Annotated in this window: 43 protein-coding genes (1 of these 43 cut by a window edge); 21 read left to right on the top strand and 22 right to left on the bottom strand. The window is 48.9% G+C overall.

Translation table 11 applies throughout. The features are described 5' to 3' along the window. Positions 1–157: 157 nt before the first annotated feature. Complete coding sequence (locus tag H6G50_RS06930) at positions 158–1,429, bottom strand: N-acetylmuramoyl-L-alanine amidase (protein ID WP_190714584.1); 1,272 nt, start codon at positions 1,427–1,429, stop codon at positions 158–160. 218 nt (positions 1,430–1,647) lie between these two features. Between H6G50_RS06930 and H6G50_RS06925 the strand changes: the two genes are divergently transcribed. Further along, complete coding sequence (locus tag H6G50_RS06925) at positions 1,648–2,400, top strand: ABC transporter ATP-binding protein (RefSeq protein ID WP_190714583.1); 753 nt, start codon at positions 1,648–1,650, stop codon at positions 2,398–2,400. 53 nt (positions 2,401–2,453) lie between these two features. Further along, on the top strand, positions 2,454–2,750 hold the full coding sequence (locus H6G50_RS06920; protein WP_190714581.1) for a hypothetical protein: 297 nt from the start codon (positions 2,454–2,456) through the stop codon (positions 2,748–2,750). A gap of 10 nt (positions 2,751–2,760) precedes the next feature. Here H6G50_RS06920 and H6G50_RS06915 read toward each other — a convergent pair whose 3' ends face one another. Both H6G50_RS06915 and H6G50_RS06910 read right to left on the bottom strand, forming a co-directional pair. Beyond that, positions 2,761–3,342: a TIGR04376 family protein gene (locus H6G50_RS06915; RefSeq protein ID WP_190714579.1), complete on the bottom strand. Its 582-nt coding sequence runs from the start codon at positions 3,340–3,342 to the stop codon at positions 2,761–2,763. 146 nt (positions 3,343–3,488) lie between these two features. After that, positions 3,489–4,751 carry a hypothetical protein gene (locus H6G50_RS06910; protein ID WP_190714578.1) on the bottom strand — a complete coding sequence of 421 codons (1,263 nt, stop codon included), beginning with the start codon at positions 4,749–4,751 and terminating at the stop codon, positions 3,489–3,491. A gap of 250 nt (positions 4,752–5,001) precedes the next feature. Here H6G50_RS06910 and H6G50_RS06905 point away from each other — a divergent pair, with 250 nt between their 5' ends. Next, positions 5,002–6,135, top strand: a complete 1,134-nt coding sequence (locus H6G50_RS06905; RefSeq protein ID WP_190714576.1) for a glycosyltransferase family 1 protein — start codon at positions 5,002–5,004, stop codon at positions 6,133–6,135. A gap of 479 nt (positions 6,136–6,614) precedes the next feature. Further along, positions 6,615–9,245, top strand: a complete 2,631-nt coding sequence (locus tag H6G50_RS06900; protein ID WP_190714574.1) for a GAF domain-containing protein — start codon at positions 6,615–6,617, stop codon at positions 9,243–9,245. 64 nt (positions 9,246–9,309) lie between these two features. Here the strand turns inward: H6G50_RS06900 and H6G50_RS06895 are convergent, their stop codons facing one another. Next, entirely contained in the window at positions 9,310–9,561 is a 252-nt protein-coding gene (locus tag H6G50_RS06895; RefSeq protein WP_190714572.1) for a hypothetical protein, read from the bottom strand. A gap of 366 nt (positions 9,562–9,927) precedes the next feature. Between H6G50_RS06895 and purC the strand changes: the two genes are divergently transcribed. From purC to lpxC, 3 genes are all read left to right on the top strand, one after another. After that, positions 9,928–10,695 (top strand): phosphoribosylaminoimidazolesuccinocarboxamide synthase, encoded by a 768-nt coding sequence (purC, locus tag H6G50_RS06890; protein WP_190714570.1) that lies wholly within the window; start codon positions 9,928–9,930, stop codon positions 10,693–10,695. Between the two features lie 41 nt (positions 10,696–10,736). After that, a complete protein-coding gene (locus H6G50_RS06885; RefSeq protein ID WP_347239892.1) occupies positions 10,737–13,223 on the top strand; it encodes a BamA/TamA family outer membrane protein in 2,487 nt (828 codons plus the stop codon). Positions 13,224–13,340: 117 nt separating this feature from the next. Continuing rightward, positions 13,341–14,171, top strand: coding sequence for a UDP-3-O-acyl-N-acetylglucosamine deacetylase (gene lpxC / locus H6G50_RS06880; RefSeq protein WP_190714567.1), 831 nt, complete (start codon positions 13,341–13,343; stop codon positions 14,169–14,171). A gap of 71 nt (positions 14,172–14,242) precedes the next feature. Here lpxC and recR read toward each other — a convergent pair whose 3' ends face one another. Beyond that, the gene (gene recR, locus H6G50_RS06875) at positions 14,243–14,839 is read right to left on the bottom strand and encodes a recombination mediator RecR (protein ID WP_190714566.1); all 597 of its coding nucleotides are present in this window, start codon (positions 14,837–14,839) and stop codon (positions 14,243–14,245) included. 18 nt (positions 14,840–14,857) lie between these two features. Further along, on the bottom strand, positions 14,858–15,199 hold the full coding sequence (locus tag H6G50_RS06870; protein ID WP_190714565.1) for a histidine triad nucleotide-binding protein: 342 nt from the start codon (positions 15,197–15,199) through the stop codon (positions 14,858–14,860). A 340-nt stretch (positions 15,200–15,539) separates the two neighbouring features. Between H6G50_RS06870 and H6G50_RS06865 the strand changes: the two genes are divergently transcribed. Beyond that, positions 15,540–15,788: a hypothetical protein gene (locus tag H6G50_RS06865; RefSeq protein WP_190714564.1), complete on the top strand. Its 249-nt coding sequence runs from the start codon at positions 15,540–15,542 to the stop codon at positions 15,786–15,788. An 80-nt stretch (positions 15,789–15,868) separates the two neighbouring features. Beyond that, positions 15,869–16,873, top strand: a complete 1,005-nt coding sequence (hpnA, locus tag H6G50_RS06860; protein ID WP_190714563.1) for a hopanoid-associated sugar epimerase — start codon at positions 15,869–15,871, stop codon at positions 16,871–16,873. A 169-nt stretch (positions 16,874–17,042) separates the two neighbouring features. On the opposite strand, the gene H6G50_RS06855 is transcribed toward hpnA, so the two are convergent. From H6G50_RS06855 to H6G50_RS06825, 7 genes are all read right to left on the bottom strand, one after another. After that, entirely contained in the window at positions 17,043–17,390 is a 348-nt protein-coding gene (locus tag H6G50_RS06855; RefSeq protein WP_190714561.1) for a type II toxin-antitoxin system RelE/ParE family toxin, read from the bottom strand. Further along, on the bottom strand, positions 17,387–17,641 hold the full coding sequence (locus H6G50_RS06850) for a hypothetical protein (RefSeq protein ID WP_190714559.1): 255 nt from the start codon (positions 17,639–17,641) through the stop codon (positions 17,387–17,389). Before H6G50_RS06850 ends, H6G50_RS06855 begins: the two co-directional genes overlap by 4 nt. Before the next feature lie 419 nt (positions 17,642–18,060). After that, positions 18,061–18,966 carry an ATP-binding protein gene (locus H6G50_RS06845; protein ID WP_190714557.1) on the bottom strand — a complete coding sequence of 302 codons (906 nt, stop codon included), beginning with the start codon at positions 18,964–18,966 and terminating at the stop codon, positions 18,061–18,063. 558 nt (positions 18,967–19,524) lie between these two features. Continuing rightward, positions 19,525–19,920 carry an MAPEG family protein gene (locus tag H6G50_RS06840; protein ID WP_190714555.1) on the bottom strand — a complete coding sequence of 132 codons (396 nt, stop codon included), beginning with the start codon at positions 19,918–19,920 and terminating at the stop codon, positions 19,525–19,527. Positions 19,921–20,384: 464 nt separating this feature from the next. Beyond that, entirely contained in the window at positions 20,385–21,347 is a 963-nt protein-coding gene (locus H6G50_RS06835; protein ID WP_190714553.1) for an AraC family transcriptional regulator, read from the bottom strand. 46 nt (positions 21,348–21,393) lie between these two features. After that, positions 21,394–21,948 (bottom strand): cupin domain-containing protein, encoded by a 555-nt coding sequence (locus H6G50_RS06830; protein WP_190714551.1) that lies wholly within the window; start codon positions 21,946–21,948, stop codon positions 21,394–21,396. A 65-nt stretch (positions 21,949–22,013) separates the two neighbouring features. Further along, the gene (locus H6G50_RS06825) at positions 22,014–22,577 is read right to left on the bottom strand and encodes a sigma-70 family RNA polymerase sigma factor (protein WP_190714548.1); all 564 of its coding nucleotides are present in this window, start codon (positions 22,575–22,577) and stop codon (positions 22,014–22,016) included. Between the two features lie 268 nt (positions 22,578–22,845). Between H6G50_RS06825 and H6G50_RS06820 the strand changes: the two genes are divergently transcribed. The 3 genes from H6G50_RS06820 to H6G50_RS06810 all read left to right on the top strand — a co-directional run bounded on the left by H6G50_RS06820 (position 22,846) and on the right by H6G50_RS06810 (position 25,443). Further along, the gene (locus H6G50_RS06820) at positions 22,846–23,253 is read left to right on the top strand and encodes a nuclear transport factor 2 family protein (protein WP_190714546.1); all 408 of its coding nucleotides are present in this window, start codon (positions 22,846–22,848) and stop codon (positions 23,251–23,253) included. A 69-nt stretch (positions 23,254–23,322) separates the two neighbouring features. After that, complete coding sequence (locus H6G50_RS06815) at positions 23,323–23,958, top strand: ferritin-like domain-containing protein (RefSeq protein ID WP_190714545.1); 636 nt, start codon at positions 23,323–23,325, stop codon at positions 23,956–23,958. A 303-nt stretch (positions 23,959–24,261) separates the two neighbouring features. Beyond that, positions 24,262–25,443, top strand: a complete 1,182-nt coding sequence (locus H6G50_RS06810; protein WP_190714543.1) for an MFS transporter — start codon at positions 24,262–24,264, stop codon at positions 25,441–25,443. Between the two features lie 20 nt (positions 25,444–25,463). On the opposite strand, the gene H6G50_RS06805 is transcribed toward H6G50_RS06810, so the two are convergent. Next, positions 25,464–26,225, bottom strand: a complete 762-nt coding sequence (locus tag H6G50_RS06805) for a thioredoxin domain-containing protein (protein ID WP_242032736.1) — start codon at positions 26,223–26,225, stop codon at positions 25,464–25,466. 183 nt (positions 26,226–26,408) lie between these two features. On the opposite strand from H6G50_RS06805, the gene H6G50_RS06800 reads away from it, so the two are divergent. Further along, positions 26,409–28,670, top strand: coding sequence for an adenylate/guanylate cyclase domain-containing protein (locus tag H6G50_RS06800; protein ID WP_190714540.1), 2,262 nt, complete (start codon positions 26,409–26,411; stop codon positions 28,668–28,670). A gap of 129 nt (positions 28,671–28,799) precedes the next feature. Continuing rightward, complete coding sequence (locus H6G50_RS06795; protein WP_190714538.1) at positions 28,800–29,174, top strand: four helix bundle protein; 375 nt, start codon at positions 28,800–28,802, stop codon at positions 29,172–29,174. Positions 29,175–29,309: 135 nt separating this feature from the next. On the opposite strand, the gene H6G50_RS06790 is transcribed toward H6G50_RS06795, so the two are convergent. Then, positions 29,310–29,873 carry a DUF4126 domain-containing protein gene (locus tag H6G50_RS06790; protein WP_190714536.1) on the bottom strand — a complete coding sequence of 188 codons (564 nt, stop codon included), beginning with the start codon at positions 29,871–29,873 and terminating at the stop codon, positions 29,310–29,312. Positions 29,874–29,877: 4 nt separating this feature from the next. Between H6G50_RS06790 and H6G50_RS06785 the strand changes: the two genes are divergently transcribed. Both H6G50_RS06785 and H6G50_RS06780 read left to right on the top strand, forming a co-directional pair. Further along, positions 29,878–30,099 (top strand): hypothetical protein, encoded by a 222-nt coding sequence (locus H6G50_RS06785; protein WP_190714534.1) that lies wholly within the window; start codon positions 29,878–29,880, stop codon positions 30,097–30,099. Positions 30,100–30,407: 308 nt separating this feature from the next. Then, positions 30,408–31,727 carry a Glu/Leu/Phe/Val dehydrogenase gene (locus H6G50_RS06780; protein ID WP_190714532.1) on the top strand — a complete coding sequence of 440 codons (1,320 nt, stop codon included), beginning with the start codon at positions 30,408–30,410 and terminating at the stop codon, positions 31,725–31,727. A 203-nt stretch (positions 31,728–31,930) separates the two neighbouring features. On the opposite strand, the gene H6G50_RS06775 is transcribed toward H6G50_RS06780, so the two are convergent. The 4 genes from H6G50_RS06775 to H6G50_RS06760 all read right to left on the bottom strand — a co-directional run bounded on the left by H6G50_RS06775 (position 31,931) and on the right by H6G50_RS06760 (position 38,226). After that, positions 31,931–34,285, bottom strand: a complete 2,355-nt coding sequence (locus H6G50_RS06775) for a CHAT domain-containing tetratricopeptide repeat protein (protein ID WP_190714530.1) — start codon at positions 34,283–34,285, stop codon at positions 31,931–31,933. A gap of 18 nt (positions 34,286–34,303) precedes the next feature. Further along, positions 34,304–35,656: a filamentous hemagglutinin N-terminal domain-containing protein gene (locus H6G50_RS06770; RefSeq protein ID WP_190714528.1), complete on the bottom strand. Its 1,353-nt coding sequence runs from the start codon at positions 35,654–35,656 to the stop codon at positions 34,304–34,306. Positions 35,657–35,882: 226 nt separating this feature from the next. Beyond that, positions 35,883–37,172, bottom strand: coding sequence for a serpin family protein (locus H6G50_RS06765; protein ID WP_199302739.1), 1,290 nt, complete (start codon positions 37,170–37,172; stop codon positions 35,883–35,885). Positions 37,173–37,434: 262 nt separating this feature from the next. Next, positions 37,435–38,226 (bottom strand): SAM-dependent chlorinase/fluorinase, encoded by a 792-nt coding sequence (locus H6G50_RS06760; RefSeq protein WP_190714526.1) that lies wholly within the window; start codon positions 38,224–38,226, stop codon positions 37,435–37,437. A 119-nt stretch (positions 38,227–38,345) separates the two neighbouring features. Here H6G50_RS06760 and H6G50_RS06755 point away from each other — a divergent pair, with 119 nt between their 5' ends. From H6G50_RS06755 to H6G50_RS06740, 4 genes are all read left to right on the top strand, one after another. Beyond that, positions 38,346–38,507 carry a hypothetical protein gene (locus tag H6G50_RS06755; protein ID WP_190714524.1) on the top strand — a complete coding sequence of 54 codons (162 nt, stop codon included), beginning with the start codon at positions 38,346–38,348 and terminating at the stop codon, positions 38,505–38,507. Positions 38,508–38,815: 308 nt separating this feature from the next. Further along, a complete protein-coding gene (locus H6G50_RS06750) occupies positions 38,816–39,412 on the top strand; it encodes a tetratricopeptide repeat protein (RefSeq protein ID WP_190714522.1) in 597 nt (198 codons plus the stop codon). A 148-nt stretch (positions 39,413–39,560) separates the two neighbouring features. Then, a complete protein-coding gene (argF, locus tag H6G50_RS06745) occupies positions 39,561–40,484 on the top strand; it encodes an ornithine carbamoyltransferase (RefSeq protein WP_190714519.1) in 924 nt (307 codons plus the stop codon). A 166-nt stretch (positions 40,485–40,650) separates the two neighbouring features. Continuing rightward, a complete protein-coding gene (locus tag H6G50_RS06740) occupies positions 40,651–41,697 on the top strand; it encodes a M42 family peptidase (protein ID WP_190714518.1) in 1,047 nt (348 codons plus the stop codon). Between the two features lie 87 nt (positions 41,698–41,784). Here the strand turns inward: H6G50_RS06740 and H6G50_RS06735 are convergent, their stop codons facing one another. Both H6G50_RS06735 and H6G50_RS06730 read right to left on the bottom strand, forming a co-directional pair. Beyond that, positions 41,785–42,198, bottom strand: a complete 414-nt coding sequence (locus H6G50_RS06735) for a type II toxin-antitoxin system VapC family toxin (protein WP_242032735.1) — start codon at positions 42,196–42,198, stop codon at positions 41,785–41,787. Further along, positions 42,195–42,446, bottom strand: coding sequence for a hypothetical protein (locus tag H6G50_RS06730; RefSeq protein WP_190714517.1), 252 nt, complete (start codon positions 42,444–42,446; stop codon positions 42,195–42,197). Before H6G50_RS06730 ends, H6G50_RS06735 begins: the two co-directional genes overlap by 4 nt. Positions 42,447–42,714: 268 nt before the next feature. On the opposite strand from H6G50_RS06730, the gene bchI reads away from it, so the two are divergent. Beyond that, positions 42,715–43,794, top strand: a complete 1,080-nt coding sequence (gene bchI / locus H6G50_RS06725; RefSeq protein WP_190714516.1) for a magnesium chelatase ATPase subunit I — start codon at positions 42,715–42,717, stop codon at positions 43,792–43,794. 54 nt (positions 43,795–43,848) lie between these two features. On the opposite strand, the gene pcrA is transcribed toward bchI, so the two are convergent. After that, positions 43,849–43,889: the final stretch of a DNA helicase PcrA gene (pcrA, locus tag H6G50_RS06720; RefSeq protein ID WP_190714515.1), read on the bottom strand. The gene runs 2,293 nt beyond the window's last position; 41 of the gene's 2,334 nt are visible here — the last part of the coding sequence; its start codon lies beyond the right edge, outside the window — the gene reads right to left on this strand; it ends in the stop codon at positions 43,849–43,851.

Raw genomic sequence — 43,889 nt, 5'->3', positions numbered from 1 at the left:
TGGAACCACACCGATTCCATCCCGAACTCGGAGGTGAAACGCTGTTGCGGTGAAGATACTCGTCGGGTTGCCGACTGGGACAATAGCTCGGTGCCAGGTTATATTTTAAAGAAACTCTCCTCAAACTTAACACTGAGGGGAGTTTCTTTTATGGGGCTTAAGGGCGAGATTGTTGAATATAACGGAGAATTCCTTGCGCGATCGCAGCAGCCATTTGCGATTGATAATTAGGATTGGCGAGTCGTGCAGCATCTTCGACCCCTGTAACAAATCCAACTTCGATGAGGATTGAGGGCATAGAAGTATTACGCAGCACGTAAAATCTAGCTTGTTTTACGCCTCGATTTCTGGCGTTTGTTGTTTGAATAATACTGCTTTGAACGGTTTCTGCTAAACCGCGACCGCTGGATAAATAATAGGTTTCAACGCCGCTCACATTGGAGCGATTGACGGCATTGGCGTGAATACTGACAAATAAGCTGGCTCGATCGCTGTTTGCCATACGAGCGCGTTCTTCTAAGCTGACAAAATAATCGCTCGATCGCGTCATCAATACGCTTACTCCTTGCTGTTCCAGCAGACGTTGTACCTCCAGCGAAATTGGTAAGATAACATCTTTCTCCTGCAATCCATTAATACCAATCGCGCCCGGATCTTGCCCGCCGTGTCCGGGATCGATCGCGATAAGAATCCGTCCTCTAGGGAGTGTTGGAGGCCCAACTGTGGGTGGCTGTCCGGGACGTACCGGCGGCGAGGGGACTCGAGGCGACGGTATCGGAGAAACGCGAATCTCTCGTAAATCAACAGTTAATAACCGCTCGCTGCGTTGCGAGATATCACCAACCTCATAGCCTGCACGCGGTTCGACAAAAAGAACTACGGTACGCGAGTCAAGCTGTTGAACTCGCAATCGAGAAATATAACGTCCCGAAGCGGTTGGAGCGCTCGCACTACTGCCGAGGCGGGCGTTGCGAATCAAAATCTGTTGAACGCCCCCTGACAATCGCTGACTTTGAAAGCGTATGGCTCCGTTGCTCTTAATCAGTAATTGCAGGCCTGTAATGCCGACCTCAATGCTTTCAATCTCTATTAAATCGCGATCGCCGGAGTCGAACTCGGGTCTCTGAGCTAAATCTGGGTTGTCGGGAATCGAGCTTGGTTCTTGCGAGCGAGCGCTTTCAATACTTTCAATCTCTGTAAAGTCGCTAGCGCCAGAATTCAACTCAGAAATCTGAACTCTGATAAGAGCAGAACTTTCTGTTGCCTCAGAAATCAAGCGTTGTTTGTCAGGAAGAGCGCTTTCAGTTGCGTCTAAACTTGTGGGGTTCCGCTCTTCTCCAGCGTGTTCGGTTAATAATTCCTGTGCGTTGGCAGTCGGCGTTAGAAGCGATAAGCTCAACAAGCCGAGCAATCCCCAAAAAAGTTTCAAATTCCCTGCTCCTTATTGCGATTGAGTTTGATAACGGTAGTTTAGGAAAGTCACAAGTTAAAACAATTCATTAAAATATCATAGATAACACTGATTAACCAATTAGCACTCTTTGCTAACTACGGAGCGACGCTTTCCGGGCAGAGAACTTTAAAGACCACAATCCCCCCGTCACACGCACTGCTGCAAGGGCGGGGCTTCAAACTTAATTTATTGTAATGACGCAATTCTCCTCTACCCGCGATCTTACTGCCCATAAACCTGCTGTCGTTCGCTTGGAAGAAATTACGAAAGTTTACGGTAGCGGCGATACGGCAGTGAACGCCCTCGACGGCGTAAACTTAATTATCGAAAAAGGCGAGTATTGCGCGATCGTCGGTGCTTCGGGTTCGGGAAAGTCTACAGCAATGAATATCATCGGCTGTCTCGATCGCCCTAGTTCTGGACACTATTATCTTGATAACTACGATGTTTCTCAACTCCCAGAGTCGGAGTTGGCACGAATCCGCAACCGTAAAATTGGTTTTGTATTTCAGCAGTTCCACCTGCTTCCTCAATTGACTGCTGTCGAAAATGCGGTACTCCCAGCTATCTATGCGGGAATCCCCCCTCGAGAACGACGCGATCGCGCCGAACAAATGCTGATTCGCGTCGGCCTAAAAGACAGAATGAATAATAAACCCAATCAACTCTCCGGCGGACAGCAGCAGCGGGTTGCCATTGCTCGCGCTCTGGTCAACAGCCCCCTGATCCTTCTAGCCGACGAGCCTACGGGCGCGCTCGATTCTCGAACGACCGCAGAAGTTATCGAACTCTTCGGCGAACTAAATGCTTCCGGAATTACTGTTATCATGGTTACTCACGAACCCGAAGTAGCGCGGATGACAAAACGCATTGTCTGTTTTCGCGACGGTCGCATTACTCGCGAGCGCCTCGAACCGGATGAAATTCATCTCGCCTTATCCTTTTGAAGGTTTATTTGCTTTAAAGTCCCGCCTCCACCGTTAATCGTTGCTTCTAACCCATGAGAATTTGGCTGATTAGTTTCGGACTTTTATTCGGAGCCGTCGAGTTATACCAGTGGTTTGCTGCCCTCAACGTGCCGATGCCAATTTACATCGCCTGCGGGATTGCCCTCGCGATCGCATCAAATTCCAGCAAACCATCCGATACTATCTCAAATCCACAAAAAATGAACTTTGTCAACCCTCAAAATATTTCCGAGGTTGACGCTCGAGTCGCGAAATCGCTCCCACCCACCCAAATCTCCTTTAAAATCGAGCCGCCTACCTGGAAAAAGAAAACCGCGCCCTCCGATTAAAACTCGCTTCTCAACTGCCCATCTTTCGCTTCATCTCTTCAATTTCCTTATCCATTTCCCAGCGCTGAAATTGCGCGTCGAGGGGGTCTGCACCCGACTTAGAGCGTTGATAAGTTCCCGCTTGATTCCAACCTTGAGTATCCGAATCCAAACTTGCTTTAGCCGATGCAGTAGCCGCTTGCACGCGAGCGAGTTCGGCTCTCACTTCTTCCCGTCGGCGCTGGATTTGCCGCACTAAATCCTTGGATTGCTCGATGCGTTGCTTTATCCCTTGCATCTGACCCCAATGTTGATTGCCCTGGCGCAATAAAGCAGCCTCCCTTTCCCGCGCCGCATTTGCCAAATCCATACGACTTGACGCTTCCGCTTTACTCGCCCGACCGTGCCACAATTGAATATCCTGCGCGAGCGCCAGAATATCATCTTGTAACTGCTTCTCTTGGCGTTGTAAATCCAAAATCAAGCGTAAAGTCCCATCTTCCTGCTCGCGCAATTGCTCGTCTAACGCTTGCAGTTCTAAATGGGGATTATTTCGCAGAAACTCTTCAAGCCGCGCTTCCAAAAATTGACTCAAATCCTCAAAAATGCCCATTCGCTTCTTCAGTTATTCAATAATCTATTATCCGTAATCCGCGATTGGCAAACAATTATCTATCGCAGATACTGCCAGAAGCCCAATTTCAAGACTGCCTATTAAGAGATTGAAGACAAACTTTGGAGACATCCACTCCTCATCCCTTAAAACTTCTGACCGACATAAATTTCTCGAACTTCTCCATTGCGTCGCATAACGGCACTCTGGTTCCCTGCCGAATAAAGAGTCCAACCGCTATCGCCAATGGCTTCTCCTGCCCGAACTCGTTGGGCAACGCCATTAAGATTGAACAGTGCTGCCGAACTGCCGTCCGAACTCACGATTAAACCGACGAGGGAATACTTGCCGAGGGGAGGCTCGGGAGAAGGAGGAAGCGATGCGGTTGCGGAGGGAGCAACAGGAGCGACGCGCGGCGGTGAGGGAGGGAAAGAGGGTAGTGCAACGGTTGCAGCAGAACGGGGTGCTGCGGCAGCTTGGGGCGCAGGCGATACCGGTTTAGTGGCAGCTTGAGAAGAAGGTTGTGCCGTTTGGGAAGGGGATGTTGCAGGGCGAGCCGTTGGTTTGGATGGCGAGGCTGCCGCTTTCTGAGTCGATGCGGGAGGTTGTGCCGGTTGTGACTTAGCAGCGGGCGGCAAAGGTTCGAGAACGGATGACGGAAGCAGACTTCCAGCCGTTCCTGGAACATTAGGATAAAGCGGCATGGGAATATATTCAAGGCTTCTGGGAGCCGAGTTTGCAGCCGCCGTTCCGGGAGCAGGAGGCAACACCGAGGAGTTTGAAGAGTTAGGGGTTGGCAAACTAGCGACTTTGCTATCGATTAAATTCAGCGATCGCAGCATATAATTAGCGAACTGAGCGTCTGCCTCCGAAACGGGAACGACTTCCGCTTGAGGCGAAAGTGTCTCGACGCGCATGGCTCCAAACTTCGGCCAAGTGAGGGGCTTAACATTGATTTTTCCCTGACTGAATAACCAAGCGATCGCGCCCAATAAAGCAACGCAGGCGACTCCAAACAAAATCTTATCGAGGTGCTGCATCGAGCCGCGTCGTTTCGGACGAGCTACTGGCGCTGTAACCTCATAAGATTGAGGCACTTCACGAAACTCAGCCCGAGACTCGGGCAGGAGCGGTAGCACTTCAGCAGGCGACTCTTCCACCGGAGCATTATTTTCCAAAACCAACAAGGGCGCGAGTTCGGGCATTGTTAAGGCGGGGATTGGCGCGGATTCTACGGCGGCGGTTTCCCTCGGTAACTGCGTCCCTCCCTCAATCAGTCGCTCCAAATCGGCAAAAAGGTCGTCCATGAGCGAGTCTGCATCCTGCTCCACCGACCAAGGTTCAGTTGAATTCGCTCCTCCCACTAAGGCGGGCGTTCTGGATTCTGGGCTAGCAATCAATTCAGACATGGATAGGGTTCCGGTTTGAAACTAGGCGTGCGGCAAGGAAAAGAAACGGTTCTTGCGTCGCCTGCAATTAAACTTCGACGCAGGAGTTTCTCTGGCAATTTTACTCGAAAAGTTCGGATTATAGCTTCATCATTGTAAAACGCCCTCACAGTTTAAGAAGTATGAAGAATAAGGGGGACTTTTCTGGTATGGTTTGGCTGTAAAATCACCCGTTTGCTCTAACCTCTGTCGGGATTAGGAGCGTTAAGTTATGAGAATTGCCCTATTCACAGAAACCTTTTTACCCAAAGTCGATGGCATTGTCACGCGCTTGCGTCATACTGTCGAACATTTGCAGCGCAATGGCGATAAAGTTCTCGTTGTCTGTCCGGAGGGCGGACTCAAAGAATATAAAGGCGCGCAAATTCATGGGCTTTCTGCCTTTCCCCTACCGATGTATCCCGAGTTAAAAATGGCATTGCCGCGCCCAACACTGCGCAAAGTCCTCGAACGCTTTCAACCCGACCTCATCCATGTCGTCAATCCAGCCGTTCTCGGTTTGGGCGGCATTTACTACGCCAAAGTCATGGATATTCCTCTGGTCGCTTCTTATCATACCCATTTGCCTCAGTATCTTCACCACTATGGATTTGGTGCTTTCGAAGGTTTTTTGTGGGAATTACTGAAAGCAGTTCACAATCAGGCTCAACTTAATCTATGTACTTCTACGGCAATGGTAGAAGAATTATCGACTCATGGGATCGAGCGAACGGACTTGTGGCAGCGCGGTGTAGATACGGAATTATTTCAACCGCATCTAGCCTGCCCAAAAATGAGATTTCGTCTTTCTAAAGGCCATCCAGAACGCCCCCTTTTACTTTACGTCGGGCGCGTCTCCCCGGAAAAAGAGATCGAGCAAATTCGCCCCGTTCTCGAAGCGATTCCCGGCGCGAGACTGGCGATTGTGGGCGATGGACCGCATCGGAAAGCTTTAGAACAGCATTTTGCAGGTACACCCGTCAATTTTGTTGGGTATTTGCAGGGAATCGAACTCGCGACAGCCTTCGCCTCTGCCGATGCCTTTGTCTTCCCCTCTCGCACGGAAACCTTGGGACTGGTTCTGCTCGAGGCGATGGCAGCCGGTTGTCCGGTAGTGGCGGCACGCTCGGGCGGCATTCCCGATATTGTGACCAACGGCGTTAACGGCTATCTTTTCGAGCCGAACGATCCCCAGGGTGCGATCTCCGCTACGCAAAAACTCCTCGCTGCCGATACCGAACGAGAAAACCTGCGCGCTAATGCCCGTCAAGAAGCAGAGCGCTGGAGTTGGTCGGCAGCAACGCGGCAATTACAAGCCTATTACAAAAACGTTCTTACGGCTCAAAATTTGGCAACCGCTGCTTAATCGGAAAGCGAGTAGAGGAAGGTTAGGGCGCACTCCGCTTGGCTGTTCCCGTCCGGTACGGGGGGATGGGGAGAGCGAGACGCACGAGCTTCCTCTGCTTGACAACTCGCGTTCTAAAATTCGTAGTTTTTTTCGGTAATCTCACGGTTTAACTGCCCCAATACCAACAGATACACTTATAAATAGTTAACGTTAACCATCCGTGTTACCAAAACCGCATTCTTCTGCATTCTCGGGTCATCGCTTCCAATCCTTCGGACAAACGCTGGGGTTTCTTATGCAATAGGTTTGTTGTCTTCGGCAGCAGTCAGCCGCCCAAAAGGCAATTTCGCATCCTCCAGAATGCGTCTAGTCGTCAGTCGGTCAGCTTTACCAATATCCAATCTGAAATCGCTTTAGTCTTCCTACTGTCTCTGTAGTCTGAGCCTTGCTCGCTCCCAACCTGTTGAATCAACAGCGATCGCAGAACCCTCTCGATTATGACACTCTCCAACTCTGGTAGTATTCTCGCAACACTCACTCAGTTCAATCAACTCAATCGAACCAACGTCCTCGTCAATCGAGTTAAAGATCTCTCGATGGGCGAATTCGTTTGTTTGCTCGATTTTATTACGGCTGAGTTTCAACAGTTTCTGAGAGCGCTGGACATGATTAACAGCGAAACCTTAGAAGCCATGCTCGAGCAAGTGATGGAGGCTGTCACTTTAAAAATCGGTCAAATTCTGCAAGCCGAACGAACCAGCATTTATCTTGTAGACACGGATAAAGGGTTGCTATGGTCGAAAGTCACTCGCGGGCAGAACGGTGAAACCCGTGATGTGCGGATTCCGCTCAATGTCGGCATCATCGGGCGCGTTGCCGCTACGGGGAAAAGTGCCAATATTGCCGATGCTTATAAAGATCCGCGCTTCAACAAAGAAATCGACGAACGTTCTGGCTACCGCACCAAAACTTTGTTGTGTATGCCCATCTCGAGTAGTAGCGATCGCATTGTTGCTGTCGTCCAACTCCTCAACAAAGCTGGAGAGGTTCCTTTCGATGCAGAAGACGAACAGCGCTTCCACGATTTTACCTCCTCGATGGGTATTATCCTAGAAACCTGCCAATCTTTCTACATGGCAGCCCGCAACCAACGCGGGGCTGCCGCCCTCCTCAAAGCCACCTCCAGCCTCGGACAAAGTTTAGACCTCGAAGCCACGCTCAAATCGGTGATGGAACAAGCGCGCCGCTTGATGAAAGCCGATCGCAGTACCCTATTCTTATTAAGTAAAGAAAAAAAAGAACTCTGGACGAAAGTCGCCAAAGCCGATGGCAAGACGATGCTGGAAATTCGCATTTCTGCCAATCGCGGTATTGCCGGTTACGTCGCCTCCACGGGCAAAACCCTTAATATCCCCGATGCTTACGAAGATCCGCGCTTCGATCCCAGTACCGACAAACGCACGGGCTATCGTACCCGCAGCATTCTCTGTATGCCGGTTTTCAACTCGGCGGGCGAGTTAATCGGAGTGACGCAACTCATTAATAAAGAACAAGGAAGCTTCAGCGCTTCTGACGAAGAGTTCATGCAGGCGTTCAACATTCAAGCAGGGATAGCCCTCGAAAACGCCAAACTCTTTGAAGCCGTCCTCACTGAAAAACAGTACCAAAAAGACATCCTCGCTAGCCTTTCCGATGCTGTTATTTCCACGGATCTCGAAGGAAAAATTGTCACCATCAACGACGCAGCCTTAGAACTGCTCGGACTCCCTAAAGACCAACTGCACAACAACCAACTGCGGCAGTTGTGGGAATGCAAATTGGTCGAGCGCTACGTTTGGGAAGTCGTTCCCGTTGACCGCCTGCAATGGCGCTTAAAAGATAGTTTTACCACAGGAGCCAAACATTACGTTCCCGAGCAAACCCTCAAAATTGGCTTGCTGGAGAATACAGAGCTTCCCGAACGTCCCATCACTAAAGCCCGCCGTCGAAACGGAAAAACGTCCGGAGCCGAACCGTCCATCGCTCCGGTTCGCTATATGCTCGCCATTCCCGAACGGAAAAACGCCGATATTTATTGGCTTTGGGGAGAAAGTCCCCTCGATGCTCGGGCTTCTACTGCCCTCCAACGCAGTCAAGTCAAAGAAATCGATCGCAGCCTCAATTTAACCGTCAATCCGCTAACCAATCCCGAAGGGCGCGTTCAAGGCGGTTTAGTCGTTCTCGAAGATATCAGCAACGAAAAGCGGATGAAATCAACCCTCTACCGCTACATGACTCCCGGCGTTGCCGAACAGGTGATGGCTTTAGGGGATGATAGTTTGATGGTCGGCGAACGTAAGGATGTGACGATTTTGTTTTCCGATATTCGGGGCTACACGACGCTGACGGAAAATTTGGAAGCGACGGAAGTAGTGGACTTGCTCAACCGCTATTTTGAAACAATGGTGGAGGCCGTGTTTAACTATCAAGGTACGCTCGATAAGTTTATTGGCGATGCTTTGATGGCTGTATTTGGCGCGCCTTTACCGTTGGAAAATCATGCGTGGATGGCAGTCCAATCGGCTCTGGATATGCGCCAGCGTTTGGCAGAGTTCAATCGGATTGGACGCGCAGTTAATAAGCCCGATATTCGCTTTGGGATTGGGATTAGTTCGGGGGATGTGGTATCGGGGAATATTGGCTCGAAAAAACGGATGGACTATACCGTTATTGGCGATAGCGTTAATTTAAGTTCCCGTTTGGAGAGTTTAACGAAGGAGTACGGTTGCGATATTATTCTCAGTGAATTTACTTATGAAATGTGCGGGGGGAGCAAGCACCTTTGGGTGAGAGAACTCGATAAAATTCGCGTTAAAGGGAGAATGCAGCCCGTCAGTATTTACGAACTGCTGGATTTGCGTCCAAACGCGATCGCTTCAGATTTAGAACGCTTTTTAGACTTGTATCGCAGCGGGCGCGAGGCTTACATTCAACGCAACTTTCAGAAAGCCTTAAAGTTCTTCTGGGATGCTCAAAATTTGCAGCCCAGCGATCGCGCGACGCTATTCCACCTGCAACGCGCGCAACAATACTTAAACATCCCTCCCCCGGAAAACTGGGATGGCGTTCATACGATGACGGCAAAATAAGTTATTAATTCCGAAATTTCACTTAGATCGGCTGAAGAGACAGGGAATCGATCCGAATTTCAAATTACGGACCGATCCCTAACTCTTTTTTACTTTGTTTGAGTTGCTTCCAAAGGTCTTTAATCTGTTGGTAAGCTTCTTCGGTGGAAATCTTGCCAGCCGTTTCCAAATTGCACAAAACATTTACGCGCTGGGCAAATTCCTGTAGATTAGCATTAAAAACCACGTTACCCGGCGTGAAATCGCCTCGATAGGGAACGTGAGGATAAAGAAAACTATCTTTGTCAGCGCGAGCGCGATCGTTGGAATTCACCATTCCGTCCTCCCTGTGTGCTAGATTGTGCGAATGCGTTAGCGCAGTGACCCACCTACATTTATAAATATTCCCTAACGCCTTTTTAAATTGTACCTTCAGAAACTTTTTTGGGCAGACGCTCGACCGCTAGTCGTTTGGCGATTCCCAAAGGCGGCGGATAACCGAAGATAAAGGTTTATCGTTTTTGAGATCGTACTGCGATTACAAACGCCCTAACAAAATTGCTGCAATTGCACGGAGAAAGTCCCCAAAAAGCTGTATATTCGTTGGCATAGCTGTTCGGTGTGAAGGCGAGTTAGACCGCACTCGTAATGCAGCGATCGATATCAAGAGTAGAGCAGACCGTTTCTCAGAAAATTTACGATTGTGTCCCAACCCGAAAAACTTTACGAAGGCAAAGCCAAAATTATCTATCCGACCGACGACCCCAACATCTTTTTGGCACATTATAAAGATGATGCGACTGCCTTTAACGCACAGAAGCGCGGTCAAATTCAGGGAAAGGGCGAAATTAACTGTCGGGTGTCGGCAGTATTATTTCAAGACCTCGAAGCCAAAGGCATTCCCACACATTACCTAGACTGTCCGGCGAGCAACCAAATGCGGATTCGCGCTGTGGAGATCGTACCATTAGAGGTGGTTGTCCGTAACATTGCTGCGGGAAGTTTGTGCAGGCAAACAGGATTGCCGGAAGGACAAATTTTGGCGCAGCCGTTGGTGGAATTTTATCTAAAAAATGATGAGTTAGGCGATCCGCTGCTAACGCGCGATCGCATCCTGTTACTGGAGATTGTAACGTCGGAACAACTCGATCGCCTCAAAGCATTAGCCCTAGAAATCGATGGGCATTTGCAAAAATTCTTTGCAGCAGGTGGAATTACCCTGGTAGACTTCAAACTGGAGTTTGGATTCGATCGCGAAGGCCAACTTCGACTTGCCGACGAAATCAGCCCGGATACTTGTCGGCTTTGGGATAGTGCCGAAACCGATCCCGAAGCAAAGGTTATGGATAAAGATCGATTTCGTCGCGATCTCGGTCAAATCGAGACAGCATACCAGCAAGTTCTTCAGCGGGTCGAGACGGTTATGACACAAAACCAGATGACACAACTGCCCTCGACAAATGACCGATAAGTACACAGTATTGATTGATTGAGTGAGTGTGGTGTGTGGACGTGCTAAACGAAATCAGAAATCTGCGATTACGGATTGCGATCGCAACAATCCTGCTGTCCTGTCTGACCTTCGGGGGAGCGGGGACAGTCCGTGCGAATTCTTTAACCTCGCCAGGAGAACAGCCAAGAGAACAGTGGGAACTGCCGGATGAAGGCAGCCAAACGCCTTCATTATTAAAAACGAAAAAAGCGATCGAGTCGGCTCTCCCAGCGGCTAATATTCCTTCAAACCTTCCAGCCGAGACAGAAACAGCGATCGGTGTTAGCCCGACAGCAACCAACGCCCCAACTGCAACACCGAATGATGCTGCTGTTCCTCTCTCAATCCCCGAAGCCAGTAGCAATAATGACGTTAACGAGATCTTAGTCGCGAGTCATCCCGCTGCGGTGGTTGAGTCTTTGGCAATTAATGGCCCCTCCATTACGCCCAATGCAGAAAGCGAAAGCGTCGCCGTTCGCACCATCCCCAGCCTCGAAAAACATAGACCCCAACTCGTCCAAACACCACTCCCCGGACAGCCTGCCCCCCCGGAAACCGAACAGCAGCCCGAGCGGTTGGAAGACTCAACGCCCCCTTCGTTACCCGTTCCTTCCAGAACGCCATCTACGCCATCCGCACCCGCACCTTCTGGAACGCAAGCAACGCCGCCAACATTGCCCGCACCCGCACCTTCTGGAACGCAAGCAGCACCAGCCCCCGATCCTCAAGTCCTCGTCGCCGAACTCGCGATCGACGGAACCCAAGATCCCGAACTCCTCAACGAGATTTACCGGGTGATTAGCACTCGCGCCGGACGACCGACGACGCGCACCATCCTCCAAGAAGATGTCAACCAAATCTTCGCTACGGGCTACTTCTCTAACGTAACCGTCCTGCCCGAAGATACCCCCTTGGGCGTGCGCATTACCTTCAAGGTCGAACCCAATCCCATTCTCAACCGCGTTGTCATTCAAACAATTCCCCAGCGCGAAGGTGAGGGCGTTCTTCCCCAAGAAAAAGTTGACGAAATCTTTCAAAATCAATACGGTAAAATTCTCAATCTGCGCCGCTTCCAAGCGGGAATTCTGCGCTTGAACGACTGGTACAAAGAGCAGGGCTACGATTTAGCCCAAGTCGTGGGCGCGCCGGAAGTCGGACGAGATGGAACTGTAACGCTTGTTGTCGCCGAAGGGAACATTGAAGACATTCGCGTCAGATTTTTTAATGACGAGAACGAACCCGTGGACGGCGTAACTCGCCCCTTCATCGTTACGCGGGAAATCGAACTCAAACCCGGTGATGTCTTCAACCGCCAAACCGCCCAGCGAGATTTAGAGCGCGTTTTTGGCTTGGGGATTTTTGACGACGTGAAGTTTTCCTTCTCGCCGGGAAGCGATCCGTCGAAAGTTATTGTGAATGTCGATGTCAACGAAGCGAGTACGGGTTCGGTGGCAGCGGGGGCGGGGATTAGTTCTGCTAGCGGTTTCTTCGGAACGGCGAGTTACCAACAGAAAAATGTCGGCGGTAACAACCAAACCTTCTCAGCAGAAGCGCAACTCGGGACGCGAGAATTTTTATTCGATCTCAGTTTCACCGATCCTTGGATTGCTACTCATCCGAATCGCTTGTCTTATACAGTTAATGCCTTCCGCCGCCGGTCGATCTCATTGATTTTTGATGAAGGAAATCCCGATATCCGCCTGCCCAATGGCGATCGCCCCCGGATTGTGCGCACGGGCGGCGGGATTACTTTCGGGCAGCCTTTGGGAGGAAGTCCTTTTGAACAATCGCCGTGGTATGTGTCGGCTGGCTTAGATTTTCAAGGTGTTTCAGTAGAAGATAGCCGAGGAGATCGCAGCCCGCGAGATGAGTTGGGCAATCTCCTTTCTTTCAGCGACAGCGGCAAAGACCAAATGCTGGCACTCCACTTCGGTGCGTCGCAAGATTTGCGGAATAATCCCTTCCAACCGACGAGCGGTTCGCTGTTGCGCTTGGCAATGGATCAAACCATTCCAGTCGGTTCGGGGAATATTTTGATGAGCCGACTGCGAGGGAGTTACAGCTATTATATTCCGGTGGAGTTCACGAATTTTACCCCCGGACCGGAAGCGCTAGCGTTTAATATTCAAGGCGGAACGATCTTTGGGGATTTACCGCCCTACGAGGCGTTCGCGATCGGCGGTGCTAATTCCGTGCGCGGTTATACAGAAGGCGGAGTTGGCAGCGGTCGTTCTTACCTTCAGTTTACGGCGGAATATCGCTTTCCCTTATTTGCGATCAGCCGGTTTGGGATTGGTGGGGCGCTCTTTGTAGATTACGGGACGGATTTAGGAACAGGAAGCGATGTTCCTGGAAAACCGGCAGTGATTCGCAATAAACCGGGCGATGGTTTGGGTTATGGCTTGGGCGTGCGCGTTCAATCTCCTCTAGGTCCGATTCGTATCGATTACGGTTTCAATATCGATGGGGGCAGTCGCTTCCACTTTGGGATTGGGGAACGGTTCTAATCGTGAATCGCGGATAGTGGATAGCAGCTTTCAAACTGTCCACTATCCGCTACTTTTTGATGATTCTGGTGCAGATAATAAAGTGCTGACCAACTTTGAATAAATTGTTAGGTGAGGATGCAGCAGACATTAAAGGAACCTTGTGAACGAATGGGCGTGGGCCTGCATTCGGGAGCGCAAACTCGGGTGCGCGTGCTACCCGCAGCAGCCGGAGAAGGTCGTTATTTCGTGCGGGTGGATTTGTCGGGAGAACCGCAAATTCCGGCGCTAGCGAGTGCGGCGGGCGAAACGATGCTTTCGACGGAGTTGCAGCAGGAAGGAGCAACGGTTCGCACGGTTGAACATTTGTTGGCGGCTTTGGCGGCGAGTGGCGTGGATAATGCCAGAATTGAAATTGACGGCCCAGAAGTGCCGTTATTAGATGGTTCGGCGCGAGAATGGACGGAGGCGATCGCGCGCGCTGGCTTAAGATCGGATAGTGTCGAGGAGCCGGAACCCCGAGTCCTAACATCGCCCATTACTGTTGTTGAGGGCGATGCGTTTGTGACAGCGGTTCCTTCCTCGGAGTTGTGTTTTACTTACGGCATCGATTTTGCTCAATATCCGGCGATCGCGCAACAGTGGGCAACGTGGTATCCCAACCGCGAACCCTTTGCTTCGGCGATCGCTCCCGCCCGTACTTTTGGTTTTGCCGATCAAATCGAGCGGTTGCGCGAACTCGGATTGATTAAAGGCGGCAGTTTGGATAATGCGTTAGTGTGCAATCGCAACGGTTGGCTTAATCCTCCCCTGCGCTTCGAGAACGAACCCGCCCGCCACAAACTCTTAGATTTAGTCGGCGATCTCAGCTTGCTCGGAACCTTCCCCAGAGCGCACTTTCTCGCTTACAAAGCCAGCCATAGCTTGCACGTTCGCTTAGCGAAAGCCATTCAAAATCAAATTGTTTAGAATGCCAATCTCACGCTAAATCTTGACAAATGTCAATTATTCAAATTGTCAATTATTCACAAAAGCCCTACCTAGTCCAACTCGCGCCGCCCCTCTAAAGCACGCGCTAGCGTCACTTCGTCCGCATATTCCAAATCGCCACCCATCGGCAGCCCAAAAGCAATGCGGGTAACTTTCGTGAAAGGTTTGAGGAGTTGACCGAGATAAAGCGTGGTTGTTTCGCCTTCTACACTCGGACTGATTGCAATAATAACTTCGTTGACATCCGGTTGACTGGCGCGGCGGATTAGTTGGGGGATATAAAGTTGGTCGGGACCGATGCCATCCATCGGCGAAATCACGCCACCGAGAACGTGGTATAACCCTTGATATTCGCGCGTTTTTTCCAGGGCGATAATGTCGCGAGAATCGGAAACAACGCAGATTGTAGCGCGATCGCGGTTTGTATTGCGGCAAATCTCGCAGGTCGGTTCTGACGATAGGTGAAAGCAAATTTTACACAATCCAACTTGCTTCTTCGCTTCGACAAGCGCTCGAGCGAGCGCTTGTACCTCGTCCTCCGAACGCTTGAGAATATGAAGCGCCAAGCGTTGGGCAGTTTTGGGTCCAACGCCCGGGAGTTTTTGTAACTGTTCGATTAAACGAGCGAGGGGAGGAGTGTAAATCATGAAAAGATTGATTCTAGCCTAACCGGGCGGCCAACGCAGCGATCGCCCGCCGAGAATGTGAAGATGGAGGTGGTCTACCGTTTGCCCGCCATCTTCGCCATTATTAATCACTAAACGATAGCCGTTACTCAGTCCCGCTTGTTCGGCGACGCGCTTAGCCGTCAGCAGGAGATGTCCCATGAGTTTGTGGTCTTCAGAGGTGGCTTCCGAAAGGCGAGGAATCGGCTGTTTGGGAATGACGAGGATATGCGTCGGGGCTTGAGGATTAATATCGTTGAAGGCGAGGGCGAGGTCATCTTCGTAGACAATATCGGCAGGAATTTCTTTGCGGATAATTTTGCCAAAAATAGTATCGCTCATGGTAAATCGAATCTTGGGAGTTCTCGATCTGGGCTGACAGCTTGCAACAAAATTGCTGTGATGCCTACTATATCTCCATTTTTAAGTTTTGGGTCTTAATTTTTTATTCTAGCGGGACGAGCGAGAACAGGAAGCTGTTGCGGTGGGAGTTGTCTTGGCAGCGCGCTAAACGCAATTACCTGAGTGCCGCGATCGCGATTTGTTAATTTATCCAAACAATAGCTCCAATCTCGCTGTATTTTGTAAAAATAGATACAGAAAATATTTTGCTCTTGTTTCGAGCGCTGGCGGTAAGAAGCATTTCGAGCCAGTATCGATCGTTATACAACGGAGAAAACTTATGCCCTTTTCCACCATCGATTCTAATTCTCTGTCCGCCACTGCCTTAGAAAAAGCGATCGCGTCCGGCTGGAATCCCGTCTGTCATATGACTTACAACCGCGATGCTTGGGTAAAATTACTTCAGCCACTCAACGAATACGGTTTCGACGAAGCTAAACTCCTTTGCCAAGAGTCCGCCGATACTTGGGTGGCTTGGGTACCCGATTCCGGTGAAGTCCGCTTACATAGAAGTCAGTTCTATTGTTAACTTGGGGCAGCCTCAATTTTCAAGCTGATAATGCCAGCAATATGGCATCGCCTAGGCGCTAGACTTATAGTTTTACGGTCATGCGCGCATTTGTAACTGGAGGAACCGGCTTTGTGGGGGCGAATGTAGTGCGATCGCTCTTACAATCGGGCTACGACGTAAAAGCATTGGTTCGTCCTAGCAGTCCTTTAAATAACCTCCAAAATTTAGAAGTCGAAATTGTTAAAGGCGATCTCAACGATCCGGAATTGCCTCGTTTAATGCAAGGATGTCAAGTCCTTTTCCACGTTGCCGCCCATTATTCCCTTTGGCAAGCGGACAAAGAAGCGCTTTACCGCTGCAACGTTTTGGGAACGCGCAACATCCTTGCTGCCGCTCGCTCATCGGGAATCGATCGCGTCGTTTATACCAGTTCGGTTGCTGCGATTGGTGTCGGAAAAGACGGAATTCCGGTCGATGAAACCTATCAAAGTCCGCCAGAAAAACTGATCGGCGATTACAAAAAATCGAAATACTACGCCGAACGAGAAGCGCGCGCTGCGATCGAATTAGGGCAAGATATTGTCATCGTCAATCCGAGTACGCCCATCGGCCCTTGGGATATTAAACCGACACCCACCGGAGAAATTATCGTCCGCTTTCTGACGCATAAAATGCCCGCCTATGTCAATACAGGCTTAAACTTTATTGACGTTAGAGATGTAGCGCGGGGACATATTTTAGCATTGGAAAAAGGGAAAACGGGCGATCGCTACATCCTCGGCAATCAAAATCTTACCCTCAAATCTCTACTCGATCGCCTGTCTCAAATTACTGGCATTCCTGCCCCCGAAACTCGAGTTCCAGCGTGGCTTCCCGTTGCCGTTGCGTGGGTAGATGAAACGCTCCTCGCCCGTTTGGGAAAAACGCCCTCAGTTCCCTTCGACGGCGCGCGAATGTCATCGCAATTGATGTATTATGATGCGTCTAAAGCAGTACGAGAACTCGATTTGCCGCAGTCAGATATTAATATCGCGCTTCAGGATGCCGTCGCGTGGTTCCAAGCAAATTTCGTGGATGTTCCCAAAATTCACCTCGGCGATTAAGCGCTTTATCAAAGTCTGTAGGACTAGATTTCAAATTTCCGGAGATTGTCTAGTGAGGTTTGCACTGCACCCCGCCCAAAATTTAGCTGTATAACGGTGAAGTGCAGCGGCTGCTAGTAGCCTTTGCAACCCAACCAAGCTCTCTTGTCAGTCCGCTCCAACCGGATTGTTATGTTGCGTCAGCTTCTTCAGGGTCTTCACCAATCGTTTGCTGTGATGCGTGACGAATGTGGAGAATGCGAACCGTTAACGTGTTTTGCCCCTCCAAAACAGTAAAAAGGATTCGGTATGAGTTACGCCCCCGCCCATAAAGTAACTGGCGAATCTCTTGGCTAAAATACTCATCCTCTCGCGCTAATGGACAGCGTTTAGGCATCTGAGACAAAGACTCGATTGCCTGTAATAGCCCTGAATACCATTGGCTTGCCTTTGCAGGAGAGGTAACTTGGGACAATCTTAGAAATGCACCATCTGCTTCAGTCTCTGCAACGCTTGAGATTTCGACGCGATACTTCATGAGTCGGTTGGCAGATTGTATTTGCTGCGTTGCTCTCGAGCAAAATCTTGAAAAGACCGGAATTGCCCTGACTCAAAATCGTCTAATCCTTGCTGAATACCCTTGATAGCCTCTTCTGAATCCTGCTCTTCCCACTCTAAGACACTGGCTAACAATTCAGACGCAACAAAGCTCACGTCTTGACCTCGCCGAACAGCTTTGTCAAGCAGTAACGCTTCTAACTCAGGGCTAAGAGTAACAACTATTGCCATCGCACAACCATTTTTTAGTACAAAGACTTTACATTCTATTCTAACTTTTAATTCTCAGTTGCACCAAAAAAGTATTCAATACTTGATTAATTTATCATTTGGGCAGATTTGAGCAGTCATAAAAGTACACAATGAGTGCTTCACTAACCTTGTATTGTTGTATGTGATTTTATAAATTAACGCATAATTTTCTAGGATTCTTAGCTTACTGCTCAGCAAAAAATGAGCTTAAAAATAATACTGAAGAATTAGATAATTTGGGTTCTCATTGTAAACTGCATCTTTTGTCCTAATAATGAACTCACGGGCAAACAAATAAGCCCGTAAATTATTTCTCATATTTGTTGAAAGCTCAGGAATCAAATTTTCTAATATATACAAATATATTTTCTGATAGTTGAGATAACACAAAACTGGACTTAGCAGAATTTTTGCGTGAACTTTGTTAGTTGTAAAAGAGCTTTGTTGATTGCTTCAAGTGCTCTAACTATTTTTGCTGGATTATCATTTCCAATGGTAATGGGCGAAATCGATCCAGAAACCTCAACCTTAGTTTCATAGATGTAAGGGTTTCCAGCAAGATCGCAATACTCTACTTTAAGATGTAGCTCCTTTCCAAAAGGCTCTTTCGCTCGATCGTAAGTTGATACATCGAAGAAGAATGGGTTATTCCGATCGATAACGGAGACCTGGAGGGGAAATAGGCTTTCACAATGGCTAATCATTTGAGGCAAAGGCGAAATATTAATCTTAACCTCGATAGCTGGAGCATCTGTAAGCGCAATAATTCCGAGTTGAATAGCTTGCTCTTCTTCAGGTTTAAGTCTAAATAAGTGGGTTAATCGCGGTTTAGAAAAATGCCTTTTAGCCCAGATCGCCTCAACAATAAAATGTTTGGCTTTGACTGTGTGAGCACCCGCTCGAATGTAATAGTGATTATCCGGAGCCATGTGTGGACCAGCATAGCTTTCATGAATAATAACAAGCAGAATGACTGAATCTGTTTGAATAACTCCTCGTCCCATCGAATCATTTATTAGTTTAATTTCATATTTAGGAACTGGCTCTACTTGATTAACAATTTGATCTGCCCAGTCCCGTAAATCTTGCTTTCCGATCTTTAAGGACAAACCATTATCAGCATTACCGTTACCATCAACACCAACAATGAAGCATCCGCCTCCAGAATTTGCAAAGCCTGATACTGCACAGCTTAGTTTCTTCTTGATGTCATTATGTGGAGTGTTACTTGATTTGAATTCAAAAAAATCATCTTCTGCATCTGGAAGCTGTGTGAGGTCAAAATTTTCAATATCAATTTTCATAAACGGTAAAAAGCGTCTAAATTTGGGAGTTAAAACCAGCGATCTCATGCTTCTGGTTCATGCAAATACTGACGCAAGACTGCAACAACTTCTTCGGCTGATTGGCGCTGGAATTTGTCCGAGTGGGAGTCAGTCAATGTCTGCTGAGTATCTGTATCTATTTCTGTACGGCGACTTTCGTGATGACGATTTTGCAGAATTTGGATCGGCATATGCTGCTGTTCGTAGGGCAGTTACAAAGCCGTTCCTAGGATTCTATCGAGGGTACTCATGATGAAATTACACTATCGAATACTCAAATTGTAAATAGCTCGGTTGACTTAGACATTGGATGGTCTAACTATAGTGTAGCTCATGTTATTTAACCCCCGCTGCTAAAACAACCATAAGATTCCCTGTCCTTCCATTCTGAACATTCTGCACCCACGGAACCAGCGTAGAAAGTGGAACCTTCAAATACTAGACATTTCCGAAAAACCAAAAGCTTGCTAAAGCAAGCCTTTTAAAGTTTTAATTTCGTCGTCCTTCGGAACTCTATTTGATGATTTATCAAGCTTTTTAAGTGAAGATCGTTGCTGAGGCGAGTAAACCTAATAGGCAGAGAAATTGAACGCCCAAACAAGCAACGCGATAATTGGGATTAAAGTTGAAGAGATGAAAGAGGGAATGAAGCAGGCGAAAGGTAATATAAAGAATCGCTAAAACATCGATCGCGCCCGTCGCGACTCCCCGCACTGCTAAAATAAGCACAACGCCAGCATACAATGGCAAGTTTTCCGCACAGTTTGCCTGCGCCCGCAGCAAACGCCACAACAATTTATTGCCTGTGGGATCGCCGAAGTCGGCGGGCGAACCGCCAGAACTTAAATGTCGAAGTCTGGCTGCAATCAACAGAATTGCTAAAACCATCGTCCAAATTATAAAGATGGATAAACTCAAGAGAGGAATAGTCATATTAGTTATCGGTTATCGGTTAATCCATCGTAAAAAAATCCTTGTTTTATAAATAGAAGATAGTTGCTCGATTTTTAGAATAATCTTGCGGTGCGCCACAAGAAGAGAAGGCAATTTTTTCCGGTGCGCAATCTATAGCGCTACTTGCCCGATCGTGAGCGGTACTAAAAGCTGAAAGCCTTGAGTGGTGGGCGCTGCCCACCCTACCGAATGTCCTAACTCAAGTCCTCATTTATAGGACTGGAAAATTCAGATGTATCCAACCCGTTTCAACGGGTTTCCGCTATCAGCCAGGAACTTGATTTCCTTGCGTGACACCAATGAGCAGTGCTATGCCTCTACAGCGAAAAATTTAGTGCATCGCGATTAGGAAAGGGTATTAGGACATTTATTCACGTTTCAAGTAGCGATAAAGATTAAATTGAAAGGGAGAAGCACAAGGTTTGCGCTCTTTGAGTGCTACTTCATTCAATTTTATGTTGCCGAAATTGTTTAGGAGTCGTCCCGAAAGCACGTTTGAAAGCACGGGTTAAATGACTTTGGTCGCAGAAGCCGACGCGCTGGGAAATATCGGCGATGCTGGCGTTTTCTCGTTCTAATAATGTTTTTGCTTTTTCGAGACGACTTTGCAGAATGTATTGGTGAGGCGTGAGGTGAAAACTTTGTTTGAATAAGCGCAAGAAATGATAGGGACTGATTTGCGCGATCGCGGCAATTTCTTGCAGTTGTAAGTTTTGCTGCAAGTTGTCTTGAATGTAGTCCGTCACTAACTTCACACAAGCAGGGGATAAACCGCCCGTCGGCTGGAACTTTTGAGGCGATCGCGTACAATAATTACGCAGCAGATGAATTGTTAAAGCGGTTTTGAGGCTATCGATTAACAAAGTACCGCCGATTCCCCCGGTGGTTAATTCATCGCTGAGGCTACTAAAAATGCCTTCTATTAAAGCATCTCTTGCCGTCATAAAGTGGGGAACGAGTTCGACGCGATCGCACCATTCCCGACCGATCGCTTCTAAAAATTCCGGCGCGATCGCCAGTACCATAAACTGCACCGAACGATTCCAGTTGCAGCGATGGGGAGTCCCAGCCGGAATAATGGCAATTTCTCCTCCATTGCGGGTTTCCCGTTCCAGTTTGCCATCCAACCAGCGTTCGCCAACCGAGCAAGAAGAAGTGGGCGAGATACCTTTTCCCAGGCTGTCTTCTTCCCCAGCAGGCAAGATAAGCGCATTTCTGGAAGCATAGGCGATCGCGTGCATCGCGTGGTGATGCTCAGCCGTTTCAAACTCCGGCTGTCCGAAAACCGTTAAATGAATCCCATTCCAGCCGCAACTAGATAATAGCGGCGGTTTCGGTAGCAATTCCGCCGTTGCATTCGCTTGGCGATAGTCGAGTGCCAGCGGCTGTCTGGGTTCCAAGCTCATTGCAATTTATGCTTCAATTTTGAGTTAAAAAACACGGCAAAACGCCCTAAGTCCCGATCGCAAAAATTTCGTCGTCCAGACAAGCGCGCACCAGCAGCAAACAGCCTCCTTCCGTAACGGGAGCGTGAGCGGAACCGGGGAAAGAACGGATATAATCGCCAGGATTGCAGACTCGTCCGGCGGCAATCACATCGCCTTCGAGGACAAAAAGTTCTTCGACTCCGGCGTGTTGGTGGAGGGGATACTCGATTTTGGGTTCGAGGCGCACGAGGGCAGTAACTTCGCCTTTGTCGCGATCGAGATGGAGAATACCCAGACTAATTCCGGGAAAAGGGTGCGGTTGCCACTGAACTTCGTAGGAATGCAGAATTTCCGGCGGGCGGGTAATGCGGGTGGAAAAGAGGCGATCCTTTAAGTCTAGGGAGGGGGCAGCATCGGGCGCGCTGTAGGCGAGAGCGGCTGCTGCATCGCTATAGGCGGCTAATTCAGTTTCTAACTCGGGAAACTCGCGCAAGTTGTCCTCGAGCAGGCGGCGTTCCTCTTCAGTGAGGAGATCGAGGGCAGCTAAGGCGGCAAGTTCTTGAGGTGACTCGTCAATCATAGGTCGTTCTTTAATGGAGGTGCAGGATTTCCCCGCTCGCATCTGCCCTTTTTTCCCCTTCAATTCTAACGAGCCTCATCCAAATATTGCCGCAATTTATTGAGTCCCAAGCGAATTCTCGTCGCGACAGTTCCGGCAGAATGTCCGGTTTGGGCGGCAATTTCGTTGCGGGAGAGTCCTTGGTAGTAAGCGAGTTCGATCGCGTGGCGCTGTTCGGGCGGCAGTTTAGCAAGGGCTTCGAGGACTTGTTGGCGGCGTTCTCTTACCATCGCGTCTTCGAGGGGTTCTGGGGAGGTAGAGGCTTCGGCTTGCGCGTTTTGTTCCGAGGCTTCGGCGAGTTTTCCCTGACGCTTTTTGGCGCGCAATTTATCGATGGAGCGAGAACGCGCGATCGTAAATAACCAGGTATCCACTCTCCCCTTTTTCGGATCGTAACTCGCCGCCGTCTTCCACACTCGCTCGAAAACATCGAGAACGACTTCTTCGGCTTCTTCGCGGGAAGCCACAATTTTTAGGGCAAAGGCAAAAAGGACGCGCGCGTAGCGATCGTACAGTTGGGCGAGAGCGCGTCGATCCTCCCGGGCAATACAACCCAGGAGATAGATTTCTTCGTGGGATTGGGCTGTCATACCGAAGAATTGTCGCTGATAGATCCAATTCTGGCAAGCGAACGTAGACCTTTATAGAACGTTGGCTGGGATGTTTGCACCGCAAGCTAACTACTGTTGAGATTCGATCTAAAACTTCGCTCGGCTCTTCCCCAAACAATTTTTCCCGTTGTAGATCCATCTCAAAAAAGCCAACGTATCTCCTTTAGAAGCAACTTGCGACAAAAGTAAAGTGAGTGCCGCTCCCTTGGAATTCACGCATTCAACCCTATTCGGAGCCTAAATTATCATGCCTGCCGATATTAAAGCCATTCAAACCGTTCTAGGCGATTATTATGCTGCCACGCGATCGCTGGATGTCAATCAATGGTTGGATACCTTCGCCCCGGACGCGATCGCTTGCGAACCCGTCGGCAGCACGCCGCTGGAAAATCGAGAAGCGCGCTATGAATTTTTCCGGGGAATTTCAGATTATTTCGAGACAGTCGGACTCACCGAAGAGTTTGTCAAAGTTATTGACAATGAAGCGGCAGTCAAGTGGAGAGGACAAGGCGTTGGCAAAACGGGAAAAACCGTTACCTTTGAAGGAATTGATGTTTTTGAGTTTAACAGCAACGCTCAAATTACAAGCGTCCGTGCTTACTGGGATCCGTTAGCCGTTATTGCAGAACTTCAGGCAACTTTACAGTCTGTTTAAGAAAACAGCGAAGCGCCCTCTCCCCGTCAGTCCCACATCACAATTTATTAGATTTTTTCGGAGCTTTTTATGATGCAGAATGCTAAAACGATTTCTCGTCGGAATATCGTCATTAGTGGCGCGATCGCGGGATTTGCTGGCGCGATCGGATTGCCCTCACTCCAAAAGCGCGCTCTCGCCGAATATTCAAGCGACATGACCGACGAACTGAGCATTTTAAACAATGCTTTATACTACGAACATCAAGCAATTTGGGCTTATAGTTTTGCAGCAGGAAAGTTAAGCGATTCCGAGGTTGGCAAAGCCGTTTTAGCGATCGCACTAGCCAATCAAGCCGACCACAAACAGCATCGCGATGCTCTCGCTGCTGCCGTTAAAAGTCTGGGAGGAATGCCCGTTAGTCCCGAATCGAGTTACGATGTTTCTTCCTATTTAGATAAAGGCGAGGGCGGTTTGGATTCTGATGTCAATATTGCCAAACTTGCCCTCGCTTTAGAAACCGATGCTGCCATTGCCTACACGATGGAAATTGCCAAACTGAAAACCCCCGCTTTAATTACCGCAGGAGCGAGTATCGGCTCGACAGAATCGGCTCATGCGGCGAGTATTCGGGCTGCTTTTGTCTCGTTAGGAGTCAAAATAAAACCCGTCCCCGCTGCTTTTGTCAGTGCTGAAAATCGCGATGCTTGGGTGTTGAAAGTGTAAGCTTCGATTAAAACCCGGTTTCTGCTTCTTATCTCTTGCTCATCGCCCTAAGAAACTGGGTTTTCTTAACAGCTTTCTCATTCACAGCAAACGCTTTTAGCAAGATATATCTAGCAGTTTTCACAGGGATGAGGTACATCCAGCGGGCGAATACCATTCGCCCCTACGGAGCGGCGTTTAATTTCGAGGCGACCTCGAAATCCGCGCCCCTACCGATTTGATTTTTGGAACTGTACCTCACTCAACTGAAAAACACTATATCTTTTAACAGGTTCCCAATAATAAATAACCAACAATCCACAAATGTTTCGCACTTTCAAGTCAGAAAATTTGATTCTCTGGCGGCAAGTTTGGGGATTAGCCGCGCTGCTGGCTGCGATTGTTTTATGTTTTAATGCTTACGGATTCTATCAGCCCAAAATTTTGGCTGGTTTGGGCTTTACGCAACTCTCTGCGATTTTAGTGATTTTGCAAGGGTTGTTCGCGGCAATTCTAGAACCGTTAGTGGGTGGATTTTCCGATCGCATCCTGCGTCGTGTTGGCAGTCGTTTGCCGCAAATTTCTGTGGGCGTGACGCTGACGGGTTTAATCTTTGCGCTCCTTTCTTGGCTGCTTTCGGGCAATATTCCGGAAGGTTTGCGTTGGATTGTCCCGGTTTTGATGATGGTTTGGGTAATGAGTACGATCGTATTTCGCGGTCCGGCGATCGCGCTTTTAATACAATTTGCCCCCCTCGACCAATTACCCCAAGCAAGCAGTATTATCGTTCTCGTTTTAGGATTAGTTGCAGCAGCAAACCCGCTACTCGTACTCCTCTTAGAGCGAATGGGAGCAACACCGACCTTTCTTTGCGGCGCGATCGCGCTATTATTAGGTGCATTCTGTCTCTACTCGCAAACACCCCAGCATCGAGTCGCGCCATTCCCAACTTCAAAATCGCAACCGATCTCGTTACAACGACTCGTTCTCCTCTTTCTCATCGGCTTCGCAGCGGGATTTGAATCGAACATTTTGTTCGGTATCTTTTGTCCCATTTTAAGTGAATCTTTCCCCGCTACTAATTCAGGAATTATTGGCGCAATTATCTTAGCTATTTCTGCCCTAAGTGCCAATCTTTGGGGCGATTTCGTGACCCAATATCGCCCCAATCATTCAATGCAATCTGCTTTGGGAGCGATGGCACTCTTGATGGGATTAACATTACTCATCGGCCGTTCGACTCTTATCCATCTCGTCACGATCTTTGCCCTGGGTTTGGCTTTTGGATTGGCGTTTACCGCTACGATTCCCTTAGCATTATCCAGCGTTCCGACGGCGCGAGCGGGCTTGGGAACGGGCATTTATTTTGGCGGAAGCGGCGCGGGTTTAGCGTTGTTTTCCCTTTGGATGCAGCAAGCTCGGATCGTTCCCATCGCCGGAGCAATGGCAGGCGCGAGCGCGTTTTTTGTAGCTAGATTCTGCTTGCAGAGATTGAATAGACTTTGACAATTTTAATTGACAAATTTCTATTGTAATGTATTAGAAGCGCTGACTTTTTTGAAAACCGCTTCGAGATCTGCCAATTCCACCGCACCGGGAATTGCTTCCCCATTCATGACTAAAAAGGGCGTACCTTCAATAGCCAGCGTTCTTGCCATTTCAATATCTTTCCCCAGCGCAATTCCAGCCGCATCGCTGCTGCGATCGCGCTCAAACCGTTCCATATCCAACCCAAACGCCTTTGCTGTCGCCTGATAAAGCGGTTCTCCCAACGATTTCTGCTGGGCAAACAGTGCCTCGTAATACTCCCAAAACTTACCCTGCTGTCCGGCTGCCCAAGCCGAAAACGCCGCCGGTAACGCCTGTTGGTGAATTTCTGTTAGGGGTAAATTTTTATACACCAACGTCACGCGATCGCCATGCTCGAGCATGAACTGTTTTAGCGTTTCGCGCACCGTAGCGCAGTAAGGGCATTGAAAATCGGAAAACAGCACTAACACGATATCCTGCGTTGCCGCGCCCTTGGTCGGCGAGGAACCGATAACCGCTTTTGGGTTAGCTTTCATCTCCTCTAAAAAAGCTTGCTGGCGCTTCTGCTGTTCTTGGCGCTGTTTCTGTTGATACGCTTGTAACGACTGGATAATCGTTTCGGGATGGTCTCGAAGCACTTGCAGAACTTTCGCTTCAAATTGAGCGTCATTGCCAAAAGCAGAAGCCGGTAGAGAAAAGCCAACCAAGCTAACCACCAGCAACATTAAACCCATCAATCTAGCTGCGATCGCAAACAATGACTCACCTCCTTCGCTGTACTATCTTTACCTAGGATAAGTCAATTGCCGCGATTAGGAGAGCGAGAGCGACTCAAATCGACCTGTTAAGATATTGAGAGATTGAGGGCGGCAATTGCCCGTAGTTTCTGCGTGTCATCAGCATCTACCCAGCAGTTTCATTAATTCAACCGGGACCTCAAAATGTGGGCAAAATTAAAGAAATTTCTCTGGGAATGGCGAGGTGTATGGATTGCAGGACCAACTAGCGCGACGTTAATCCTACTGTTGCGATTCGTTGGCGGGTTGCAGATGCCTGAATTGCTCGTCTTAGACGAATATATGCGCCACAGACCGACTGTTCCGGCAGATAAACGTATTGCGATTGTTGGTATTAATGAAGAGGATGTAAAACAGATCGGACAAGCGATCGTTCCCGATCGCGTCTATGCTGAAGCAATCGACAAACTCAAAGCCCAACAGCCGCGCGCTATAGGATTAGATATCTACCGCGATCTTCCCGTTCCTCCCGGTCACGAAGAACTGGTTAAGGTTTTTGAATCGACACCCAATCTAGTCGGCATTGAAAAGGTAGTCGGCGACTCCGGTAAAGAGATGGTTGCCCCTCCTCCCGTGCTGAAAGCAAAAGGACAAGTCGGCGCAAACGATCTGATTATCGATAGCGATAAGCGCATTCGCCGGGGCTTTATGTATTTAGAGAGTGCCAAAGGTGAAACAGTTTTCAGTTTCCCGTTACACCTCGCCCTGCAATATCTCGATCGCGACGGAATTAGCCCCCGAAACGTCGAAGGTTCCGACGATACTTGGTGGCTGGGAAAAACCTTATTTACCCAGTTCAAAAGCAATCATGGCGGTTATATTCGAGCCGATGCCGGCGGGTTTCAAACCATTATCGACTATCGGGGCGGGAGTGGTTATTTTGAAACGGTTCCCCTCAGCGATATCCTCAACAACCGAGTCCCCAAAGATTGGGCGCGCGATCGCGTTATCTTAATTGGAGTCGTCGGAGAAAGCTTTAATGACTCCTACTTCACGCCCTATAGCGGTAGCTTGCTGCGAAGTCCCAAACCCGTCGCCGGAGTCGAAATTCACGCCGCCCTCGTCAGTCAAATCCTCAACGCCGCGATCGACGGTCGTCCGCTTTTTCGCAGTTGGTCGGAACCCGTCGAGAATGCGTGGATTGTACTTTGGGCAGTTGGCGGCGCAATCCTAGCCTGGAAATGGCGCAAGACGACGAAACGCTGGGTTTTTATGCTCACTCGCGCGATCGCACCTTCAATCGCGATCGGTGTTTTAATGGGCGGTACTTACATCGCCTACCTCTACGGTTGGTGGCTGCCCGTTGTCCCGCCGCTTCTCGCCTTCGCCGGTTCCACCCTTGCGATTACCGGCTATATGGCCTACACCGCCAGCAAAATTCGCCATACCTTCGGGCGCTACTTAACCGATGCAGTGGTTGCGAACTTGCTTGAAAGTCCCGAAGGCTTAAAACTCGGCGGTAAGCGCCAGTGTATTACCATCCTTACTTCCGATTTGCGCGGATTTACGGCCCTTTCCGAACGATTGCCGCCCGAAGAAGTCGTTACCATCCTCAATCTTTATCTTAAAGCCATGCTCGCAACGATTCAAGAGCATGAAGGCACGATCGATAAATTCCTTGGTGATGGTATCTTAGTGCATTTTGGCACGCCGGAAACGCGGCCAGACGATGCACAGCGAGCCGTTGCTTGCGCGATCGCCATGCAACTCGCGATCGAAGAAGTCAACAGAACCTTAACAGAAATGAATCTACCCCTCCTCGAAATGGGGATCGGCATTCATACCGGCGAATGCGTCGTCGGTAATATCGGTTCGGAACTGCACGCTGAATATACCGTCATTGGCAATCACGTCAACCTCGCTTTCCGCATCGAAACCTACTCCACCGGCAATCAAATCCTGATCTCCCAAGACACACTCGCCGCGATCGGTGCAGAAAACTTAAGGATCGACGGCGAGAAACAAGTCAAGCCCAAAGGCGTAAAAGACAACATCTCCCTCTATGAAATTGGCGGAATTGGCGATCGCTACAATCTTTATCTCCCTAAAAACGAAGAACAATTTATTCGCTTGCGGTGGGAACTTCCGGTTCTGTACTTTGTGCTGGAAGGAAAACAAGTCAGCGATACAATCTTCAAAGGTAACATCGTCAGTATTTCGACTAAAGGGGTCGAAATTCGCATCGAAAAAGGCAATACCGATTCGATGCCGCCTCCCTTAAGCAACTTGAAAATCAACTTCTTAAAACTGGGCGATCGGTTTGGAATTAGCGAAGATGTGTACGCAAAGGTGTTAGATCGAACAGCTTCGCGACGGACTTTTTACATTCATTTCACCTATAAACCCCCGACTATTGCTGCGGCATTAGTAAGCGTTTTAACGGATGCGCTTCAGCAATCAGAATAAAATATGAATTATGAGTTATGAGTTATGAATTATGAGTTATGAAGGGGGAGTTATGAAGGGGGAGTGATAAGTGATGAAGAGGGAGTTATGAATTATGAGTTATGAATCATTAAAGGAGAACAGGTAATTATGGAGGGCAGAAAAGAGAAGCCCAAGGATATTCGGAAGCGTTCTTTTGAGTATGCTCTACAGGCGATTAAACTGCATCAGAGCGTACAAGAGGGAACGGATAGAGCAGGTTGGATATTAGGCAAACAATATTTAAGAGCAGCGACTTCAATTGGTGCGAATATAGAAGAAGCTCAGTCAGGAGAAAGTAAAGCCGATTTTATTCATAAAATGAGTATCGCTCAAAAAGAGGCGAGAGAAAGTTTATATTGGCTACACCTGTTTGAGGAATCAGAAATTATTCTTCGCGATCGACTTCAGCCCCTCATTCAAGAAACGGAAGAAATTATCGCAATCCTTACTGCGATTATTCGTAAAACTAAGCAAAATCGTTAAACTTAATTGACTTACTCTATCTCTAATTCTTAATTCATTACTCCTCCTTCATTCCTCATGATTTCCCATTTATAACTCATAATTTATGATTCCCCATTCATAATTCATAACTCATAATTCATAATTCCCCACTCATTATTCATTCTTACGATACCAACGATACCACTCCTGCGAACTGCGAACGGCAAGCCACAGCAGCAACATGGCAATTAATCCGCCTTGCTCGGGAGCTTTAAACGACACAAAGACCAGTAAAACGCAAAGGATATCTTCTGCAAAAACTGCCCAAATTGGCAATCGTCGCAGGCGAAAAAACCAACCAACTTGTACCAGTTTTAGAACTAAAGCCAATGTTCCCCCAACTATAGCAATAGTCCATAACGGTTCGAGTTGAATCTCGAATTTCAACTGCGCAATTCTAGCGGCTGTTATTGCCAATAAAGCACCGACAATCGGACTAAATATTAGTTCGACTAATTGCAATGCGCGCAAACTCAGGAATTTTTTTGAACCGAATAGCTCGAACAGCGACCAACTGGTCAGGATACCTAGCAAAACTTGAGGATGAATGCGAGATAACAGCGGTACGTTCTGCCAGAGAATATCATTTTGTAGTAAGCCGATCGCGAGCAGTGGTAAGGCAATTCGCATTCCGGCTGCGGCTGACGCTGAAAGAGCGGCTAAAATTCCAACAAACATACCAATGGCTTTTATCGGGATTGGGGATAATCGCGTTTCTCAAACGTTGTGGCTTAATGCTTCCCCACGGCGGCGCGCTTTTCGGATGAATGGCGATCGCTTCGATGGCGCGCAGTATCATATCCCCAGTATAAAGAGCTTCTTGCTTTTAGGGGGAGGAATGCTAGCTCTCGACGAGTTGGATTGTCTGGAGTTCCCTCAAACTCGCCAATTTGCACCTTTCTGAGAGGAATTGTAAAGAACTGTTGCATTGTATTCAATGATACGGTTTGCTTGTGCCTACAATATTAGTAGGCGAAGCTTCAATAAGATTTGCACGCGAGGCCCAAAAATCCGGTTTCTTTGCGTCGGTTTCGTGCAACATTGTCGGTTCGCAAACGATACGTTGAATTTTAAGTAATGCTTGCAAATATTTCCTAAAAGGGTCGCAGTCGTGCGGCTGGAAATCCTTGTGGCATCTCGAAATAAAAGGAAGGTTAGGGCGATCGCACCTGACCCAATCTCTGCTATGTTTTCTCACTCTACCTTAAGATTATGCTCGCACAAACTTCTGTCCCAACTCCCAAAGAAAGCTCGTTATTTGCCGATGCAAGAACGCGATTAGATCGCGCCTTAAAATACGTTTCGATGTCAGAAGATGCCCTCGGCCGCCTGAAATACCCCAAGGCGAGTTTGTGTGTTTCCATTCCCGTGCGCATGGATAACGGTTCTCTGAGCGTGTTTCAAGGCTACCGCGTGCGCTACGACGATACGCGCGGCCCGGGAAAAGGCGGCGTTCGCTATCATCCCAATGTTTCGATGGATGAAGTGCAATCGCTCGCGTTTTGGATGACGTTTAAATGTGCCTTGCTTAATCTTCCCTTCGGCGGTGCAAAAGGCGGCATCGCGCTTAATCCCAAAGAATTATCCCGGCAAGAATTAGAGCGGTTGAGTCGGGGGTATATCGATGCGATCGCGGATTTTATCGGCCCCGACATTGACATTCTCGCACCCGATGTTTACACCAACGCCACGATTATGGGTTGGATGATGGATCAATACAGCATCATCAAACGCAAAGTGAGTCCGGCGGTAGTAACGGGCAAACCCGTGATGATGGGCGGTTCCCAAGGGCGAGAGTCAGCCACGGCAATGGGGGCGTATTACGCGATCGCAACTTTGCTGCCGAAATTCGATCTCATTCCCGAACAAACCACCGTCGCGATTCAAGGATTCGGCAACGTTGGAGGCATTCTCGCCGACGTTCTCTGGCAAGCCGGTTATAAAGTTGTGGCTGTTAGCGATTCTCAAGGCGGACTGTATGCCGAACAAGGTTTAGATATCCCCAGTTTGCGCCAGTATAAAGCCGAGCGCAAGACCATGAAAGCAGTCTATTGTCAAGATACAGTCTGCAATGTTGTCGAACATCAAACCATTAGTAATGAAGAACTTTTAACCCTAGATGTCGATATTTTGATTCCCGCAGCGCTCGAAAATCAAATCACCGAACTCAATGCCGCCGACATTCAAGCCAAGTATATCTTTGAAGTCGCCAACGGGCCAATTAATTCTGCTGCCGATCGCATCTTAGAAGATCGAGGGATTTACGTTTTCCCCGATATTTTAATCAACGCGGGCGGTGTAACCGTCAGTTATTTTGAATGGGTACAAAACCGCAGCGGACTGTATTGGAACCTGGAAAAAGTCAATCAACGCCTTAAAGAACGTATGGTGGAAGAAACCGAAAATACTTGGAAGATCGGTAAAGAACTCGATGTTTCGATGCGCGCCGCCGCTTATATCCACGCCCTCAATCGCCTCGGGGAAGCGTTGGATGCTAAAGGAACGCGGGATTATTACCTGAATGGGCATTGAGGGCGTGGAAGGTGTCAACTTAAGCTTAACCCCCGCCCACCTAGCCCGCCTTGGGTTTACAACCCAAGGCTAATAACTTAAGTCACTAAAGATTAATGGCACTGACTTAAAGCTGGTGGGCGCTGCCCACCCTACGAAATATCAATAACGACGTTGTATACAACGTCTCTACGGCAATTTTTAAACTCTTATTTCAGTTTAATTCATTCGGCTTCACCGACGAGAGTAAAAGCAGCCCAGTTAACGGGTTTATCGTATTTTTTGAGGGTGGCAAGCATTGCCAGTCGCAAGGCTTTCGCTTTGTCGGGATTGAGGGCTAACTGACGGTAAAATTCCACCATTAATTCAGCCGTCGGCGCGTCGGGAACTGCCCAAAGCGAGACTAAAATACTGGGCGCGCCTGCAACAATGAGCGATCGCGACAACCCAATTACGCCATCGCCGGTAATCTCGCCGCGTCCGGTATCGCAAGCACTCAGCACCACCAATTCGGCGCGAATCTTTAACCCTAATAATTCTTCTGCCGTTAACAACCCATCTCCTGCTAAGCTGAGCGAAGTCGAAGCGTCCCCACTCGGAGCGAGAGCGATCGCGCCGGGAATCCCCGTGCCAAAATCATCTAATAATCCGTGGGTGGCTAAGTGAACGAGGTGCGCGCTGCCCAATCGCTCTCTCACAGCGATTTCTGTGGCACTATTACCGATTAGCGGTTCGGTTTTGAGTTGTTGGGCAATCTGTTGGGCTTCGGTTTCTGCTCCCGGTAGAGGCGACAATTCAATTAACGTACCATCGGGTTCTTTAAAGCTGGGCATGGTGGGGTTTCCAACCACTAAATCTTCCCGTGTTTCCGAAGTTTGGGCGAGTAACCGTTCTTTTTGCTGGTGGGTGAAGTCGAGAACTTGAATTGAGGGCGCGATCGCGAACGTATGTTTTTCGATCGCGTAGGTTCCGGTTTTATCCTGCAAGGCGGCGAAAGGAACTAAAAATAAGGTTTGATGGGGAATCGCAATAATACGCGCTTCGGGATCGGTTGGCAACAAATCTTCGATCGGTGCAATTAACAACTGATACATTAATCCGAGAAACTGCGAAGTCGGACGGCGGCGTTCGGGAGTCGATTGCTTATCCCCTACCGGAGTTTGGTTAATTCCTCGTCCGACAACGGCACGACGACTGCGCTTGATAATTTCTTCTAAGGGCAGCTCGAGGTTTTTCAGATCGACAGAACGAAAGGTCACTTTTCCCGTCGGTTGCACCACCCAAATATAAAGGGCGATCGGTTTCCCTTTCAGTTTTCCCTGTCCGACAAACTGTTCGTCAGAAATGATGGAATATTCAACTAATGTCGCTTGCTGCTGCCGTGCGATTTCTTGTACCTTTGGCAAGGAAGGCGGCTCGACATTAGCTGCTGCGGCAATATTAGAGTCGGAAAGGCGCTGCGCGAGTAATTCCACAAATGCCCGCGCCCGTCCTCTCTCCGACACTTCGAGCGCCGCTTCCGGTTTATTCTGCGCGATTAAGACTTGTTGCAGGAGACTGTAATCCCGCGCTTGGGTATCGAACAGGGAAACGCGATCTAAATCATTGAGTTCCAAACGCAAAGATTCGCGAATCGCGATCGCTTCCCGCAGCTTGTTCTCGGCTTCTGGCAATCGCCTTGCCTTCCATAACGTAAATCCCCAATTCGCCGCCGCAATACTGGCTAAGGGTTTGCTGTTCATTTGTTCGGCTAATTTCCAGCCCCGTTCTTGGTATTGCAGCGCGCGATCGTAATCTTGTAAATTGGCGTGGGCGAGTCCCAAACCGGCGAGGGCGGCACTTTGAAAGCGGGGACTGTTGAGCGTTTCTGCGAGTTCTAAGGTTTGCTGGTAACGCGCGATCGCCTCTTGATATTGCCCTAGGGCGTGGTACGCCGAACCGAGGTTATTTAAGGCGGTGGCGCGGGCGCTGGTATAGCCGATCGCGGTTGCTTTTGTCAGCGCTTGTTGATAGTTGCGTTTGGCGGCTTCGTAATCGCCCTCGCTACCGGCAATCGCCCCCAAACTAATCAGCGTTCGTACCTCTCCTTCGGCATTGTTTGACTCGCGAGCGATCGCTAAACTTTGCTCGTGCAATTCCTTTGCTTTCTTATAATTGCCCAGTTCGATGTAAATATTGCCCAAATTGCCGATAACTTTTCCTTCTTCGGTGCGATTTTGCAATTGCTGCCAAAGCTGGCGCGCTGCATTAGCGGACGCGATCGCATCGGCATAACGCCCCAACGCTTGAAACGCATTCGCCAAACTCCCCAACGCCCGCGCTTCCCCGTCTTGGTTTCGAGCGTTGCGGTATCCTTGCAATGCACTTTGCCACGAAGCCACCGCCGCATCCCATTGCCCTTGCTGGGATTGGACGAAACCTTGTTGGAGCAAGCGATCTGGCTCTGGGGATTGCGCGTGCCGCTTCGCGGATCCCTGCGGGATCGCACCCGGAACTGCGATCGCGATCGGAATCGCCCACAACAGCGTTAAACCCCATAAGCCCCATCGTTTCGCCTTTTGTCTATCTTTGTCGTTCATAACATTTAATTTTTAACGCTACGGTACAACATTGCTTATATCCAAAATTGGCTTTTCCTCCACTGATGCAGGCATCGAACACCCTCGACTAAATTCACCCTCTGAGGTTTCAATATCGACATTCGCACAACTGCTTTGAACGGGCAATATCTCAGCGTTCTCCGCTGTACCTGCGGGCGTAATGGAAGGGCGATTGTCGCTTCCTGTCGGTACGGAAGTCTGGGGTGTATCGTCTATAACAGAGGATACAGAGCGACTTACATCCGGATATAGGTTGCTCGCATCGGGCGTTCCTCCAGGGGATGAAATCGGGTTTAAGGGGGACAGTGAGCTACTAGAATGTCCTCCAGGCGCGGGATCGGGCGGCCGCTCTCCGGGCGGCGGCAAGACAAAAGAAGCATTTTCCAACAACACCACAATAACGCTTAGCGGATTTACCACACTGTCGTTGTTGGGAGGGGTTAATGTGCCGATCGCGATACTCTGGGGTTCTAAAGTTGGTTTGGGGGCAGGATTGAATATATGCCCGTTCCGGTTGGAATCAACGCTCAATCCCGTGTCTATATTAGAATTACTAGAATTGGTCAACAGTTCGGGCAGATCGCGCGCCGCGAACGGGAGAATAACACCATTTGTATCGCGAGGCGGGGCAATTTCTAAACTTAATAAGTTGTCCGGTTGCGAGATGCGGATTAAACTACTTCCGGGAACAGCAGCAACCGCAACATTTCCGCCCAATGTTTCTAGCCTTCCGGTATTAGCAATTTTTCCCCCAATTAGGGCAACGCTACCATTATCGGTTTTTAAGGAACCTGCATTGATAATTGCACTGGCTTGGGATAAATCGAAGGCAAATTGAGTGGGATTGCCGACTAAAGTCGTATAGCGATTTTCCCCAAACGCATTAAACCAGCGATCGCCACCAAAACCAATTCCCGTTGCTGTCGTTGCCACAAAATCGCCCGGAACGTTTAAACTTGCCCCTTGCCCGAGAATAATCCCAGCCGGATTCATTAAGTACAAATTAGAATTGCCGCCCGTAACTTGAATTAAGCCATTGATAATCGAAGGATCGTTACCGACAACGCGGGCGAGAATATTTTGAATTTGAGGGTGTGAGAGGAAATTCGCGACTTGGTTGGCATCAAGACCGAATTGCTCGAAACTATGGAAAAGATTGCTTCCATCGCCTGAAAGCGTACCGCCTTCGATATTGAATTGATTGCCTTCAATTTTAATCGTTGTTCCCGTAGCGTCGTCCTTTGCGGGGACCGGTTGAGCGCGCGCGCACAGAGTAAAGCTACCGACTAACAGAATAGACGCGATCGCACCGAAAGCCAATACAAAAATGTTAGAGCGTACGCGATTCATAAAGTAAGTGCAGATGGGGGCAAAATTAACCAATCTAGATAGGTAGAAGCTCGACTTAAAGAACTTCTCTTTCTAGAATACAAAGATTCCTATCAAAATTTCGGATAACTCTGTACTATAAATGGGGAATATTTCACCCGGAAAAGGTTTCTGCTTCTTTCTCAATTCATCTCAAAATTTAACACCGCTGACCATTTCAACGCGCGATCGCTGTATTCCCAACCCTTTAAGGCGAAGGCGGTTCGAGCATCGATCCCATAAATAAGACTTCGCCGCTGCGATTGTCGCGAATTGCGAAAAAGAAGGGGCGATCGACTGTCATTTGGAAAGGTGGGGGCGGCATGGAAGTTACGCGGATGCCAATTGAAGTTGCTGCTGCTGCTTCCGTTCCTTCTTCGTTCACTTCCACAAAACTTTTGTGTTTGACGCGATCGACGACAACCGAAGCATCGGTCATCTTAGAAAAGTTAGCAGTATTTGGGTCGAATATCGTTTTTAAGCCCAATGTTTCGAGAACTTCTTTCAATTGCGTTTCGTACTCGAGTTTAAAACGAGGCAGTTCGATTTTACCATCTCTTCTGCTGAAACGCTGCATCCAAGTTTGCCAATTTACTAAAGTTAGTTGTTGGTAAAAACTTTCTAAGCTACTATTGCTTTTTGGTAAGAACACATAGAAACTCATTCGACCTTCTTTTCCGTAAGGAAGACTTACAGCCTGGAATTGTTCGTTTTCTAGGTAGCGATATTCTCCCGTTTGCGACATCATGGCAACGGGAACCGAAGCTTTGCGATCGCTATCTTTTACCGTTTGCTCTCGATTGAGGAAAAATGGTTTTTCTTGAGTTTGCGCGCGATCGAATTTTTGCGACCAGTCCCCTTTAAAGTAAATGGCATTGAGAAGAAAGAGAACTTGCTGCGGATCGATTGAATCGACCATTTTGTCAATTTTATTATTAGTTTTATCGCTCACCCAACGATTAATCCGAGGGGCAGCATCGGCACTGCTGAAATCTAATTCGCTGACTTCAGAATTATAGTATTCTCGATTCGTTTGCAGAAATTCCGGCTTGAACGCAACGCCTTGCCGCATCCAAATGGAATTCGCGATCGCAACTCGAACGCTCGGATCGGCATTTTCTAAAAGTTGATGAAGCGTTTGGTTGGCGCGATTAATATCAGTCAGCGTCATGTCCCTCAGTTCTAAGGCTTTTAGCATTTCTTGTTGCGTTTCGCCCGCCGTCCCTTGCAACAGAAGACTGAGAGCGTTTGCAACGCTAGTCGGAGAGATAAAAATATTTTTTCCTGTATCTTTTTGCTGCAATTGTCGGAAAAGGTTTAACCCAAACTTCGCATTTGCTTCAAGCAACCGTTCGTCTGCAATTTCGGGAGTTTGAAGCGTTTGGGCTGAGGGGACTATCGGATCTGAAGCCATTGTTTTAGGTTGTTGGGCAAAGCTACACCCCAGTAACAGGAGTAGGGTTCCGATCGCGGTTGCTAAAATTTTAGGGTTAATCATAAAGAGTATCTATTTTGCATCCATCGTTCTTTTCCTTCTACTGTGCCGTATCTTCCGGAAAAGAGCGCTTCCGTTACAATTTTAGGAACGAGGTTTGGGAATTAAGAATTAAGAATTAAAAATTATCCCGGATGCAAGCCTCGAACCGAAAAACTCGGCTCGACTGTTATGTAAGCTAAGACGCATCTAAATTGGGTATCCTCAATCTCCCCGTCACCCCGTCCCCCCGTCACCCGGTGCGCTGAGCGAAGTCGAAGCGCCGTCACCCCGTCACTCTCAAGCATACTACTGCGCCGCAATCCAAGTTAAGCTGCGATCGCGCGCTGCCTCCATTCACCGCAATTTCTACCCAACCGTGACTGCCGACGAGTGCGAGGCTTTCCCCTTTCGCTACGTCGTTGTAAGTCTTTACACCCACAAAGGTGCGTTCTCCTGCGCTTAGGAACCAACTTTTCCCTGCTACCGCCGCCGCTGGAATATTAGCGATTAAATTGCCGAAGCGATCGCAATACTGAATGCAGCCCTCAAGCCCCGTAGCAGTCGGTTTTAGCGCCGGGAAGGGCAGTTGCACGAGGGTTCCGGGGGCGATCGCGTCGCCCAACTCGGCTAGGGGCGTACCGCTGGCTAGGTGCGCGCCGACGGGGGCAAAAATATCGCGTCCGTGAAAGGTGTTGCTAGGGGAAGGAATGCGCCAATAATCGGGGTTAGTGAGTTCTACCGCAGCGAAGGCGGGCGTTTCGCTGAGTATACCGCTAAAAATCCCATTATCCGGCCCGACAAGCGTTCCCGCTGCGATTTGTACGGCGATCGCGCGCCGCCGACTGCCCACACCGGGATCGACGACAGCGACGTGAACCGTACCGTCGGGAAAGTAGCGATAGGTATTCAGCAGGCAAAAGCGGGCGGCGGTTAAATCTTGGGGCGGGATGTCGTGGGTGAGATCGAGAATGTTGAGGGTGGGGTTGATGCGCGCGATCGCGCCTTTCATCGCGCCGACATAACTATCTTGCCAGCCAAAATCGCTCAGGAGAGTAATAATTTTGGGTTGGTTCATACCGCAACCCTCAAATATAACAAAATGTTTAAAAATTTCTGTAACAAAAACTACAGTTTAGCTTAAAAATGCTATATTAAGGAAGTGAAGTGAATTTATGCATTCTGGGGGTAACAACCGTGAATAGAAATCGTCAAGAAGCCGTCAAAACCGCAGCAGTCAACCATCGCGAAAGCCTGCGGAAAAACCTAGAACACCGCTTGGAAGCCGCTCGCGCTAGAGGAGACGAGCAGTTAGTGCGCCAACTCGAAGCAGAAGCGAGCTACCTGCACCTCAAATAACGCCAGTTCGGGATTGGCAGAAAGCGATATTTTTTGTCGGCTGAAATCCCGCTCCCTTCATTAAGAATTATGAAGCAATCATCCGATCCTAGAATTTAAATCGAATATCGATCGGAAAAAGGGGTTATGATGGCGATCGCTCCGCCCAGCAAGGAGCAAGCAAAAAGGTTGAAAGGGATTGAAACCCTGAAACAGAAGACAAGAGATTGGGGATAAAGCTAAACTGGCGATATCCCCATTTTGCGATCGCGGGGTATCCCAGCGTTGCGAAGGGGAATGTTAGAAGTTGTAATCGTGTTTTTTTGTTTATGAATCGCAACCGTAACTTGATTAAAATGCTAGGAATCGCGATCGCGATCGGCAGCACTTCCCCCCTACTCTCCTCCTTCGTCCCTTCTGCCTTCTCGCCTCGAGCCGAAGCTCAAACCCAGGTAGACGGGAATGTTTTGTTCAATCGCGGCGTACAGAAACTTCAGCAACAGGACTACCAAGGCGCAATCTCGGATTTTAGTACCTTAATCGAACGCGAACCGCAGAACGCCAATGCTTATCTCGGGCGCGCCATCGCCTATCGCAATCAACAAAACTATCCCAAAGCTCTCGAGGACTACAACCAGTCCTTGCAGCTAAACCCCACCAATGCCAACGCCTACCTCGGACGCGGGATTGCCAAACGTCGTACCCAAGACGATCGCGGCGCAATTGAAGATTATACTAATGCCCTGCGCTACAACGAGAACTACGCGCAAGCTTACTATAATCGCGCTTTATCCAAAGCGCAACTCGGCGATCGCGAAGGCGCACTCGCCGATTTTCGTAAAGCAGCCGAACTTTACCGCAACCAAGAACTCACCCAATACTATCAGGATGCCCTCGCGCGCATTGCCGAACTAGAAGCTCGATAAAAACCCAGTCGCAACCGCAGAGGCAGAATTAACCCGCACTACACCACCGCCCGAAAATCAAAATGCTCGAAATTTCAAGAACGGAACCTTCCGACATATAATGTAGGCTTCACGCGATTGAAGCGCTGAGTCGTCTAAATTTTGAGCTATGGATTCGCTGAAGGGCAAAGATTTTCTCAGTATCGCCGATTTGAGTTCCGAACAACTTCAGGGACTTCTACAGCTAGCCTCCGAACTCAAGGGGGGACAAAAATCGCTCCCTCCCTGCAATAAAATTCTTGGATTGCTCTTTTATAAAGCTTCGACGCGCACCCGCGTCAGTTTTACCGTTGCCATGTACCAACTGGGCGGACAAGCAATCGATCTCAATCCCAATGTTACCCAAGTCGGGCGCGGCGAACCGATTACCGATACGGCGCGCGTCCTCGATCGCTACCTCGATATTCTCGCAGTCCGCACCTTTAAACAAGAGGACTTAGAAACCTTTGCCCGCTACGCAGAGATTCCCATCGTCAACGCCCTGAGTGACTTAGAACACCCCTGCCAAATTCTTGCCGACTTCTTAACCGTACAAGAACATCTCGGTTCTCTGTCTGGCTTAACCCTAACTTACCTCGGCGATGGCAATAACGTCGCGCACTCCCTGATTATTGGCGGCGCAATGATGGGGATGAACGTGCGCGTCGCTACTCCCGAAGGATTTCGCCCCGATCCCGCGATCGTGGAAAAAGCGCAACAATTAGCCATAGATGGGGCAGAAATTATTGTCACCGACGATGCCAAAGCCGCCGTAGAAGGCGCGCAGGTGCTTTATACCGATGTTTGGGCGAGTATGGGGCAAGAAGATTCGGCGAGCGATCGCATTCCCCTGTTCCAACCTTACCAGGTCAACGAACAATTGATGAAGATTGCCGACCCCAACGCGATCGTCCTCCACTGTTTGCCCGCCCATCGCGGCGAAGAAATTACCGAAGCTGTCATGGAAGGCGCACAATCTCGTCTTTGGGATCAAGCCGAAAACCGAATGCACGCCCAAAAAGCGTTACTCGTCGCCTTACTCGGACTAGTTTAGCAAATCGGCGATCGAGCATAGACGTAGTGCCGTGACACAGCTAAAACTGTGCGATAGGTTTCTCGTTCTATTGCTTACTCGATCGGGTTTCAAGAGTTTTTCTAAAGCCTCATTTAAGGTGTGTCACGGCACTACAAATCTGGCGAACTTTTTTAGGAATTCATTAATGACAGTAGAACTCTACGATTGGCTATTCGAGACGATTGAAGAATTAGTCTTACTGCATTCTCCCAGCGGTGTGGAAGCAGAAATCGATCGCGTCCTCCTTGAAAAATTCCAAACTTTAGGCGTAGAAACCTGGCAGGATGCAGCCGGGAATATTATCGCCAAAATTCCCGGTACGGGAGAAGGCGCGGTTGCCATCACCGGACACAAAGACGAAATCGGCGCAATTGTCAAGTCCTTCACGCCCAAAGGTTGCTTAGAAATTCGCAGATTGGGCGGTTCCTTCCCCTGGATTTATGGCGAAGGCGCAGTCGATATCCTGGGCGATATTGCCACCATTCCCGGCATTCTCTCCTTCGGTTCGCGCCACGTCTCCCACGAATCGCCCCAAAAAGCGCAGCAAGATAGCGCCCCCTTGCGTTGGGAAGACGTATGGGTAGAAACGAAATGCAGCAACGAAGAACTAGAAGCCGCAGGCGTGCGCCCCGGAACTCGCGTCGTCGTCAGCAAGCACCGCAAACATCCCCTGCGCCTCAAAGATTATATCGGCAGTTATACCCTGGATAATAAAGCATCGATCGCCATTTTGCTCGCCCTCGCCGAACGAGTGAAAAATCCGCCCGTTGATGTTTACCTCGTCGCTTCGGCGAAAGAAGAAGTCGGTGCGATTGGGGCGCTGTACTTCACCCAAAATCAGCGCCTCGATGCCTTAATTGCCTTAGAAATTTGTCCGCTTTCGGTTGAATATCCCATTGATGAAGGTGAAGCGCCCGTCTTGCTGTCTCAAGATGGTTATGGGATTTACGATGAAGGCTTAAATCGGGAGTTGCAATCGGCAGCAAATTGGGCCAATATTCCCTTACAATTTGCCGCAATTAGCGGTTTTGGTAGCGATGCGTCGATCGCGATGAAATTCGGTCATGTCGCGCGGGCGGCTTGTTTGGGGTTTCCGACGCAGAACACCCACGGCTACGAAATCGCCCACTTAGGCGCGATCGCAAACTGCATTCCCCTCCTACAAGCTTACCTCACCTCACCTCAACTGTAATTCGTAATTCGTAATTCGTAATTCGTAATTCGGAGACAAGACTTTCAGGGTTTAGAACCATACCTTCATGTTTCAAGTAGCGATGGATTAAGTATCTAACCAATTTTCTAATTTCAAATTTTCAATATTGATAAAGTGACGGGTATTATTTGTAACTAAGACATCATTACGGAAGCGAGCCACTGATGCAATAAGTGCATCGATTTGTCCGGTGGGTCTACCAATTTGTTTAAGTTCTCCTTGAATTTTACCAAATTCTATAGCAGCATTTTCATCGAAGTTAACTTTAGTTAGCGGGTTGGCAAACTGATTGAGAACAAGCAAATTTTTCTCGACTCTGCTCGAACAATACACCCCTTTATAGAGTTCTCCGAGAACAAGCGTAGAGAGATAACATTCCTGGTATTTTTCCTGAAATCGAGTGACTACTGCTGAGTTGCCCTGAATAATGGCTATGCAAATATTGGTATCGAGAAGATACATAGAAAACTTATCGCTCAATTTAAACTATCGAAATTGAGAGGCTGCCCTAAGTCGGCATGACGTTCTTCATCTATCGCCTGAAAAATATTGCTAATTTCTTCATCATCTTTCCACGCTCCAATAACCCCCTTTATCTGTTCCCATTTTTGCTCTGAATTAAAGGCGATATCATCGGGTATTTCAATAAAGATTTCCAGTCCATCGAGAACTGAAAGTGATTCTAAAAGCTCAATTGTGTTGCCGCGTATAATTCCTTTGACCTTCATCGTTTTTACTCCCCTAGGGGTTAAAATTTAAGCTGAATCGCCTTTCCTGCAAAGAGAAATCCAGCGGCTCTCCCTACTAATTTAACCTTAATCTCATCCCTAGTCTTTAGCTGACTCCGAACGAATGTAACTTCGCAGGACGCACCAGGCTTACAAAACGCGGGGTCGAAGTGAGACAATAGAAAACGCTTTTGCTAGCGTTGCCCGAAATTAGCCGATAATAAAAGCTTCTGCCCGAGCGACCTACCGACCTAACCTACTCGAGAATATGACAGTCACAGCCCCCGCCCCCCCGAAAACCCGTCGCGTTGTCTTCCCTTTCACCGCTATTGTCGGTCAGGAAGAGATGAAATTGGCGCTTCTACTCAATGTCATCGACCCGAAAGTGGGGGGTGTAATGATTATGGGCGATCGCGGCACCGGAAAATCGACAACCATCCGCGCCCTCGCCGACCTCCTCCCAGAAATCGAAGTTATCGCCGACGACCCCTTTAACTCCGACCCCACCGACCCGGAGTTAATGAGTGACGAGGTACGCCAAAAAGTAACCGACGGTATCTCCTTAAACACCGTCCAAAAGAAGGTCATCATGGTTGACCTTCCCCTCGGTGCGACGGAAGACCGAGTGTGCGGCACGATTGATATTGAAAAAGCCCTATCCGAAGGCGTGAAAGCGTTTGAACCGGGACTGCTGGCGAAGGCAAACCGAGGCATCCTTTATGTAGATGAGGTGAACCTACTCGACGACCACCTCGTAGACGTACTACTCGATTCCGCCGCCAGCGGTTGGAATACGGTAGAACGGGAAGGAATCTCGATTCGCCACCCCGCCCGCTTTGTCTTAGTCGGTTCCGGAAACCCGGAAGAAGGCGAACTCCGCCCCCAATTATTAGACCGTTTCGGAATGCACGCAGAAATCCGCACGGTGCGCGAACCGGCGTTGCGGGTGCAAATTGTCGAACAGCGTGCGGAATTCGACCGCGACCCACAAGCGTTCTGCGAACAGCACCAAAGCGAACAAGATGCACTACAAGAACGTTTAATTCAAGCCAGAGATTTACTCCCCCAAGTCAATCTCGATTACGATTTGCGCGTTAATATTTCGGAAGTGTGTTCGGAGTTGAATGTAGACGGACTGCGGGGCGATATTGTCACCAATCGCGCGGCGAAAGCGCTGGCGGCTTTTGAAGGTCGCACTGAAGCAACGGTAGACGATATCCGCCGAACCATCGTTCTCTGTCTGCGTCATCGCCTGCGCAAAGATCCCTTGGAAGCGATCGATTCGGGTTATAAAGTTGAGAAAGCGTTTAATCGCGTTTTTGGCATCGAAAGCAGCGAAGAGTCTTAGGAGTTTGAGGGAATTCAGGCGGGCAAGATGCCCGCACTTCCGCTCGAATTGGGGTTAAGAACGCTGCATCGGTGCAACTTTAGGATCGATAATTT

This window comes from Oscillatoria sp. FACHB-1406 (genome assembly GCF_014698145.1).
In the GTDB taxonomy this organism is placed as follows: Bacteria; Cyanobacteriota; Cyanobacteriia; order Cyanobacteriales; family Spirulinaceae; genus FACHB-1406.
The sequence above is the reverse complement of the archived record's forward strand: the minus strand, read 5'-3'. Positions and strand labels throughout refer to the sequence as shown.

What these genes read in the sequence shown, in the direction of transcription:
- H6G50_RS06925 (WP_190714583.1), top strand. Translation starts at nt 1,648, where the DNA reads ATGACGCAATTCTCCTCTACCCGCGATCTTACTGCCCATAAACCTGCT.
- H6G50_RS06920 (WP_190714581.1), top strand. Translation starts at nt 2,454, where the DNA reads ATGAGAATTTGGCTGATTAGTTTCGGACTTTTATTCGGAGCCGTCGAG.
- H6G50_RS06915 (WP_190714579.1), bottom strand. Translation starts at nt 3,342, where the DNA reads ATGGGCATTTTTGAGGATTTGAGTCAATTTTTGGAAGCGCGGCTTGAA.
- H6G50_RS06910 (WP_190714578.1), bottom strand. Translation starts at nt 4,751, where the DNA reads ATGTCTGAATTGATTGCTAGCCCAGAATCCAGAACGCCCGCCTTAGTG.
- H6G50_RS06905 (WP_190714576.1), top strand. Translation starts at nt 5,002, where the DNA reads ATGAGAATTGCCCTATTCACAGAAACCTTTTTACCCAAAGTCGATGGC.
- H6G50_RS06900 (WP_190714574.1), top strand. Translation starts at nt 6,615, where the DNA reads ATGACACTCTCCAACTCTGGTAGTATTCTCGCAACACTCACTCAGTTC.
- H6G50_RS06895 (WP_190714572.1), bottom strand. Translation starts at nt 9,561, where the DNA reads ATGGTGAATTCCAACGATCGCGCTCGCGCTGACAAAGATAGTTTTCTT.
- lpxC (WP_190714567.1), top strand. Translation starts at nt 13,341, where the DNA reads ATGCAGCAGACATTAAAGGAACCTTGTGAACGAATGGGCGTGGGCCTG.
- recR (WP_190714566.1), bottom strand. Translation starts at nt 14,839, where the DNA reads ATGATTTACACTCCTCCCCTCGCTCGTTTAATCGAACAGTTACAAAAA.
- H6G50_RS06870 (WP_190714565.1), bottom strand. Translation starts at nt 15,199, where the DNA reads ATGAGCGATACTATTTTTGGCAAAATTATCCGCAAAGAAATTCCTGCC.
- H6G50_RS06865 (WP_190714564.1), top strand. Translation starts at nt 15,540, where the DNA reads ATGCCCTTTTCCACCATCGATTCTAATTCTCTGTCCGCCACTGCCTTA.
- hpnA (WP_190714563.1), top strand. Translation starts at nt 15,869, where the DNA reads ATGCGCGCATTTGTAACTGGAGGAACCGGCTTTGTGGGGGCGAATGTA.
- H6G50_RS06855 (WP_190714561.1), bottom strand. Translation starts at nt 17,390, where the DNA reads ATGAAGTATCGCGTCGAAATCTCAAGCGTTGCAGAGACTGAAGCAGAT.
- H6G50_RS06850 (WP_190714559.1), bottom strand. Translation starts at nt 17,641, where the DNA reads ATGGCAATAGTTGTTACTCTTAGCCCTGAGTTAGAAGCGTTACTGCTT.
- H6G50_RS06845 (WP_190714557.1), bottom strand. Translation starts at nt 18,966, where the DNA reads ATGAAAATTGATATTGAAAATTTTGACCTCACACAGCTTCCAGATGCA.
- H6G50_RS06840 (WP_190714555.1), bottom strand. Translation starts at nt 19,920, where the DNA reads ATGACTATTCCTCTCTTGAGTTTATCCATCTTTATAATTTGGACGATG.
- H6G50_RS06835 (WP_190714553.1), bottom strand. Translation starts at nt 21,347, where the DNA reads ATGAGCTTGGAACCCAGACAGCCGCTGGCACTCGACTATCGCCAAGCG.
- H6G50_RS06830 (WP_190714551.1), bottom strand. Translation starts at nt 21,948, where the DNA reads ATGATTGACGAGTCACCTCAAGAACTTGCCGCCTTAGCTGCCCTCGAT.
- H6G50_RS06825 (WP_190714548.1), bottom strand. Translation starts at nt 22,577, where the DNA reads ATGACAGCCCAATCCCACGAAGAAATCTATCTCCTGGGTTGTATTGCC.
- H6G50_RS06820 (WP_190714546.1), top strand. Translation starts at nt 22,846, where the DNA reads ATGCCTGCCGATATTAAAGCCATTCAAACCGTTCTAGGCGATTATTAT.
- H6G50_RS06815 (WP_190714545.1), top strand. Translation starts at nt 23,323, where the DNA reads ATGATGCAGAATGCTAAAACGATTTCTCGTCGGAATATCGTCATTAGT.
- H6G50_RS06810 (WP_190714543.1), top strand. Translation starts at nt 24,262, where the DNA reads ATGTTTCGCACTTTCAAGTCAGAAAATTTGATTCTCTGGCGGCAAGTT.
- H6G50_RS06800 (WP_190714540.1), top strand. Translation starts at nt 26,409, where the DNA reads ATGTGGGCAAAATTAAAGAAATTTCTCTGGGAATGGCGAGGTGTATGG.
- H6G50_RS06795 (WP_190714538.1), top strand. Translation starts at nt 28,800, where the DNA reads ATGGAGGGCAGAAAAGAGAAGCCCAAGGATATTCGGAAGCGTTCTTTT.
- H6G50_RS06790 (WP_190714536.1), bottom strand. Translation starts at nt 29,873, where the DNA reads ATGTTTGTTGGAATTTTAGCCGCTCTTTCAGCGTCAGCCGCAGCCGGA.
- H6G50_RS06785 (WP_190714534.1), top strand. Translation starts at nt 29,878, where the DNA reads ATGGCTTTTATCGGGATTGGGGATAATCGCGTTTCTCAAACGTTGTGG.
- H6G50_RS06780 (WP_190714532.1), top strand. Translation starts at nt 30,408, where the DNA reads ATGCTCGCACAAACTTCTGTCCCAACTCCCAAAGAAAGCTCGTTATTT.
- H6G50_RS06775 (WP_190714530.1), bottom strand. Translation starts at nt 34,285, where the DNA reads ATGAACGACAAAGATAGACAAAAGGCGAAACGATGGGGCTTATGGGGT.
- H6G50_RS06770 (WP_190714528.1), bottom strand. Translation starts at nt 35,656, where the DNA reads ATGAATCGCGTACGCTCTAACATTTTTGTATTGGCTTTCGGTGCGATC.
- H6G50_RS06765 (WP_199302739.1), bottom strand. Translation starts at nt 37,172, where the DNA reads ATGATTAACCCTAAAATTTTAGCAACCGCGATCGGAACCCTACTCCTG.
- H6G50_RS06760 (WP_190714526.1), bottom strand. Translation starts at nt 38,226, where the DNA reads ATGAACCAACCCAAAATTATTACTCTCCTGAGCGATTTTGGCTGGCAA.
- H6G50_RS06750 (WP_190714522.1), top strand. Translation starts at nt 38,816, where the DNA reads ATGAATCGCAACCGTAACTTGATTAAAATGCTAGGAATCGCGATCGCG.
- argF (WP_190714519.1), top strand. Translation starts at nt 39,561, where the DNA reads ATGGATTCGCTGAAGGGCAAAGATTTTCTCAGTATCGCCGATTTGAGT.
- H6G50_RS06740 (WP_190714518.1), top strand. Translation starts at nt 40,651, where the DNA reads ATGACAGTAGAACTCTACGATTGGCTATTCGAGACGATTGAAGAATTA.
- H6G50_RS06730 (WP_190714517.1), bottom strand. Translation starts at nt 42,446, where the DNA reads ATGAAGGTCAAAGGAATTATACGCGGCAACACAATTGAGCTTTTAGAA.
- bchI (WP_190714516.1), top strand. Translation starts at nt 42,715, where the DNA reads ATGACAGTCACAGCCCCCGCCCCCCCGAAAACCCGTCGCGTTGTCTTC.